49 protein-coding genes and 1 pseudogene are annotated in these 55,341 nt (G+C 72.3%); 17 read left to right on the top strand and 33 right to left on the bottom strand.

Annotated elements, in window-relative coordinates; genetic code table 11:
• Positions 1-143: 143 nt before the first annotated feature.
• From ACT2CW_RS43840 to ACT2CW_RS43830, 3 genes are all read left to right on the top strand, one after another.
• Positions 144-1,001 carry a 3-hydroxybutyryl-CoA dehydrogenase gene (locus ACT2CW_RS43840; protein WP_182469730.1) on the top strand — a complete coding sequence of 286 codons (858 nt, stop codon included), beginning with the start codon at positions 144-146 and terminating at the stop codon, positions 999-1,001.
• 108 nt (positions 1,002-1,109) lie between these two features.
• Complete coding sequence (locus ACT2CW_RS43835; RefSeq protein WP_182469731.1) at positions 1,110-1,661, top strand: cysteine hydrolase family protein; 552 nt, start codon at positions 1,110-1,112, stop codon at positions 1,659-1,661.
• Positions 1,658-2,569, top strand: coding sequence for a GlxA family transcriptional regulator (locus ACT2CW_RS43830; RefSeq protein ID WP_445520643.1), 912 nt, complete (start codon positions 1,658-1,660; stop codon positions 2,567-2,569). Before ACT2CW_RS43835 ends, ACT2CW_RS43830 begins: the two co-directional genes overlap by 4 nt.
• Positions 2,570-2,614: 45 nt before the next feature.
• On the opposite strand, the gene ACT2CW_RS43825 is transcribed toward ACT2CW_RS43830, so the two are convergent.
• Positions 2,615-3,382, bottom strand: coding sequence for an MgtC/SapB family protein (locus ACT2CW_RS43825; protein WP_164433122.1), 768 nt, complete (start codon positions 3,380-3,382; stop codon positions 2,615-2,617).
• Positions 3,383-3,661: 279 nt separating this feature from the next.
• On the opposite strand from ACT2CW_RS43825, the gene ACT2CW_RS43820 reads away from it, so the two are divergent.
• Positions 3,662-3,919, top strand: a complete 258-nt coding sequence (locus tag ACT2CW_RS43820; protein ID WP_138916656.1) for a hypothetical protein — start codon at positions 3,662-3,664, stop codon at positions 3,917-3,919.
• Positions 3,920-3,941: 22 nt separating this feature from the next.
• On the opposite strand, the gene ACT2CW_RS43815 is transcribed toward ACT2CW_RS43820, so the two are convergent.
• The 3 genes from ACT2CW_RS43815 to ACT2CW_RS43805 all read right to left on the bottom strand — a co-directional run bounded on the left by ACT2CW_RS43815 (position 3,942) and on the right by ACT2CW_RS43805 (position 7,433).
• Entirely contained in the window at positions 3,942-4,472 is a 531-nt protein-coding gene (locus tag ACT2CW_RS43815; RefSeq protein WP_037961561.1) for an NUDIX hydrolase, read from the bottom strand.
• 80 nt (positions 4,473-4,552) lie between these two features.
• On the bottom strand, positions 4,553-5,890 hold the full coding sequence (locus tag ACT2CW_RS43810) for a transcriptional regulator (RefSeq protein ID WP_138916657.1): 1,338 nt from the start codon (positions 5,888-5,890) through the stop codon (positions 4,553-4,555).
• 325 nt (positions 5,891-6,215) lie between these two features.
• A complete protein-coding gene (locus tag ACT2CW_RS43805) occupies positions 6,216-7,433 on the bottom strand; it encodes a PP2C family protein-serine/threonine phosphatase (RefSeq protein ID WP_445520642.1) in 1,218 nt (405 codons plus the stop codon).
• Positions 7,434-7,749: 316 nt separating this feature from the next.
• Here ACT2CW_RS43805 and ACT2CW_RS43800 point away from each other — a divergent pair, with 316 nt between their 5' ends.
• Together ACT2CW_RS43800 and ACT2CW_RS43795 are read left to right on the top strand one after the other, a co-directional pair.
• Entirely contained in the window at positions 7,750-11,358 is a 3,609-nt protein-coding gene (locus ACT2CW_RS43800; RefSeq protein ID WP_445520641.1) for an nSTAND1 domain-containing NTPase, read from the top strand.
• Between the two features lie 7 nt (positions 11,359-11,365).
• The gene (locus ACT2CW_RS43795) at positions 11,366-11,722 is read left to right on the top strand and encodes a CU044_2847 family protein (RefSeq protein ID WP_445520640.1); all 357 of its coding nucleotides are present in this window, start codon (positions 11,366-11,368) and stop codon (positions 11,720-11,722) included.
• Between the two features lie 96 nt (positions 11,723-11,818).
• On the opposite strand, the gene pheT is transcribed toward ACT2CW_RS43795, so the two are convergent.
• The 7 genes from pheT to infC form a co-directional block, all read right to left on the bottom strand.
• Complete coding sequence (gene pheT / locus ACT2CW_RS43790; protein ID WP_445520639.1) at positions 11,819-14,347, bottom strand: phenylalanine--tRNA ligase subunit beta; 2,529 nt, start codon at positions 14,345-14,347, stop codon at positions 11,819-11,821.
• The gene (pheS, locus tag ACT2CW_RS43785) at positions 14,347-15,468 is read right to left on the bottom strand and encodes a phenylalanine--tRNA ligase subunit alpha (protein WP_138916662.1); all 1,122 of its coding nucleotides are present in this window, start codon (positions 15,466-15,468) and stop codon (positions 14,347-14,349) included. Before pheS ends, pheT begins: the two co-directional genes overlap by 1 nt.
• Before the next feature lie 222 nt (positions 15,469-15,690).
• Entirely contained in the window at positions 15,691-16,926 is a 1,236-nt protein-coding gene (locus tag ACT2CW_RS43780) for an ATP-binding protein (RefSeq protein ID WP_445520638.1), read from the bottom strand.
• A gap of 42 nt (positions 16,927-16,968) precedes the next feature.
• Complete coding sequence (locus ACT2CW_RS43775) at positions 16,969-17,802, bottom strand: TrmH family RNA methyltransferase (RefSeq protein WP_432047637.1); 834 nt, start codon at positions 17,800-17,802, stop codon at positions 16,969-16,971.
• A 700-nt stretch (positions 17,803-18,502) separates the two neighbouring features.
• Positions 18,503-18,886: a 50S ribosomal protein L20 gene (gene rplT, locus ACT2CW_RS43770; RefSeq protein WP_009713826.1), complete on the bottom strand. Its 384-nt coding sequence runs from the start codon at positions 18,884-18,886 to the stop codon at positions 18,503-18,505.
• 113 nt (positions 18,887-18,999) lie between these two features.
• Complete coding sequence (gene rpmI, locus ACT2CW_RS43765; RefSeq protein ID WP_020867203.1) at positions 19,000-19,194, bottom strand: 50S ribosomal protein L35; 195 nt, start codon at positions 19,192-19,194, stop codon at positions 19,000-19,002.
• 149 nt (positions 19,195-19,343) lie between these two features.
• Positions 19,344-19,961: a translation initiation factor IF-3 gene (gene infC / locus ACT2CW_RS43760; protein WP_164433124.1), complete on the bottom strand. Its 618-nt coding sequence runs from the start codon at positions 19,959-19,961 to the stop codon at positions 19,344-19,346.
• A 445-nt stretch (positions 19,962-20,406) separates the two neighbouring features.
• On the opposite strand from infC, the gene ACT2CW_RS43755 reads away from it, so the two are divergent.
• Positions 20,407-20,772 carry a DUF1844 domain-containing protein gene (locus ACT2CW_RS43755; protein WP_164433070.1) on the top strand — a complete coding sequence of 122 codons (366 nt, stop codon included), beginning with the start codon at positions 20,407-20,409 and terminating at the stop codon, positions 20,770-20,772.
• 66 nt (positions 20,773-20,838) lie between these two features.
• On the opposite strand, the gene ACT2CW_RS43750 is transcribed toward ACT2CW_RS43755, so the two are convergent.
• Positions 20,839-21,639, bottom strand: a complete 801-nt coding sequence (locus ACT2CW_RS43750; RefSeq protein WP_182469739.1) for an aquaporin — start codon at positions 21,637-21,639, stop codon at positions 20,839-20,841.
• 107 nt (positions 21,640-21,746) lie between these two features.
• Positions 21,747-22,631 (bottom strand): SseB family protein, encoded by an 885-nt coding sequence (locus tag ACT2CW_RS43745; protein WP_445520637.1) that lies wholly within the window; start codon positions 22,629-22,631, stop codon positions 21,747-21,749.
• Positions 22,632-22,711: 80 nt separating this feature from the next.
• Here ACT2CW_RS43745 and ACT2CW_RS43740 point away from each other — a divergent pair, with 80 nt between their 5' ends.
• The gene (locus ACT2CW_RS43740) at positions 22,712-23,485 is read left to right on the top strand and encodes a serine hydrolase (protein ID WP_445520636.1); all 774 of its coding nucleotides are present in this window, start codon (positions 22,712-22,714) and stop codon (positions 23,483-23,485) included.
• Positions 23,486-23,512: 27 nt separating this feature from the next.
• Here ACT2CW_RS43740 and mycP read toward each other — a convergent pair whose 3' ends face one another.
• Positions 23,513-24,730, bottom strand: a complete 1,218-nt coding sequence (mycP, locus tag ACT2CW_RS43735) for a type VII secretion-associated serine protease mycosin (RefSeq protein ID WP_445520635.1) — start codon at positions 24,728-24,730, stop codon at positions 23,513-23,515.
• On the bottom strand, positions 24,727-25,803 hold the full coding sequence (locus ACT2CW_RS43730; protein WP_445520634.1) for a hypothetical protein: 1,077 nt from the start codon (positions 25,801-25,803) through the stop codon (positions 24,727-24,729). Before ACT2CW_RS43730 ends, mycP begins: the two co-directional genes overlap by 4 nt.
• Positions 25,804-26,016: 213 nt before the next feature.
• On the opposite strand from ACT2CW_RS43730, the gene ACT2CW_RS43725 reads away from it, so the two are divergent.
• A complete protein-coding gene (locus ACT2CW_RS43725) occupies positions 26,017-27,213 on the top strand; it encodes an amino acid deaminase/aldolase (RefSeq protein WP_445520633.1) in 1,197 nt (398 codons plus the stop codon).
• A 43-nt stretch (positions 27,214-27,256) separates the two neighbouring features.
• On the opposite strand, the gene ACT2CW_RS43720 is transcribed toward ACT2CW_RS43725, so the two are convergent.
• The 4 genes from ACT2CW_RS43720 to ACT2CW_RS43705 all read right to left on the bottom strand — a co-directional run bounded on the left by ACT2CW_RS43720 (position 27,257) and on the right by ACT2CW_RS43705 (position 31,837).
• Positions 27,257-28,222 carry a DUF2510 domain-containing protein gene (locus ACT2CW_RS43720; protein ID WP_445520632.1) on the bottom strand — a complete coding sequence of 322 codons (966 nt, stop codon included), beginning with the start codon at positions 28,220-28,222 and terminating at the stop codon, positions 27,257-27,259.
• A 69-nt stretch (positions 28,223-28,291) separates the two neighbouring features.
• Entirely contained in the window at positions 28,292-29,074 is a 783-nt protein-coding gene (locus ACT2CW_RS43715) for a 3-oxoacyl-ACP reductase (protein WP_445520631.1), read from the bottom strand.
• Between the two features lies 1 nt (position 29,075).
• Entirely contained in the window at positions 29,076-30,458 is a 1,383-nt protein-coding gene (locus ACT2CW_RS43710) for an aldehyde dehydrogenase family protein (RefSeq protein WP_445520630.1), read from the bottom strand.
• 11 nt (positions 30,459-30,469) lie between these two features.
• A complete protein-coding gene (locus ACT2CW_RS43705) occupies positions 30,470-31,837 on the bottom strand; it encodes a glutamine synthetase family protein (protein WP_164433086.1) in 1,368 nt (455 codons plus the stop codon).
• A 123-nt stretch (positions 31,838-31,960) separates the two neighbouring features.
• On the opposite strand from ACT2CW_RS43705, the gene ACT2CW_RS43700 reads away from it, so the two are divergent.
• The 3 genes from ACT2CW_RS43700 (at position 31,961) to ACT2CW_RS43690 (ending at position 35,073) form a co-directional block, all read left to right on the top strand.
• A complete protein-coding gene (locus tag ACT2CW_RS43700; protein ID WP_037961614.1) occupies positions 31,961-32,713 on the top strand; it encodes a FadR/GntR family transcriptional regulator in 753 nt (250 codons plus the stop codon).
• 125 nt (positions 32,714-32,838) lie between these two features.
• Positions 32,839-34,335, top strand: a complete 1,497-nt coding sequence (eat, locus tag ACT2CW_RS43695; RefSeq protein WP_164433088.1) for an ethanolamine permease — start codon at positions 32,839-32,841, stop codon at positions 34,333-34,335.
• 45 nt (positions 34,336-34,380) lie between these two features.
• Positions 34,381-35,073 carry a gamma-glutamyl-gamma-aminobutyrate hydrolase family protein gene (locus tag ACT2CW_RS43690; RefSeq protein ID WP_445520629.1) on the top strand — a complete coding sequence of 231 codons (693 nt, stop codon included), beginning with the start codon at positions 34,381-34,383 and terminating at the stop codon, positions 35,071-35,073.
• Between the two features lie 20 nt (positions 35,074-35,093).
• On the opposite strand, the gene ACT2CW_RS43685 is transcribed toward ACT2CW_RS43690, so the two are convergent.
• The 6 genes from ACT2CW_RS43685 to ACT2CW_RS43660 form a co-directional block, all read right to left on the bottom strand.
• Positions 35,094-35,819: an alpha/beta fold hydrolase gene (locus tag ACT2CW_RS43685; protein ID WP_445520628.1), complete on the bottom strand. Its 726-nt coding sequence runs from the start codon at positions 35,817-35,819 to the stop codon at positions 35,094-35,096.
• 96 nt (positions 35,820-35,915) lie between these two features.
• The gene (locus ACT2CW_RS43680; protein ID WP_138917500.1) at positions 35,916-36,785 is read right to left on the bottom strand and encodes a chitosanase; all 870 of its coding nucleotides are present in this window, start codon (positions 36,783-36,785) and stop codon (positions 35,916-35,918) included.
• Positions 36,786-37,011: 226 nt separating this feature from the next.
• Positions 37,012-38,298, bottom strand: a complete 1,287-nt coding sequence (locus tag ACT2CW_RS43675) for an MBL fold metallo-hydrolase (RefSeq protein ID WP_445520627.1) — start codon at positions 38,296-38,298, stop codon at positions 37,012-37,014.
• 69 nt (positions 38,299-38,367) lie between these two features.
• Positions 38,368-39,258 carry a GNAT family N-acetyltransferase gene (locus ACT2CW_RS43670; RefSeq protein ID WP_445520626.1) on the bottom strand — a complete coding sequence of 297 codons (891 nt, stop codon included), beginning with the start codon at positions 39,256-39,258 and terminating at the stop codon, positions 38,368-38,370.
• Positions 39,259-39,379: 121 nt separating this feature from the next.
• Positions 39,380-40,285 (bottom strand): glycoside hydrolase family 19 protein, encoded by a 906-nt coding sequence (locus tag ACT2CW_RS43665; RefSeq protein WP_138916678.1) that lies wholly within the window; start codon positions 40,283-40,285, stop codon positions 39,380-39,382.
• Positions 40,286-40,478: 193 nt separating this feature from the next.
• On the bottom strand, positions 40,479-41,051 hold the full coding sequence (locus ACT2CW_RS43660) for a TetR-like C-terminal domain-containing protein (protein WP_138916679.1): 573 nt from the start codon (positions 41,049-41,051) through the stop codon (positions 40,479-40,481).
• A 180-nt stretch (positions 41,052-41,231) separates the two neighbouring features.
• Between ACT2CW_RS43660 and ACT2CW_RS43655 the strand changes: the two genes are divergently transcribed.
• The 3 genes and pseudogenes from ACT2CW_RS43655 to ACT2CW_RS43645 form a co-directional block, all read left to right on the top strand.
• A complete protein-coding gene (locus ACT2CW_RS43655; protein ID WP_445520625.1) occupies positions 41,232-42,404 on the top strand; it encodes an MFS transporter in 1,173 nt (390 codons plus the stop codon).
• Positions 42,405-42,492: 88 nt separating this feature from the next.
• The gene (locus ACT2CW_RS43650; RefSeq protein ID WP_445520624.1) at positions 42,493-43,293 is read left to right on the top strand and encodes an alpha/beta fold hydrolase; all 801 of its coding nucleotides are present in this window, start codon (positions 42,493-42,495) and stop codon (positions 43,291-43,293) included.
• Positions 43,294-43,494: 201 nt separating this feature from the next.
• Positions 43,495-43,635 (top strand): annotated as a pseudogene (locus ACT2CW_RS43645) (STM4011 family radical SAM protein); the annotation flags it as partial.
• A gap of 21 nt (positions 43,636-43,656) precedes the next feature.
• On the opposite strand, the gene ACT2CW_RS43640 reads toward ACT2CW_RS43645, so the two are convergent.
• Together ACT2CW_RS43640 and ACT2CW_RS43635 are read right to left on the bottom strand one after the other, a co-directional pair.
• Positions 43,657-43,908, bottom strand: coding sequence for a DUF397 domain-containing protein (locus tag ACT2CW_RS43640; RefSeq protein ID WP_164433100.1), 252 nt, complete (start codon positions 43,906-43,908; stop codon positions 43,657-43,659).
• Between the two features lie 3 nt (positions 43,909-43,911).
• On the bottom strand, positions 43,912-44,778 hold the full coding sequence (locus ACT2CW_RS43635) for a helix-turn-helix domain-containing protein (RefSeq protein WP_037961647.1): 867 nt from the start codon (positions 44,776-44,778) through the stop codon (positions 43,912-43,914).
• A 136-nt stretch (positions 44,779-44,914) separates the two neighbouring features.
• Here ACT2CW_RS43635 and ACT2CW_RS43630 point away from each other — a divergent pair, with 136 nt between their 5' ends.
• On the top strand, positions 44,915-45,358 hold the full coding sequence (locus tag ACT2CW_RS43630) for an ATP-binding protein (RefSeq protein WP_256650927.1): 444 nt from the start codon (positions 44,915-44,917) through the stop codon (positions 45,356-45,358).
• Positions 45,359-45,506: 148 nt separating this feature from the next.
• On the opposite strand, the gene ACT2CW_RS43625 is transcribed toward ACT2CW_RS43630, so the two are convergent.
• Entirely contained in the window at positions 45,507-46,304 is a 798-nt protein-coding gene (locus ACT2CW_RS43625) for an SGNH/GDSL hydrolase family protein (RefSeq protein WP_445520623.1), read from the bottom strand.
• A gap of 79 nt (positions 46,305-46,383) precedes the next feature.
• Complete coding sequence (locus tag ACT2CW_RS43620; RefSeq protein WP_445520622.1) at positions 46,384-48,495, bottom strand: alpha-galactosidase; 2,112 nt, start codon at positions 48,493-48,495, stop codon at positions 46,384-46,386.
• A gap of 167 nt (positions 48,496-48,662) precedes the next feature.
• Between ACT2CW_RS43620 and ACT2CW_RS43615 the strand changes: the two genes are divergently transcribed.
• Complete coding sequence (locus tag ACT2CW_RS43615) at positions 48,663-49,487, top strand: tyrosine-protein phosphatase (RefSeq protein WP_445520621.1); 825 nt, start codon at positions 48,663-48,665, stop codon at positions 49,485-49,487.
• A 218-nt stretch (positions 49,488-49,705) separates the two neighbouring features.
• Here ACT2CW_RS43615 and ACT2CW_RS43610 read toward each other — a convergent pair whose 3' ends face one another.
• From ACT2CW_RS43610 to ispG, 4 genes are all read right to left on the bottom strand, one after another.
• Positions 49,706-50,908 carry a serpin family protein gene (locus ACT2CW_RS43610; protein ID WP_445520620.1) on the bottom strand — a complete coding sequence of 401 codons (1,203 nt, stop codon included), beginning with the start codon at positions 50,906-50,908 and terminating at the stop codon, positions 49,706-49,708.
• A 17-nt stretch (positions 50,909-50,925) separates the two neighbouring features.
• The gene (locus ACT2CW_RS43605; protein ID WP_445520619.1) at positions 50,926-52,335 is read right to left on the bottom strand and encodes an aspartate aminotransferase family protein; all 1,410 of its coding nucleotides are present in this window, start codon (positions 52,333-52,335) and stop codon (positions 50,926-50,928) included.
• Complete coding sequence (dxs, locus tag ACT2CW_RS43600; RefSeq protein ID WP_445520618.1) at positions 52,332-54,233, bottom strand: 1-deoxy-D-xylulose-5-phosphate synthase; 1,902 nt, start codon at positions 54,231-54,233, stop codon at positions 52,332-52,334. The genes ACT2CW_RS43605 and dxs overlap by 4 nt, the downstream gene beginning before the upstream one ends.
• A gap of 23 nt (positions 54,234-54,256) precedes the next feature.
• Positions 54,257-55,341 (bottom strand): flavodoxin-dependent (E)-4-hydroxy-3-methylbut-2-enyl-diphosphate synthase (ispG, locus tag ACT2CW_RS43595; protein WP_445520617.1); only part of this gene is annotated, 1,085 nt, incomplete at its 5' end.

Below are 55,341 nucleotides of genomic sequence, written 5' to 3'. Positions count from 1 at the left end.
GGGGTGCGCCCCTTTTGGGGGGGGGGGGGGGGGGGGGGTCCCCCCCCCCCCCCCCCCCCCGCCCCCTACCGATAACCGGAGGGTAACGTCTGGGGCGACAGGGGGACGACACAACGGACGGTTGGACCAGCGAAAGGCACGATGTGACCGACATCGAACGCGTCGGAGTGGTGGGCTGTGGCCAGATGGGTGCGGGCATCGCGGAGGTGTGCGCCCGATCCGGCCTGGAGGTCATGGTCGCGGAGACCACGGGCGAGGCCCTGGAGATAGGGCGTACCCGGCTGACCAACTCACTCGGGAAGGCCGCCGAGCGCGGCAAGATCACCGAGGAGCAGCGCGACGCGACGCTGGACCGGCTGAGCTTCACCACCGATCTGGGGGAATTCGCCGACCGCGATCTGGTGATCGAGGCGGTCGTCGAGAGCGAGCAGATCAAGACCGAGATCTTCCAGGTCCTCGACCAGGTGGTGACCCGCCCGGACGCGATCCTCGCCTCCAACACCTCCTCCATCCCGCTGGTCAAGCTGGCCGTCGCCACCTCCCGCCCGGACCAGGTGATCGGCATCCACTTCTTCAACCCGGCGCCGGTGCAGGCGCTGGTGGAGCTGATCCCGGCGCTCACCACCGGTGACGAGACCATCAAGCGCTCCGAGGCACTGGTCGCCGACATCCTGGGCAAGCACGCCATCCGCGCCCAGGACCGCGCGGGGTTCGTGGTCAACGCGCTGCTCATCCCGTATCTGCTGTCCGCCATCCGGATGTTCGAGTCCGGGATCGCCAGCCGCGAGGACATCGACAACGGCATGGAGCTGGGCTGCGCCCATCCGATGGGCCCGCTGAAGCTGTCCGATCTGATCGGCCTGGACACCATCGCGGCGATCGCGGACTCGATGTACGAGGAGTACAAGGAGCCGCTGTACGCCGCTCCCCCGCTGCTGCTGCGGATGGTGGACGCGGGCCGGATGGGACGCAAGACGGGCTCGGGCTTCTACTCGTACTGATCGGGCACACGGCTCGTTCCCGATGACGGCGCCGCTGACCGGATCGTTCCGCCACCGGCCCCGATCGTGCCTGGCCGAGGGCGTTCTTCCCTGGTCAGACTGGGGACCATGAAGCGAGCGCTGATCGTCATCGATGTCCAGGAATCCTTCCGCGCCCTCCCGTCCTGGGAGCGGATCGCCAATCCGAGGATCGCCGATCCGGTCAACCGGCTGGTCCGCCTCGCCCGCGCCGAGGGGGACCAGGTGATCTGGGTGCTGCACACCGAACCCGGCAGCGGGGGCGCGTTCGACCCGGAGCAGGGGCGGATCCGGCTTCTGGAGGAGCTGGAGCCGCCGGTTCCGGGCGAGCCGGTCCTCCACAAGACCGCCCACAACGCCTTCACCACCACCCGGCTCCAGCGGCTGCTGACCGAGGCGGGCGTGGGCGAGCTGGTGGTCTGCGGGATCCGCACCGAGCAGTGCGTGGAGACCACCGCCCGGGTCGGCAGCGATCTGGGGTACGGGGTCGTGTTCGTCACCGACGCCACCACGACCCATCCGCTCGGCGCGTTGAGCGCCGAGGCGATCGTGGAGCGTACGGAGGCGGTGCTGCGCGACCGGTTCGCCCGGATCGCCACGGTGGCCGAGCTGGAGGCGGAGCCGGGAGCCTCCGCGGCATGAGCCGGGTGGTGTTCGTGCTGGTGCCCGGGGTCCATCTGCTGGACCTGGCCGGACCGGCCCAGGTCTTCGGCACGGCGGCGGATCTCGGGCTGCCCTACGAGCTCGGCTATGTGGCCGAGCGGGAGCTGGTGCCGAGCGCCCAGGGCCTGACGCTGAACGCGCGGACCGAGTGGCCCACGACGGGCCCGGACGACCTGGTCGTGGTGCCGGGCTGGCGGATCTCACCACCGCACGGCGGCCGGGCTCCCGGCCCGGAGTCGCTGGAGCGGCTGTGCGCCCACCACGCGGCCGGGGGCACGGTGGCCAGCGTATGCGCCGGGGCGCTGGCGCTGGGACGGGCGGGACTGCTGGACGGCCGCCGGTGCACCACCCACCATGAGCTCCAGGACGAGCTGGCGGCCCGGCACCCCCGGGCGACGGTGGTCCGGGACGTGCTGTTCACGACCGACGACCGGGTCGTGACCTCGGCGGGCATCGCCAGCGGTATCGATCTGGCGCTGCATCTGCTGGCCGTGCGGCACGGACCGGCGCTCGCCGCCCAGGTGGCCCGGAACATGGTCGTCTACGCCCGCCGCAACGGCGATGAACCGCAGGCCAGCGCCATGCTGCGGCACCGCGCCCACCTGGACGACGTGGTCCACCGGGTCCAGGACGTCATCGACGCGCGGTTCACCGAACCGCTGTCGCTGGCGCGGCTGGCCGTCGGGGCCGGGGTCAGCGAACGCACCCTCACCCGGCTGTTCACCCGCGCCACCGGCGGCCTCACCCCGCTGCGCTATCAGCAGACGCTGCGGCTGGAGCGCGCGGAGCATCTGATCGGCCAGGGGGCGACGGTGACGGCCGCGGCGCGGGACGTGGGGTTCGACGACGCGCGGATGCTGCGCCGCCTCCGGGCGCGGGGGCTCTGACCTCGTCGATGCGGGGTCTGATCTGACGTCGTCGATGCGAGATCGTCAGTCCGAGCCGTCGAGGTCGTGGCCCGCGTCGGCGCCTAGGACGCCGTCCAGCTCGGAGATCTCCCCGACCAGCCGCAGGACGTCCCCGGTGCCCTCGAGGGCGAGCATCACCTCGGCGACGCCCGTATCGGCGGGCCGGGCCTCCTCCTCGGCCCGGACGATCCGGGTGGTGCGGTCCCGGCCCTTCCACGGTGCCCGGTCCACCCGGACCCGCAGCACCTTGTACCCGGCGGCCGTGCACAGCTCCAGCACGCGCGGCAGCAGTCCGGCGCCCACCCGGTACGAGAGCTGCAACTCCACCCGTTCGGCCGACCAGACGGTCGGCAGCCGGCGGGTGAGCAGCGGATAGCCCCGGATCACCAGGAAGTGCGCCGCGGTGGCGGCGGTGGCCAGCAGGGCCAGACCACCGCCGCAGGCCATGCCCACCGCACAGGTCAGCCAGACGGTCGCGGCGGTGGTCAGTCCGCGGACGGCGTCCCGCCGGACGAAGATCAGGCCGCCGCCGATGAAGCCGATGCCGGAGACGACCTGCGCCGCCACCCGCGAGGGGTCGAGGCCGACGTGGTCGCGGAACAGCACATCGCTGAAGCCGTACTGGGAGACCTGCATGAACAGCGCGCTGCCCACACCCACCAGGGTGTGGGTGCGCAGCCCGGCGCTCTTCTGCTGCACCGCCCTCTCGAGCCCGATCAGGGTGGACAGCACCAGCGCGACGCCGAGCTCGGCGAACTGCCGCACTCCCTGGTCGGCGCCGAATTCCCACATCGGAGCGGCGATCAGTTGCACATCCGTCCCTTCTGTCCGACCTGTCCGGCCTGTGGATGGATCCGCTCCATCCGGTCCGCCCGCCCCTCGTGGTCTCTTCCCCCGACCGCCGTCCGCCATGAGTACCCGCCGAGTTCCCGCTGAGTACCCGCCTTTCGCACGGGGTGTGCGCCGGTGACTCACACACCATCCCCACACACGCTCCCGCACCACCTGGGCATGCGCTTGACTCGGAGCATCACCAGCGCATGGACGTTACATCCGGAAGGGGATCAACCCGTGACCACCGAGCCCGAGCAAGCCGCGTTAGCCGTGGAGCTCGCGGAACTGCGCCGGACCGTCGAAGTGGGCTTCACCCGCGTCGACGGCCGGCTCGCCCTGCTCGACCACCGTGGAGAGCAGGCTGAGGAGGACGTGAACCAACTGGGCGGGCGGCTACGGAGTCTGGAGCACGGACGCTGGCCGCTGCCCTCCATCGCCGCCCTGACCGGGGTGTCCGCCCTGGCCGTCGCGGTATGGCAGGCGGCGGGACACTAGCCAGGACGACCGGCGGCCCGGCCTAGCCGAGCCTGATGTGGTGGAGCAGCAGCAGCGCGGCCGCCATGTTGGCCGCGGGCACCTCGCCCCGCGCCACCAGATCGGGCACGAGCTTCAGCGGCACCCACTCGCGGCGGTCCGACTCGAAGTCGTCCTCCGGGTGCCCGACGTACGACGCCTCCTCGGCCCAGTAGATGTGGTGCCGTGCGTCGGTGAGCCCGTTGGACGGCTCGACGGAGAGCAGATGGCGCAGCGGGCCGGGCCGCCAGCCGGTCTCCTCCTCCATCTCCCGGGCCGCGGCGTCGGCGATGTCCTCACCGTCCTCGACGACGCCCGCGGCCAGCTCCCAGCCCCAGGCGTCGGTGATGAACCGGTGCCGCCACAGCAGCAGCACCTCGTTGGCCGCGTTCACCACGGTGGCCACGGCCACCGGGCGCAGCCGGATCAGATAGTGGTCGAGTTGACGTCCGTCGGGGAGCCGGACATCGGCGAGGTTGACCCGGAACCATCGGTTCTCGTACACGGTCCGCTCCCTGAGGTTCTTCCAGCGCACTGTCAGCCACCTTTCGTCGCACGGGAGGCCATCCTGGGCCACCCGCTGACGAGAGTGCGGACCCGCGAGCGGAACCGCGGTCACAGAGGAACGCGCAGTGCCCCGTCGATGAGTTCGGCGGCCTCGGCCGTAGCGGCGCTTCCGCTGGCCGCGAGGTGTTCCCGTACCGCCCGCAGCCGGTCGCGTAACCGCTGGGACTCCATGCCCCGCGCCCGCTCGGTCATCTCCACCGCGGTGGCGCCCGCCCGGTCCGCCTCGCCCTGGCGCAGCTCGATATGGGTGAGCATGGCGAGCCGGTGCACCCGGCCCCGGTCGTGGGCGGGGGTGCCGACCGCGGCGGTGGCGTGCTCGCGGGCGCCACCGAGGTCGCCGAGGCTCAACAGCGCCTCGGCCACCTGGACGTTCACCAGACCCGGCTGGACGTAGCCGGTCTCATCGGGCTCCTGGCCCGGTCTGATCCGGTCGGCGGCGGTCTCGGCGCGCCGGATGCAGGACAGCGCCCCGGCGCCGTCGCCGAGCCGGGCGTACGCCTTGGCCTGCATGGCGTAGAGGTCGGCGGCGAGCGCGGGGGTGATCTGGGAACCCGCGGCGCGCAGCGCCGACTCGGCGAAGGCGACCGCCTGCCGGTACTCCTTCATGAAGAGCGACTGGTTGACCAGCAGCGCTATCACATACGCGCCCAGGCCCCGGTCGCCGCTGGCCTTGGCGAGCCGCAGCGCCTGGTGGAAGTAGCGCTGGGCCAGACCGTGGGTGTTGGAGTCGTAGGCGCAGATCCCGGCGATGGCGACCAGGCCGCCGGTCGCCCGGTGCAGCTGGCGGCCGGTGTCGTCGGCGTAGGCGCCGCGCAGCAGCGGCGCCGCCTCGGAGTTGAGGAACCCCACCACCCGGGTCCGGGTCGCGACACCGCCGGCCTTGCGGTACATCTGCTCGTAGTGGGCGCGGGCGGCGCGCAGCGTCTCGATGTCGGTCATGCTCACGCGGGTCAGCCCGCGCCGGGAGACATCGGAGTCCTCGGGAGGGTTCTCCCACTCCCACACCGGAATGACGGCGGGGGTGCCGGTGACCGCCGGGGCCTCGACGACATGCGGGCGCTGCTGTTCGTCGGAGCGCCACAGCGCGGTGGCGCGCTCGACGAATCCGGAGAGCGGGGTGGCGGGGCCGCGGGCGCTGCCGGGGGTGCCGAGTCCGATGTCGTCCAGGGTGAGGGCGCGGTGCAGCCGCTCGCCCAGCACCTCGCAGATGAGGTCGGGCACCTGGCCGCGCGGCCGCTGGCCCTTCAGCCACCGGGCCACCGCGGTGTGTTCGTACCGCAGCTTCATCCCCCGGGCCCGGCCCGCCTCGTTGACATGCGCGGCCAGCCCCGCGTGGGAGACTCCGGCCTCGTCGAGCACGGAGTCGAGCAGTGTGTTGGGCTCCATCTCGCCCTCCCGAAGCGCTCGGTGGCGCCAGCGTAATGGAGGGCGATTCGCACGGGGTGTGAATCGGGCGGCGGGAGCGGGCCGTTCCAGGCCCGGTGGGACTTTCCCCTCCCCGCCCCTTCCCGATACCAGGGGCTCCGCCCCTGGACCCCCGGGTTCGGGGCGGAGCCAGCGGCGGAGCCGCATATCGATGCCGCGGGAAGGGGCGCAGCCCGGGTCTCGGGCACAGCCCCGCACGCGGCGGAGCCGCATATCGACAGGTGTCGGGAAGGGGCGGGGAGGGGAAACAGCCCGCCGCAGGCGTCACGGCCCGCCGGATGCCCCCTCACGCCCGGTGGGCGTCGGCGGCGGGGCGGGTGAGGGCCGTGGGGGTCGAGAGCGGGCAGTGGTCGTAGCGCAGGGCGAGCAGCGCCACGTCGTCGGCGAGCCGGCCGCCGGTGTGGCGCAGCAGCGCCGCGCGCACCCCCGCCACGACCGCCGCGGGGACGAGCGGTCCGGCGCCCGCGGCCTCGGACAGGGCGCGGCGCAGCGGGAAGAACGTGCCCTGGGCGTCGCGGGCGTCCTCGGCGCCGTCGGTGTGCAGCACCAGGGTGTCGCCGGTCTCCAGGGAGCCCCAGTGGGCGGTGGGGAGTTCGGCGGGGAGCGGGAAGAGGCCGAGCGGGGGCAGCACCTCGCCGGGTGCGGTCTGCCGGGCCAGGGCCGGGCCCACGGGCTGTTCGCGGAGGCGGTACGGCCAGGGGTGGCCGCAGTTGAGCGCGGTGACCTCGCCGTCCCGGTCCACCTCCAGCAGCAGGACGGTCACGAACTCCTCGTCAACATGGCGCTCCAGCGGGCACTCCCCGTCGGCGCGTCCCCGCAGATGGCGCTCCAGGGCGCGGTCGAGCCGCCGCAGCACCTCGCTGAGCCGGGGTTCCTCATGGGCGGCCTCGCGGAAGCTGCCGAGGACGGCGGCCACGGTGCCGATCGCGGGGAGGCCGTGCCCGCGCACATCGCCGATGATGACGCGGACGCCGTACGGGGTGGCCAGCGCCTCGTAGAGATCGCCGCCGACGGCGGCGCCCCGGCTGGCCGACAGATGGCCGCCCGCCAGCTCGATGCCGTTCAGCCGGGCCGGGAGCGGCCGCAGCACCACGTCCTGCGCCGCGGCGGCCACCGTCCGGAGCTCCTCCAGCTCGCGGACCAGCCGCACCTTGCGGCCCGCCGTGAGATAGCCGCCGAGGGCCACGCCGACGATGGCGCAGCAGGTGACCAGCGGGGCGTGCGGGTCCGTCACTTCGCCGTCGGGCTCCAGCGCGGTCGCGGGCACGAGGGCGAACAGCAGACCGGCGCCGCCGAGCAGCAGCACGCGTCCGCGGCGGCCGCCGCTCGCGCAGGCGATGGCGGGCGCGGCGGCGATGAGGGGGACGACCTCGGTGTGGTGCGGGGTCAGCAGCTCCCAGCAGATGACGCCGAGCACCCACAGACAGGGAACGGCGCGGGCGGCCGCCCGCAGGCTCCGTGCCCTCCGTACGAACGCGCCGCCGACTGCCGATGTCCCGATCATGTGTCGCCCCCAACGCCGGCCAATGAGGCGGTCGGCCGGGCCCCCGGACGGTCGGTCCCGCAGGGGCCGTACGACCGGCACGATTCTTGCGACAGCTTCTGCCAATTGGACCAGCCGCCTCCGCATCTCACCTGATCGGGTGACCGCGTCCCGGGCACCCACCCGAACACGCCGCCGTACCGCGGACGCGGTGTCGGCTGTCGCCAATTGGATTGCCGTACGAGGTGAGCGTGGTCACACTTGTGTCATTCATCGCTTGGGGGAGGCGGTGCGTACGCGACTGCCCCTCAGCTGTTGACCGAGTGTGGGGGGCCTCGTGAAACAGGAAACAGCCGCGCCGAGTGACGCCTCGGTGGTGAGGATTCTGGGCGCCGACGGGCGGCCCGAGGGGGCGGGGTTCCTCAGCGGATACCGTGAAGTGATCACCTGCGCCCATGTCGTGGCCAGAGCGCTGGGCATCCCGTCCGACCCGCTCGCGGAGCCACCGGCCGGGCGATTATGGGTCGACTTCCCCCTGGCGGAGGCCGGTCGGCGCATGGAGGTGCGGATCGCCTCCTGGACCCCGGTCCGGGCCGATGGATCCGGAGACGTCGCCGTCCTGCGCCTGCTCACCGATCCGCCCGCCAGGGCGACGGTGGCCCGGCTCGTTGAGGACGTGGCCGAACCGGACCGCCGCGTGCGCACCTTCGGCTTTCCCACCGCCTACGACGACGGCGCATGGAGCGTCGGCTGGCTGCGCGGTCGGACCGGCGCCGGCTGGTTGCAGTACGACACGGATTCGTCCAGCGAGCACCGCGTACAAACCGGCTTCTCGGGCGCTCCGGTCTGGGATGTGGCCGAGGGCGGCGTGGTCGGAATGGTCGTCGCCGCCGATGACAGGCCGGATGTGCGCACGGCCTATCTCATCCCGACGCAGACGCTGCGCGAGAGCTCGTCGACGCTGGGCGAAACGGCGCTGCCCGCTTGCCCGTTCCGGGCCCTGGAGCCCTTCGAGGAGCGCGACGCCCGGCTGTTCCACGGCCGGGAGGAGCCGGCCCGGCGCATCGTCGACCTGCTCGGCTACGCACCGGCGATCAGCCTGGTCGGCCCGTCCGGCTGCGGCAAGTCCTCCCTGCTGCATGCCGGGGCACTGCCGCGGCTGCGCGGCCGCCGGGACCTGGAAATCATCGCCTTCCGCCCCGGACAGCTCGGCCGGAGCCCGCTCACCGCCCTGGCCCTGGCCCTGCTTCCGCGCCTCGAACCGGACCTGACCGAGACCGCCCGCCTGACCGGGCTGCCCGGGCTGACGGATCTGGTGCGCACGGGCCAACTGCCCGCGGTCGTGGACCGGCTGCTCCAGCGTCAGGGCAAGGACCGGCTGCTCGTGGTGGCCGACCAGTTCGAGGAGGCGCTCATCGGTACCGAGCGGGCGGAGCTGGACGCGCTGGCGGCCGCGCTCGGGCACGCTCTGCACCCCGGGTCCCGGCTGCGGGTCGTCACGACCCTGCGCGCCGACTTCCTCACCCCCGCCCTCCACCACCCCGGGCTCGCCCCGCTGTTCGCGGGCGACCGGCTGTTCACCGTGGGCGCGATGTCCGACGAGGAGCTGCGCGCGGCCATCGAGCGCCCGCTGCTCCACACCGGCGTCCGCTACGAGCCGGGGCTGGTGGACCGGATCCTGGCCGATCTCGGCAGCGATCCGGGCCGGCTGCCCCTGCTGGAGTTCACCCTCACCAAGCTGTGGGAGCGCCAACGGCGGGGCGTCATGGGACACGCCGCGTACGAGTCCCTGGGCCGCGTCAACGACGCGCTGGTGACCCATGCGGAACAGATCTGGACCGGCGCCCTCACCGAGGAGGAGCACCGGGCCGCCCGCACGCTGCTCGTCCAGCTCGCCCACCCCGGCGACGGCCGGGTCGAGCCCACCCGCCGCACCCTGACCCGCTCCGAACTGCCGCCCGAGCAGTGGCGGATCGCCCAGCGGCTGATGACCACGCGCCTGGTCGTGCCCGGCGAGGAGTACCGCCCCGGCGACGGGCCGCCCGAGGAGACCGTGGAACTGGCCCATGAGACGCTGCTGACGCACTGGAGCCGACTGCGCGCCTTCTTCGAGGCCGACCGCGGCTTCCGGGTGTGGCAGGAGGATCTGCGCCGACGCATCGCCGCGTGGGCCGCCGACAAGCGGTCCCGGGGCCGGCTGCTGCGAGGGGCGGATCTGCGGGACGCCCGGGAGTGGCACGCGCGACGCCAGGACGAGCTGCTTCCCGCGGAGAAGGAATACATCGAGGCGAGCGTCCGCGGCGCCCAGCGCCGCCGTACCGTGATCGTCGCCCTCGTCGTCGTGCTCGCCCTCATCGGGGGCGTTCTGGGGCTGGCGGTCCGGTCCTGGCAACAGGACGTCACCACGGACTCGGCCACCCGGGCGTCCCGGGTCCTGCTCCAGCAGTCGCGCGACGCCGAGACCGGCTCCACCGACACCGGGGCCGCGTACACGGCACTGCTGCTGGCCGTGCGCGCCTACCGCACGCAGGACACCGAGCAGACCCGGGCGCGCCTCGGTGAGATGTACGGGCGGTACGGCTTCGCCGACCTGCTCGCCCCTCGGTACACGTCGGTGAACGCACTCCTCACGGACATGACGGGCCCCCTGCCGAGCTCGTCCCTCATCGATTCCGAGGGGCAGGTGATCGCCTCGCGGAACGCCGCCGGCGAGGTGGTCGTGCTGGAACGCACCGGCAGTGGGGTACGGCGCCGACTGCCCGCCGGCCACGACGCGGACGTCACGGCGGTCAGCCCGGACGGCTCCCTGGTGGCCATGGCCAAGGCGCCGCTCTCGTTCGAATCCGGTGGCGGGCAGCCGACTTCGCCGAAGGACCCGCGCGGGTTGCCGGTGCACCTGTATACCGTGCGTACCGGAGAGGACCGGACGCTGGAGCGCCCCGAGAAGGGTGATCCGATTCCGGACCTGTCGCGGAAGATACCGGGATTCCCCGACCTGAAGTTCCCCGAGCTGGAACTCCCCGACATCCCCGGCTTCACGGTGCCGACGACGTACGCGCGGCTCGCCTTCTCCCCCGACGGCTCGGTGCTGCTGGGCCAGACCGGCCTCCTCGGTGAAGACGGCCGACTCGTGCTCTGGGACACCACCACCGGCCGGATCGAGAAGACCATGCCCGGCCTGCCGGAGGCGGTCACCGCGCTGTGGCTGGACGACGGCGGAAAACGCCTGATCACGCTGAACGAGACGATGGGAGCGTCTTTGGAGTCGACCCTCTCGGTGAAGCGGTGGGACCTGAGCGGGTCGTCACCGCGCGGGCACCAACTCTTCGCCTTCAAGCGCTCGGCCAAGAACTCGGTGGTGGTGGACGTGAGCCCGGACCTCACCCGGGCGGCCGTCACGGAAACCCGTATCGGCGATCTGAAGGTCGACCACCGGCTGTCCGTCTACCAACTGCCGGGCGGACGGCTGCTCCGCCAGAAGCGCTCCTCCCAGCAGGAGACGGTGACCGGGGTCACCATCTCCACCGGCGGCTCACGGATCCTGGTCTACGGAGGAAGCCCCAACGCCTCCGTCCCGTCCTCCGCGTCCTCCGTGTCCGGCGTGTCCGGCGGCTCCGCGGACGACGGCTTCCTCACCAGAGTGGACAGCCGATGGCAGATCGATCTGCTCGGCACGGGCGACGCCCCGTCGGCGGTCCTGTCGGAGCGCGGCCTGGTCGCCGTCGTCGGCCCCGGCAAGGGCGATCCGCTGCGCCGACTGCCCGGACCCACCACCAGTTCCGGCCGCCCCACCGCGACACCGGCCAAGCGCCCGTCGGCTCCCGAGGCCAGCCGGTGGATGGCCCATCTGTGCGACATCCTCGGCGACGAGACGCTGCCGCCGGCCGTCGGCGAGAAGCTGCCCCCCGGTGCGTACCGGGGAGCGCTGTGCACGAGGAAGGGGTAGGGAACGCATGGCCGAGACACAGCTCATCCGGGTGCCGCTGAACGGTTCCGAGGACTCGGGCGGCGCGGAAGCGGTGGTGGTGGAGGTCGAGCACACCGCCTCCGGCATCGTGCGCGCCGCCCGGCCGGGCGAGGTCGCGGGAACTGCCGCACGCACGCTGGGCGAGAGCTTCGACCAGGTCCGGGCCGCCGCCGCGACCCTCCTGGACCGGCTGACCACGCTCCCCAGCCCGCCGAGCACGGTCGAAGTCGAACTCGGCGTGAAGATCAACGCCGAGGCCGGAGCGGTGATCGCCAAAACGGCGGCCGAGGGGAACTTCACGGTCAGACTGGTCTGGCAGCGGGACGACGGCCACGGTCCGTGACGGTCACCGTGGAAGCCAAAACGGCGATGGGGCGCGCCCCGATGCGGGACGCGCCCCATCGCCGTGTTCACGGCGAGCGGCGGGAGCCGGTCGCCGTCAGGCTCCGCGCAGGGTGGCGCCCGTGCGGTCGGCGGCCGCCGACACCGCGGCGTCGCGGGACGCGGCGATCTCCTCGGCGGTCAGCGTGCGGTCCGGGGCGCGGAAGCGCAGCGCGTAGGCCAGCGACTTCCTGCCCTCGCCGAGCTGCTCACCGGTGAAGACGTCGAACAGGCGGAGGGATTCGAGCAGTTCCCCCGCGCCCTCGCGCAGCGCCTTCTCGACCTCGGCCGCGGGCACGGACGCGTCCACGACCAGCGCGACGTCCTGGGTGGCCACCGGGAACGTGGAGACGTGGGGCGCCTCCACGCGGCCGGCACCGGCCTGCTCGAGACGGTCGAGCTCGATCTCCATCGCGCAGGTGCGCTCGGGCAGCCCCAGGGCCTTGGTGACCCGGGGGTGGAGCTCACCGGCGTTGCCGACGAGGATCTCCTGGCCGTCGACGACGGCCAGGAGCGCGGCGCAGCGGCCCGGGTGCCAGGGGTCCTGCTGGTCCTGGCGGACGATCAGCTCGACGCCCGCCTCGCGGGCCACGACCCGGCCCGCCTCGACGGCGTCGGCCCAGCTCACCGGGGTGCCCTTGCCCCACCAGCCGGCCTGCTCGCGGTCGCCCGCGAGGACGACGGCGGCGCGGCGCGGCTGGTGCGGCAGCGCCGCGTTCAGCCCGGCGATCTGCTCGTCGGTGGGACGGCGGTCGACGGGCAGGACGGCCGCGGGCGGCTCGTCACCGGTGGCGCGGAAGACCAGACCCGTCTCGAAGAGCGCCAGGTCGTGCTCGCCGCGGCCGGCGTTGCGGCGCAGCGCGCCGAGCAGCCCGGGCAGCAGCGTCGTACGGAGCGCGGGCTCGGTGTCCGACAGCGGGTTGACCAGGCGGACCAGATCGCGCCGCGGGTCGTCGGCGGCCAGCCCGAACTGGTCGAGGACCTCCTCGCCGAGGAACGGGTAGTTCAGCGCCTCGACGTAGCCGGCCCCGGCCAGCGCCCGGCCGACCCTGCGGTGCAGCCGCTGACGCTCGGTCAGCCCGCGCCCGGCGGGGGGCCGGGGCAGGGTCGAGGGGAGGTTCTCGTAGCCCTCGAGCCGGATGACCTCCTCGGCCAGGTCGTTGGGGTCGGTGAGGTCCGGCCGCCAGCTGGGGACGGTGACGGTGAGGTCGTCGGCGCCGTAGACGTCGCAGCCGATCTGCTGGAAGCGCCGCACCACGGTCTCGCGGCCGTAGGCCACGCCCGCGACCTTGTCCGGGTGGTCGGCGGGCAGGGTGATGGTGTGCGGGGCCCTGGGCGCGATGATCTCGGTGACGCCCACCTCGGCGGTGCCGCCCGCGAGCAGCACCAGCAGATCGACGGTGCGCTGCGCCGCCGCCGAGGTGGCCTCGGGGTCGACACCGCGCTCGAACCGCTTGGACGCCTCGGAGGACAGCTTGTGGCGGCGGGCGGTGCGGGCGACCGGGACCGGGGCGAAGTGGGCGGCCTCGATGACCACCTCGGTGGTGCCCGCCACCTGGCCGGACGCGGGGTCGGCGGCGCTGTCCGCGATCTCGGTGTTGGCGCCGCCCATGACTCCGGCGAGGCCGATGGGCCCGCTCTCGTCGGTGATGACGAGGTCCTCGGCGTCCAGGACGCGCTTGGTGCCGTCGAGGGTGGTGAGCTTCTCGCCGGGCTGCGCGCGGCGCACCCCGATCGCCCCGGTGATCCGGGAGCGGTCGTAGGCGTGCAGCGGCTGGCCGATCTCCAGCATCACGTAGTTGGTGACGTCGACGGCGAGCGAGACGGGGCGCATGCCCGCCTTCTGGAGCCGGCGCTGGAGCCAGATCGGGGAGCGCGCCTCGAGGTCGAGCCCGGTGACGGTGCGGGCGGTGAAGCGGTCGCAGCCGACCGGGTCGGCGACCTTGACCGGGTACCCGTGGCTGTTGGGCGCGGGCACGTCCAGCAGGGCCGGGTCGCGCAGCGGCAGCTCGTAGGCGATGGCGGTCTCGCGGGCGATGCCGCGCATCGACAGGCAGTAGCTGCGGTCGGGGGTGACCGCGATGTCGAGGACCTCGTCGACGAGCTGGAGCAGCTCGATGGCGTCGGTGCCGACCTCGTACTCCGGCGGCAGCACGATGATGCCGTGCCCGCCGTCGTCGCCCATGCCCAGCTCGTCGCTGGAGCAGATCATGCCGTGCGAGACCTTGCCGTAGGTCTTGCGCGCGGAGATCGCGAAGCCGCCGGGCAGCTCGGCGCCGGGCAGCACGACCACGACCTTGTCGCCGACCGAGAAGTTCCGGGCGCCACAGACGATCTCCTGCGGCTCACCCGTCCCGTTGGCCTGCCCGACGTCCACGGTGCAGAAGCGGATCGGCTTCTTGAAGCCCTCCAGCTCCTCGATGGTCAGCACCTGCCCGACGACCAGGGGGCCCTTGAGCCCCGCGCCGAGCTGCTCGACCGTCTCGACCTCGAGCCCGGCGGCGACGAGTTTGGCCTGTACGTCACGGCCGGTCTCACCGGCGGGCAGGTCGACGTACTCCCGCAGCCAAGAAAGCGGGACCCGCATCAGATCTCCATCCCGAAGGGCCTGGTGAAGCGCACATCACCCTCGACCATGTCTCGCATGTCTTCCACGTTGTGCCGGAACATCAGCATCCGCTCGATGCCGAAGCCGAAGGCGAAGCCGCTGTACCGGTCCGGGTCGAGACCGCAGGCGATGAGCACCCGCGGGTTGACCATTCCGCAGCCGCCCAGCTCGATCCAGCCCTCGCTGGAGCAGGTGCGGCAGGGCCGGTCCGGGTTGCCCACGGACGCGCCGCGGCACACGTAGCACAGCATGTCCATCTCGGCGGACGGCTCGGTGAACGGGAAGAAGTTCGGCCGCAGCCGGGTGGTCATGCCCTCGCCGAAGAGCGCCCGCACCATGTGGTCGAGCGTGCCCTTGAGGTCGGCCATGGTCAGGCCCTCGTCGATGGCCAGCAGCTCGACCTGGCTGAAGACGGGGGTGTGGGTGGCGTCCAGCTCATCGGTGCGGAAGGTGCGGCCCGGGCAGATCACATAGATCGGCGGCTTACGGTCGATCATCGACCGGATCTGCACCGGCGAGGTGTGGGTGCGCAGCACCACACCGGAGGTCTCGCCCTCCTTCGCGCCCTGGACGAAGAACGTGTCCTGCATCTCGCGGGCCGGGTGGTCCGGCGGGAAGTTGAGCGCGTCGAAGTTGAACCACTCGGCCTCGACCTCCGGGCCCTCGGCGACCTCGTAGCCCATCGCCACGAAGACGTCCTCGATGCGCTCGGAGAGCGTGGTGATCGGGTGGCGGGCGCCGGCCGGGGTGCGGTCGTACGGCAGGGTGACGTCCACCGCCTCCTCGACCAGCACCCGGGCGTCACGCTCCGCCTCCAGCTCCTCCTGCCGGGCCTTCAGCGCCTGGTTCACCTGGCCGCGGGCCTGGCCGACGCGCTTGCCCGCGTCCGCCTTGGCGTGCGGCGGCAGGGCGCCGATCTCGCGGTTGGCGAGCGCCAGCGGAGAGCGGTCGCCGGTGTGGGCGACCTTCACCTCGCGCAGCGCCTCGAGGTCCCCGGCGGCGGTGATGGCGGCGAGCGCCTCGTCCCGCCTGCGGGCGATCTCTTCCGGTTTCAGTGCCTCGACCTCGACAGGGTCGTACGACTTATTGGGTGCCGACATCTCTTCCCGTGCTTCCGTTTGTCCCCCAGCTACCGCTGGGAGGTGCCCCCCGGCTGCGCGACCCCGGCTCGACTGGCTGCGACCGCTGCGCCCCGTGCAGGGGACGCCAAAGGTGCCAAAGCCCGAGTCTAAGGGGCGCGGCAGGGGTGCTGTTCCGGGGGACGCCGCGCGACGGCCGCCGCGCTCGGGGTCCGCCCCTTGCCGAAGGAGCCCGCGGGTGGATCAGGCCAGATAGGCCGGGGTGCCCACGGGCAGGGTAAATCGGAACTCCGCGCCGCCACCGCGGGCCCGGTCGACGGTGATCGTGCCGCCGTGGGCCTCGACGATGCCCTTGACGATGTAGAGCCCCAGGCCGGTGCCGCCGCGCTTGCTGCCCCGCCAGAAGCGGGTGAAGACTCGGCTCATCGACTCCTCCGGGATACCGGGGCCCTCGTCGCTCACGGTGACGGCGGTCCTTTCGACAGTGGGGCCTTCAGCGGGGCCTTCCGCGACCGGCCTGGCCGGTGCGGGCGCTATATCAATGGTGACCGTTCCCTCGCCGTGGCGCACCGCGTTTTCCAGCAGGTTGCCCAACACCTGATCGATCTTGTCCGGATCGGCCCACAGCCTGGGCAGCGGCCCCCTGACCCTGATCAGGAACCGCTCGGCGGTGTGCCCGGCCGCGGTGAGCGCCTGCACATGGCGGCGGACGGCGGCGGCGAGATCCACCGGCTGGCGGCGCACCTCCAGCCGGCCGGAGTCGATCCGGGAGATGTCCAGCAGCTCGGCGATCAGCCGGGTGACCCGGTTGGCGTCGGCGTCGACGGTCTCCAGCATCAGCCGCTTCTGGTCGTCGGTGAACCGCTCCCACTTGGCCAGCAGCGTGGCCGTGAACCCCTTCACGGACGTCAGCGGCGAGCGCAGCTCATGGGCGACGGTCGCGATCAGCTCGGCGTGGCTGCGCTCGGTGCGGCGGCGGGCCTCGGTGCCGCGCAGACAGACCACCACCCGGCGCACCGGCCCGGTCGGCCGCTCGCGCACATAGCGCGCCGAGACCAGCACCTCGCGGCCGCCCGGCAGCAGCAGGTTCCGCTCGGGCTGCCCCGCCCGGATGGCCAGCCCGCCATAGGGATCGGTCAGCGCCCACCAGCGCCGGCCGTCCAGGTCCTCTAACGGCAGGGCCACCTCGAGCCGACGGCCGATCGCGTCCGCGGGGTCGGTGGCGGTGATCCGGGCCGCCGCCGCGTTGAAGCACGTGACCAGGCCGGTCTCGTCGGCCACGACCAGGCCGTCGGGCAGCTCGTCGGGGTGCGGCCCGAACGCGTCCGGCGCGCCGCCGGTGTCTCCCGCAGTGGACGGGCGGTCCTGCCCCTCGCCCTGCTTCCCGTCTCGCTCCCCGCCGGGCGGCTCCGCTCCGGGCGCATGGGCCTCGGCCGCACGGGCCTCGGCCGCCCTGGCGCCGGAGGTCCTGACGTCCATCCCCACCCCCTCTCGGGTCCCCTCCCAGAGGGGGCAACCCTACTAGGTCGATGTGACGGAGCGGCACCCTGCGGGAGCGCGCTGCGCACGAGCGGAGGCATAGAGGCACACGGCGGCGGCCGTGGCGAGGTTGAGGCTCTCGGCCCTGCCGTGAATCGGAACGCGCACCACCTCGTCCGCGAGTGCGCGGGTAGCCTCCGGCAGGCCCCATGCCTCATTGCCGAAGATCCAGGCGGTGGGGGCGCCCAGCAGCCCGTCGTCCAGCTCGGAGTCCAGGTCCCGCTCCCCCGCCCCGTCCGCGGCCAGCACCCGCGCCCCGGCCTCCCGCAGCCCGCTCACCGCGCGCTCGACGGGCACGCCGATGGCGACGGGGAGGTGGAAGAGGGAGCCGACGGAGGCGCGTACGGCCTTGGGGTTGTACGGATCCACGGAGGCGTCCGTCAGTACGACCGCGTCCGCCCCGGCGGCGTCGGCGCACCGCAGCACGGTGCCGGCGTTGCCGGGGTCGCGGACGTGGGCGAGCACGGCGACGAGCTTCGGCCGGGCGGCCAGGATCTCCTCGAACGGCGAGTCCAGGAAGCGGCACAGCCCGACGATGCCCTGCGGGGTGACCGTGTCGGACATCTCCGCGACGACGTCGTCGGTCGCGGAGAACACGGGGATGTCCGCGGCGCGGGCGGCGTCCAGGATCTCCTGGTGCCGCTCGGCGGCCTCGGGGGTGGCGTACACCTCCACGAGATGCGCGACGGCCTCCCGTACGGCCTGCGGCCCCTCGACGATGAACCGCCGCTCCTTGCCGCGGAAGCTGCGCTTGGCGAGCCGCCGGGCGGCGGTGACGCGCGGCGATCGCAGGGACGTCAATTCGGGGGTCGCCATGGGGTTGGGTGCGCTTTCTCGTGTGGTGTGTTGGTCGCGCGTACCGGTCACCGGTCAACGTGCCCGGCTGCGCCGCCGCGAGCCTCGTAGGGACAGCGGCGTGCCCGGCTGCGCGCATCGCCTCGCGGGGGCAGATCCCCCACCCCGCCCCTTCCCGAAACCGGGGCAAGCCCCCGGGCCCCGGAGGGACAGCGGGGGCGCCCGACCTCGGCCGAGGCAGCGGCGTGGTCGGCCGCGGGCATCGCCTCGCGGGGGCGGATTCCCCACCCCGCCCCTTCCCGAAACCGGGGGCAAGCCCCCGGGCCCCCGGGAGGGGCAGCGGCGTGGCCAGCTGCGGCCAGCCGCCCGCAGGGCAGAACGCACCCTGTTGTGGGCAATCGTCCCGCGGAGGGGGCACCTCCCAGCGGTAGCTGGGGGAGGGACGGGTGGGCACAACCCGGCCACCGGGCCGCACCCGGCGACGAGACCCCCAGGGGGCAGCAGGCGCACCCGCACCGCGGAACCGGAGAGCACAACCCCGCGCCGGGGCGCGCCCGGAGACGCAGCCCCCAGGGGGCGCAGCCCCGCCGCCGGGGCGCGCCCGGGAGCGCAGCCCGGCCGCCGGTGCCCCCGGGGACGAGACCCCGGGGGCACCGGCATGCGTGGACCCGCAGGTGATGCGTTCACCTGCGGGTCCACTCGGCAATGCTCAGCGCAGCGCTTACGCGGCCTTCGGCGCGTTCACATCACTCGGCAGCGCCTTCTGCGCAGCCTCCACCAGCGCCGCGAACGCGTTCGCGTCGTTGACCGCGAGGTCCGCCAGGATCTTGCGGTCGACCTCGATGTTCGCGGCCTTCAGACCCTGGATGAAGCGGTTGTACGTCATGCCATTGGCGCGGGCAGCGGCGTTGATGCGCTGGATCCACAGCTGACGGAAGTCGCCCTTGCGCTTCTTGCGGTCGTTGTAGTTGTAGACCAGAGAGTGGGTGACCTGCTCCTTGGCCTTGCGGTACAGGCGGGAGCGCTGGCCCCGGTAGCCGCTGGCCTGCTCGAGGATCGCCCGGCGCTTCTTGTGGGCGTTGACTGCCCGCTTGACGCGTGCCACTTGTTTAACTCCTTGTACGGGGCCGCGGGTGACTCACACGGCCCGGAAACGAATAGGTCCCGGTGGGTCCCGGTCTGGCGCTCGCCTCGCCCCGCCGAAGCGGGGCAGCGGCGTCACTTGCCGAGAAGCTTCTTGATCTTCTTGGCGTCGGCAGGGGCCATCTCGACCTTTCCGGCCAGGCGGCGCGTCAGCGTGGACGGCTTGTGCTCGAGAAGGTGGCGGCGACCGGCGCGCTGGCGCACCACCTTGCCGGAGCCGGTGAGCTTGAAGCGCTTGCTGGCACCGCTGTGCGTCTTGTTCTTCGGCATGTCGCCGTACTCTCCTCGTCAGGGCGCTGTCCGGGCGGCCGCGGCGCGGGGGCGACCACGATCCGGGCGTCCGGAAGCGTCATATGTTTCGGTTGGTCTCCGGGGCCGTGCGGCTCCGGGTGGGCGGTCGAGGCTCTCGCCTCGCCCAATCACGCCTCGGCGGGCTCCTCGGCGGGCTCCTCAACGGCGCTGACGCCCTGGCGCTCCGCCTTGCGGGCGGCCTGCGCCTCGCGGGCTTCGGCCATCGCCTCGGTCTTCTTCTTGTGCGGACCGAGAACCATGATCATGTTGCGCCCGTCCTGCTTGGGGTTGGACTCGACGAAGCCCAGCTCCTGGACGTCCTCAGCGAGCCGCTGAAGCAGGCGGTAGCCAAGCTCGGGCCGGGACTGCTCACGGCCACGGAACATGATCGTGATCTTGACCTTGTCGCCCTGCTTGAGGAACCGGACGACGTGACCCTTCTTGGTGTCGTAGTCGTGCGGGTCGATCTTCGGCCGGAGCTTCATCTCCTTGATGACCGTGTGCGCCTGGTTCTTGCGCGCCTCACGGGCCTTCATGGCCGACTCGTATTTGAACTTTCCGTAGTCCATGAGCTTGCAGACCGGCGGACGGGCGTTCGCCGCCACCTCGACCAGGTCGAGGTCGTACTCCTGCGCAAGCTCCAGGGCCTTGGCAAGCGGCACAATGCCGACCTGCTCGCCACTGGGACCGACGAGTCGCACCTCGGGGACGCGAATCCGGTCGTTGATGCGGGGCTCGGCGCTGATGGATCCTCCTCGGTTGCACCACGCGACCGCCTGGCGGACTGCCGCGTAACGTCTCTTAGGTTGAGACCACCGCGTCGTGACGCACAAAACGCCCCGACGGGTACACAGGCGGGGCTCCTCATTGACCGGGAGCACCGCCGCGACATCACCGCGGGGCGCAGCCTGACCGATGACCTGCCGACCCGGGGGTCGGGAGGTGGGAGCTGGGGAGCCTCCACTTGTGGGCCGGACACATAGGTGACCGGCCGGTCGTTTATCTACGATACCAGCACCCGCGCGGGATGCTCACCCGCTGCGTCCCGGCCTCTGCCGTTCCCGCTGTCCACCGATGCCCGGCTTCCCTGCTCCCTCGCGTTCCTGTGAACTCACCCGCCCCGTGCGTACGGCGCCGGGCGGACGCCTAGGCTGGGGCACACCGTCCATCAGGAAGTGAGCCCCTACCACCATGAGCGACGCCGACGCAGGGCAGCCGCAGGCCCCCGACTTCGACCGGATGACCCGGGACATCGCGGATGTGCCCGCGGTCGAGGTGATCACCACGGTCGCGGTGCACCTGATGAGCGCCGCCGCGGTCAATCTGGGTCTGGCCGAGGAGGGCCCCCAGCACAAGGACCTGGACGAGGCGCGGAAGCTGATCAACGCCCTGGCGGGGCTGGTCACGGCCGGCGCCACGGAGATCAGCTCCTTCCACGCCGCTCCGCTGCGGGACGGCCTGAAGTCCCTCCAGCTCGCCTTCCGCGAGGCGTCGGTGGTGCCGGACGAGCCGGGGCAGGGGCCCGGCGAGAAGTTCACCGGCCCGATCTTCGGCTGACCGACCGCCGCGTTACGGCCAGGCCCCGGCCTCGGCTCGGGCCCCCTCCGGGCCCCCGGCCTCGACTCAGGCCGCCTCCGGGCCCTTGGTCTCCGGGCCGCCCGCCTCGGGGCGGTGGCCGCCGCGCATGCGTCCCCACGGCCCGGTCGCCGGGGGCGGATGCGCCTCCTCCCGGTCGGCCTGGGCCGCCGGATGGAGATGGGTGAACCGGTGCACCACCGCGGCGAGCACCCCGCCGACCAGCGGCGCCACGATGAACAGCCACAGCTGGCCCAGCGCATCGCCGCCCGCGAAGATCGCGGGGCCGAAACTGCGCGCCGGATTGACCGAGGCCCAGGTCAACGGGATGCCGATCAGGTTGGCCGCGGCGAGGGCGAGGCCCACCGGGACCGGTTCGGCGCCGACCATCGGCACCGCGTGGGTCACCGTGAGGAAGACGAAGACCAGCAGGAAGGTCAGCAGCACCTCGGCGAGGAAGGCCCCGCCCGCGCCCATGCCGACCGGTGAGCGGCCGCCGTAGCCGTTGCTGCCGAAGGCCCCGGCCGTCTGGAGCCGGGGCACCTGGTTGGCGAGCAGGAACAGGATCGCCGCGCCCACGATCGCGCCGACGAACTGCGCGACCCAGTACTGGACGGCCGTACGGATGTCGATGCGCCTGGCCAGCAGCACACCGAGGGTCACCGCCGGGTTGATGTGGCAGCCCGAGATGCGTCCGAACGCAAAGGCGATCGCGATCAGCGTGAAGCCGAAGGCGAGCGAGATCCCGAGGGCGTTGATGTAGTCGCCCGCCAGGACCAGCGAACCGACTCCGAAGAGGACCAGCATCGCGGTCCCGATGAACTCCGCTACGACCGTTCTCGTCTCCATGGCGCTCTCCTCACGCAGATTCCGACCGCCAGTCGCCTAAGCATTGTGGGCGGTATCGGGAGGATTCGCCTGTTGGTCCGAATGGGGCGGGGCCGGGCCCCGCCCCCTCAGCGGCTGAAGAGCGGCTCGCCGGGGATCTGCGCGTCCGGCGGCAGCAGCGCCAGGGTCAGCCCGCGCACCAGCCGCGCCCGCAGCACCTCGTCGGCGGCCAGGGCGCCCGCCACCCGGTGCGCCGTCTCGCGCGCGGGCGCCTCCGGCGTCAGGGCGAGCGCGAGCATCCCGTCGGCGTCCGCCGCCGGGGCCAGATGGGCCCGGACCACCTCCGGCTCGGCGGCCAGCACGGTGCGCACCGCCTCGGTCACGGCCGGGTCGGCGAGCGGATCGGCGCTGGTCCGCCCCTCGGCGAGGGCCAGCAGGGCGGGGCCGGTCAGCTGGTACGGCACCGGGCCCGCGAGGTCCAGTACCAGGGTGTCCGCCTTCTCATGGGCGGTGGCCTCCAGCGCCTGGCGCAGCGGTACGGCCACGGGCCGGGCGTCCGGGCGCCAGCGGGCCAGCGTCTCGAGCGAGGTGAACGCGGGCAGCGCGCGCCGGCCGTCGGGGGCCTGGAGCGTGGGCACCGCCATGTCGCTGGTCTTGTCGCGGCGCAGCCCGCCCGCCCGTCGCCCACCACCACCCTCAACGGACGCTTCGCGCGGCTTGGATTCCCCCCGTCGCCCACCACCACCCTCAACGGACGCTTCGCGCGGCTTGGATTCCCCCCGTCGCCCCCCACCACCCTCAACGGACGCTTCGCGCGGCTTGGATTCCACCACCTCGGCCTCACCCAGGATCGCCACCACGGGGACGAGCAGCCGGGCTTCGGTGAGCGCGGCGAGCACCTCCGGTTCTGCCGAGCGGTCATCGGCCCAGGCGGCGAGCGCCGCGGTCAGCCGGGGGTCGGCGGAGCCGTCGTCGCCGGAGAAGCCGGGATCGGGAATGTTCTTGAGCGCCACGCCATGAGGGTATCGACAGCGAGGAGACCGAGATCCCCCGCACCCCCACCCGGGGCGGGGGCCGCAGTGAAGGAGACGGCGTGGAACGCGTGAACGACGGTGGCCCGGCCGTCCCCGCCCCGTCCGGTACGGACGGGCTGAGTGGCGCGCTCGCCGACGCGCTCGCGCCCCTGGCCGCGGACTTCTCGGTCGCCGTCCTGGACACGGGGTCCGGGGTGACCGGGGCCCATGGCGACGGCTCGTACGCCACGGCGAGCGTCATCAAGGTCGGCATCCTCGCGGCGCTGCTGCTCGGGGCGCAGGACGTGGGGCGGCGGCTGACCGCTCAGGAGCGCTCGTACGCCACCGTGATGATCGAGCGGAGCGACAACGACGCGGCGACGGCGCTGTGGGGGACGATCGGCGGGGGACGCGGCCTGGAGACCGCGCTGGGACGGCTCGGGCTGACCGATACGCACGCCGACGACCGCGGCCGCTGGGGGCTGACCCACACCACCGCGTCCGATCAGCTGACCCTGCTGCGCGCGGTCTTCCTGGACGGCTCCCCGCTGAGCGCGCGCTCCCAGGCGTATCTGCGGACGCTGATGGGCCGCGTCATCGCCGGTCAGACCTGGGGCATCTCGTCCGCCGCGGCCGGCACCGGCCCCGGAACCCGGCTCAAGAACGGCTGGATGCCCCGCGACGCCACCGGCCTGTGGGTCGTCAACAGCATCGGCGAGGTGACGGCGAACGGCCGGCCCCATCTGATCGCGGTCCTGTCCGAGGGCCATGCCGACCGGGAGGGCGGGGTGGCCCTGGTGGAAGAGGTGGCCCGGACGGCCATGGCGACGACCGCCGCGTACGCATCACGGTGAGCGGACCGCTCCGCAACGGCCCCGAGCTCAGCGCGTACGCGCGCCCGACAGCAGTGCCCGCAGTCGCGGGGGCATCCGCAGGGGGCCCGAGCCGCGCCACAGGGATATCGCGGCGACGATCAGGGCCGTGCCAGCGAGGCCGGCGAGGAGGGCCATCTGGTTGGGGCCGGAGTCGCCGTGGGCGCCCTGGGCGTGGCCGGGGCCGTTGCCGAAGTAGCGGTTCGGGGCGGCGGCCGCTGCGGGGCGCTGGGCCTCGGGCTTCAGCTTGTCGCCCGCGGTGATCGCGGCCGCCGGGTTCACCAGGCCCGCGCCGAGGTCGTCGCTGCGGCCGCCCTCGGGGACGTCCTGGGCGGTCCGGGTGAGGAGCCCGCGGATCTGGCGCGGGCTCAGATCGGGGTGGGCGGCGCGGACGAGGGCGACGGAGCCGGAGACGAAGGCGGCGGCCGCGCTGGTGCCCCAGCCCTCGTAGTAGCGCTTGTCGGGGTCGGCGATGACCACGTCGACACCGGGCGCGCAGACGGTGGCGTACCAGCGGCGGGTGGAGAAGGCGGCGCGGGAGCCGTAGCGGTCCACGGCGGTCACGGCGATGACCCCGGGGTAGGCGGCCGGGTAGGAGACCCGGTCGCCCTTCTCGCCGCCGTTGCCCGCGGAGGCGACGACGACCGCGCCCTTGCGCAGCGCGTACTGCACGGCGGCGTCCTCGGCGGCCTCGGGGTGGGCGGAGGCGCTGTCGTCGCCGAGCGAGAGGTTGATGACGTCGGCGCCGTGGTCGGCCGCCCAGCGGATCCCGGCGGCGAGCGCGCCGCCACGGGTCGAGCGGGCCTTCTTACGGTCGGGGTCGGAGTCCTCGAGGATCACCCGCACCGGCAGGATCCGGGCCTTCGGGGCGACGCCCAGGACGCCCTCGCCGCCGGACGCGCCGTGGCCGTGCCCGGCGATGATCCCGGCCATGGCGGTGCCGTGGCGGGCCCAGGCGCGTTCGCCGCGCCGGGCGCCGAAGCCAATGAGGTCCTTCCCCGGCTCCACCTGGCCTTCGAGGTCGGGGTGGCCTTCGTCGACGCCGGTGTCGAGGACGGCGACGGTGATCCCGGAGCCCTTGGTGGTCTGCCATGCCTCGCGGACGTGGAGGGTGTCCAGCGCCCACTCCTGGGCCTGTATGCCGTCGGCGTCCGCGGGCGCGGCGGGCACCAGGGTCAGCCCGGCGGCGGCGAGTGCCACGGCGAGGCGCCGCCCGATCCCGCTCATGACGTGGTCTCCGTGAAGGTGGCCAGGGCCCGGCGGAATCCGGACTCGATCGCGTCGGCGATGCCCCGGGCGTCGTTGCCGAGGCCGGACTGCGCGGGGGCCGAGGTGGCGCCGCGCTGGGTCGCCTCGCCCGCCGACTGCGGGTCGGTGACCTCACGGCCGTCGGCGAAACCGGTGACGGTGTAGATGACGGCGGGGGCGTCGGTGAGGATCCGGATCCGCCAGCTGGCGCGCTGGTCGTCGCCGAAACCGGCCGCGGCGGTGCCCTTGGCGGCGTAGGTGCGGGGCATCAGATCGGTGCGCTCGTCCAGCTTCTCGGTGACGAAGCGCTGCTGAAGCGCCCGCATCCCGGTGGGTCCCGAGGTGGTGATCAGCACTCCGACGGTGGTGACGCTGGTGCTGGTGGCGTCGGTGTACGTGGCGCGCACCAGCCGTTTGCAGCCCACCGGGGCCAGCGCCTTGGCGAGCAGCGGATCGAACCCGCCGCCGCAGCTGCTGTCGGGGGCGACGGCTATCCGGGTCCAGACGCGGTCGGCGCCGCCGGGGCCCTCGCCCTTGCCGCGCAGGGTGCGCGGGAAGAGGTCGTCCACGGGGATGCTGTGCCAGGCGGAGCGGGCGTGGGCGTAGGTGTCGGCGGTGGACGGCTGGGCGCCGGGGGCGTCGCCCAGCCAGCTTCCGGCCGCCGCCCCGCCGAGCAGTCCGAGGCCGAGCACGAGACTCGCGGCGGCGGCCGCCGTACGGCTCGGGGGACGGCGCCGGGCGCCCGGCCCGCCGTTCGCGGAGGGCCCGCCGTTCGCGAACGGCCCGCCGGTGCGCGGAGGCACGGAAGGGCGCGGCGGTGTCGAGGGCTGCGGAGGCACCCGGGTGCCGGACGCCTCGGCGGTGCCCCTGGAGAACGGGGCCTTCGCCCGTACGCCGAGGACGGGTGTCTCCGGATCCGGGGTGAACCCGGGCGCGTTGGCGGCGCGCGACGGGGGCGCGGAAGGCCGCTCGGGCGCCGGGCGCGGGGGATGTGCGGGGCGTGGTGGGGGCGTGTCGTGGGGTGAGTGCGCCTGTTCCGCGTCGGTGCTCACCTGCACCCCCTCGCACCCGTCGAGACCTGCTTCACCTGGCTCCGTCCGGTTCGCCGCGCCACCGCACCGCCTTTCGGGCAGGCGGGCCCGTATCCGGACAACCCGTCGCTGACCTGCCGGTCGTGGCGTGCGCGACACTCTACGGCCAGCCGGGGGCGCCGCGCACCGGCCGCCCTCTACCCAGTGGTAATAGCGGTCTGGCAAGCTGCGTCCATGTCCGCTGCCGCCGCTGACCGGGCCCGGTACGACCGGGCCACCGCCCATCTCGAAGCGCCCGTGGCGATTGTCGACCTGGGAGCCTTCGACGACAACGCACGGGATCTGGTCCGCCGGGCGGGAGGCAAACCGATCCGTGTCGCCAGCAAATCGGTGCGCTGCCGCGCGCTGTTGGAGCGGGTGCTGGCGCGCGACGGCTTCGCGGGGATCATGAGCTTCACGCTCCCGGAGTCGCTGTGGCTGGCCCGCGAGGGGTTCGACGACGTGCTGCTCGCCTACCCCTCCGCCGACCGGGACGGCTTCGCCACCCTGACCGGCGACCCCAAGCTGGCCGAGGCCGTGACCGTCATGGTGGACGACGTCTCCCAGCTCGATCTGATCGACAGCGTTCGCGCCGGGACCGAAGAGGTCCGGGTCTGCCTGGAGTTGGACACCTCGCTGCGGATGTTCGGCGGGCGGGTGCGGGTCGGGGCGCTGCGCTCACCGCTGCGCGCACCGGAGCAACTGGCCGCGCTGGCGCGGGCGATCGCCGACCGCCCCGGCTTCCGGCTGGTCGGGCTGATGGCGTACGAGGGGCATGTGGCGGGCGTGGGCGACGCGGTGCCCGGGAGCCCGCTGCGCTCGCGCGCCATCCGGCTGATGCAGTCCGTGGCGCGCCGGGAGCTCGCGGCGCGCCGGGCCGCGGCCGTACGGGCGGTGCGGGCGGTGGCGGACCTGGAGTTCGTCAACGGCGGCGGTACGGGCAGTGTGCAGCACACCGCCGCGGAGGACGCGGTGACCGAGATCGCCGCCGGGTCCGGGCTCTACCAGCCGCGGCTGTTCGACCACTACACCTCCTTCCGCGGCCGTCCGGCGGCCCTGTTCGCCCAGCCGGTGGTGCGCCGCCCCGGGGTGGGCGTGGTGACGGTGCTCGGCGGCGGCTATCCGGCGTCGGGCGCGGCGGGCCCGGACCGGCTGCCGGTGCCGTATCTGCCGGAGGGGCTGGTCTACGACTCGATGGAGGGGCCGGGCGAGGTGCAGACCCCGCTGCTGGGCACGGCCGCCGACGATCTGCTGATCGGCGACAAGGTGTGGTTCCGGCACGCCAAGGCCGGTGAGCTGTGCGAGCGGTTCGACACGCTGCGGCTGATCGAGGGGGACCGGGTGGTGGCCGAGGTGCCGACGTACCGGGGCGAGGGCAGGACGTTCCTGTGACCGATACCTTTCGGGCAACGACCGGAATGTGCCGGCAGCGCGTCTAGATCGACCGGCCGTCGCCCGCCAGCGCCTCGATACCCTTGACGATCTTGTCCATGTCGCTGAGCGGCGGCGCCTTGTCGCTCTCGTCGAACCCGAAGCGCACCACGACCATCGTGTCCGGCATGGTGGGCGAGGGGAACGCCACCGACTGCACGATGCCGTCGTCGCCCTTCTTCGTCACCACCTTCCAGCGGACCAGATAGCCCTTCTCGCCCGCGACCTCGACCGCCGACGCCTTCAGCTGCTTGTGGGAGGTGATCCCGCCGTACGCCTTGCGGTCGGTGTCCTGGTCCGTGCCGTAGGACTCCTCGGCGTTCTGCGCGATGTCCTCCTTGGCTATGCCCTTGGCGGAGGTGGCCTTGTAGCCCTCGGCGGTCCGGGAGAAGGCGCCGCCGCGCACACAGTCGGTGGACGGGTCGCCCGGGCACGGGTAGCGCGAGGTGGTGACGCCCGCGCCGCCGGAGCTGCTGCGCCCGGCCTGCCAGCCGGAGAGCACCGGCAGGCTGATGCCGTTGCCCTGGTCCGGGGCGGTGTCCGGGTCGTAGCTCGGCGGTGCGCTGGGGCTCTCGGTGGGCCCCTCCGAGGGGTTGTCCGGGGTGGGGAGGTCCGGGTCCTGCTCGCCGCCGCCGTCCGGCGCGGAGGTGCTGGGGGCGGGCCCGGTCTGGGCGTTCCCACCGCCGTCGCCGCCGTCGCCCAGCAGCACGATGCCACCGACGATCGCGGCGACGACGACGCCCACGGCGACGGAGAGCGCCGCGATCCTCGGGCCCCGCCCCCGGCCGTGGCCGTGTCCCCCCTGCCGCCCCGGCAGGTAGGGGGGCGGCGGCGGGCCGAAGGCCGGGTCCGCGGCGCCCGAGGCATCACGGGTGTACTCGGTCCAGGCCGAGCCGTCCCACCACCGTTCCATGGCGGGGCCGTTACCTGCGTAGCCGGGATCGGGGTACCAGCCGGGGGGCGTGTTCATGGTCACACGGTCAGCCTATGGCCAGGGGTGGGGTCCGTACACCGCGGATGGCAGGACTGCGCACCCGGACTACAACGGCGTGACATATGCCCCGGCGATCCCGCCGTCCACCAGGAACTCGGCGGCGTTGACGAAGGACGCGTCATCGCTGGCCAGGAAGGCCACGGCGGCGGCGATCTCCTCCGGCTCGGCGAACCGGCCCACCGGCACGTGCACCAGCCGGCGCTGGGCCCGCTCCGGGTCCTTGGCGAACAGCTCCTTCAGCAGCGGGGTGTTGACCGGCCCCGGGCACAGCGCGTTGACCCGGATGCCCTCGCGGGCGAACTGCACGCCCAGTTCGCGGGACATGGCCAGCACCCCGCCCTTGGAGGCGGTGTAGCTGATCTGGGAGGTGGCGGCGCCCATCACGGCCACGAACGAGGCGGTGTTGATGATGGAGCCCCGGCCCTGCCGCCGCATGTACGGCAGCGCGGCCTTGCAGCACAGATAGACGGAGGTGAGGTTGACCTCCTGGACCCGCTTCCAGGCGTCGAGCCCGGTGGTGAGGATCGAGTCGTCGTCGGGCGGGGAGATCCCGGCGTTGTTGAAGGCGATGTCCACCGAACCGTAGGTGTCGAAGGCGGTCTTGAAGACCGCCTCGACCTGCTCGGGGTCGGTCACGTCCACCCGCACGAACAGCCCGCCGACCTCGTCGGCGGCGGCCTTGCCCGCGCTCTCGTCGATATCGGCGCAGACGACCTGCGCGCCCTCGGAGGCCAGGCGGCGCGCGGTGGCCAGGCCGATGCCGCTGCCCGCTCCGGTGATGACGGCGGTACGGCCCACCAGACGGCGGCACACGGGGGTCTCGGTCACGTCAGTCCTCCTCGGTGCTGATGAAGACGTTCTTGGTCTCGGTGAAGGCGGCAAGGGCGTCGGGGCCCAGCTCCCGGCCCAGGCCGGACTGCTTGTAGCCGCCGAAGGGGGTGGCGTACCGCACGCTGCTGTGCGAGTTGACGGACAGGTTCCCGGCGGCGACGGCGCGCGAGACCCGGATCGCGCGGCCCACGTCCCGGGTCCAGATCGAGCCGGACAGGCCGTAGTCGGTGGCGTTGGCCAGCCGTACCGCGTCGGCCTCGTCCTCGAAGGGGAGGACGACGGCGACGGGGCCGAAGATCTCCTCCACGGCGGTGCGGTCCCCGGGTCCGGTGGCCTCCAGCACGGTGGCCGGGTACCAGAACCCCTTGCCCTGCGGGGCCTCGCCGCGGATCGCGGCGGGCGCGTCCTCGGGTACGTAGGACCGTACGCGCTCCCGCTGGGCGGCCGAGATCAGCGGGCCCATGGCGGTGGCGGGGTCGGCCGGGTCGCCGACCGCGAAGGACGTCACGGCGGGCGCCAGCAGCTCCATGAACCGGTCGTAGACGGATGCCTGGACCAGGATGCGGCTGCGGGCGCAGCAGTCCTGTCCGGTGTTGTCCAGGAAGGAGCCGGGCGCGGCGGCCGCGGCGCGCTCGAGGTCGGCGTCGGCGAAGACGATGTTCGGGCTCTTGCCGCCGAGTTCGAGGGTCACCCGCTTCACGCCCGCGGCGCATTTGGCCATGATCTCCTTGCCGACGGCCGTGGAGCCGGTGAAGACGACCTTGGCGACGCCGGGGTGCTCGACCAGCGCGGCGCCCGCGACCGGCCCGGCACCGGGCAGCACCTGGAAGAGCCCCTCGGGCAGGCCCGCCTCCAGGGCGAGTTCGGCCAGCCGGAGCGCGGTGAGCGGGGTGGTCTCGGCCGGTTTGAGGACGACGGCGTTCCCGGCGGCCAGGGCGGGCGCGGTGCCCCAGGCGGCGATCGGCATGGGGAAGTTCCACGGCGCGATGACCGCGACCACGCCCAGCGGCTCATGGAAGGTGACGTTCAGCCCGCCGGCCACCGGGATCTGGGCGCCGCTCAGCCGCTCCGCTCCCCCGGCCGCGTAGTCCAGCAGATCGCGCACATTGCCCGCCTCCCAGCGGGCGTTGCCGGTCGGATGGCCCGCCTCGCGGACCTCGAGGGCGGCCAGCTCCTCGAGGTGCCCGTCCACGGTGGCGGCGAAGCGGCGCAGCAGCCGGGCGCGGTCGGCGGGCGCGAGCGCGGCCCAGCCGCGCTGCGCCTCGGTGGCGCGGGCCACGGCGGCGGCCACCTCGTCCGGGGTGGCGGCCGGGACGGTGGCGATGACCTCCTCGGTGGCCGGGTTGAGGATGTGGTGTTCGTGGGGGTGTTCGGTGCTCACTCGCTGGTTCCTCACATGCGCTCGAAGGACCGGAAGCGCTCCCAGTCCGTGACGGCGGTGTCATAGGCGTCCTGCTCGACGCGCGCCATGTTGAGGTAGTGCTCGACCACCTCGTCGCCGAAGGCGGCCCGCGCTATGGGGCTGTTCCGCCACAGCTCGGCGGCGTCGCGCAGCGAGGTCGGGACGTGCTCGGCGTCACCGGTGTAGGCGTTGCCGGTACAGACCTCGGGGAGCTCCAGCTCACGCTCCACGCCGTACAGCCCGGCGGCCACCATCCCGGCCACGGCCAGGTACGGGTTGACATCGCCGCCGGGGAGCCGGTTCTCCAGCCGGTGGGAGGGGCCGTGGCCGATGACGCGCAGCGCGCAGGTGCGGTTGTCCGGGCCCCAGGCGACGGCGGTGGGCGCGAAGGAGCCGGGGCGGAACCGCTTGTAGGAGTTGATGTTCGGCGCGTAGAGCAGGGTGAAGTCGCGCATCGCCGCGATCTGTCCGGCGAGGAAGTGGCGCATGGTCTTCGACATGCCGTACGCGCCGTCGTCGTCGGCGAGCACGGGGTGCCCGGCCTCGTCGCGCAGTGAGAGGTGGATATGGCAGGAGTTGCCCTCGCGCTCGTCGTACTTGGCCATGAAGGTGAGCGCCATGCCCTCCTGGGCGGCGATCTCCTTGGCGCCGGTCTTGTAGACGGCGTGCTGGTCGCAGGTGGTCAGGGCGTCGTCGTAGCGGAAGGCGATCTCGTGCTGGCCGAGGTTGCACTCCCCCTTGGCCGACTCGACGGTCATCCCGGCGGCGCCCATCTCGTTGCGGATGCGGCGCAGCAGGGGCTCGACCCGGCCGGTGCCGAGGACGGAGTAGTCCACGTTGTACTGGTTGGCGGGGGTCAGCCCGCGGTAGCCGGTGTTCCACGCCTGCTCGTAGCTGTCCCTGAAGACCATGAACTCCAGCTCGGTGCCGGTGTACGCGGTCCAGCCGCGCTCGGCGAGCCGGTCGAGCTGGCGGCGCAGGATCTGGCGCGGGGAGGCGACCACCGGGCTGCCGTCGTGCCAGGCGAGATCGGCGGTGAGGAGGGCGGTGCCGGGGTTCCAGGGGGTGCGGCGCAGGGTGGCGGTGTCGCCGTGCATGGCGAAGTCGCCGTAGCCGCGCTCCCAGGAGGACATGGCGTAGCCGTCGACGGTGTTCATCTCGGTGTCGACGGCGAGGAGGTAGTTGCAGCCCTCGGTGCCGTGTGCCAGGACGTCGTCGAGGAAGAAGCGGGCGGCGAACCGCTTGCCCTGGAGCCTTCCCTGCATATCGGTGAAGGCCAGGACGACGGTGTCGATCTCCCCGGCGGCGACCAGTCTGGTCAGCTCGTCGACCGAGAGCGGGGGCGTGCGGTCTGCCACGGTGGGGCCTCCTGCGTCGGAGAATTTCGGGGGAGGGAGGGTGCGGAGCGGGGTTGGGGGGCGTGGGGTGGCCTTAAGGTAATACCGCAGACCATTGGTTGGGAAGTAGGTGCGGACGGTTCGATGAGCGAGAGCGGGAGTGGGCGCGGGAGCGCGGCGGACGACCGGCTGGCGCCGGTGCTGCGCCCGGTGCGCGCGGGGAACGGCTTCGAGGAGGCGCTGGAGCAGATACTCCAGGTGCTGCGGCTGGGGCTGGTCCCCGACGGCGGCCGGCTCCCGGCCGAGCGGGAGCTGGCCGACCGGCTGCGGATCAGCCGGGTGACCCTGCGCGAGGTGCTGAAGGTGCTCCAGGACCAGGGGCTGGTGGAGAGCCGCCGCGGCCGCTACGGCGGCACCTTCGTCCGGGCCAGGCCCGAGCCCGCCGAGGGCGGCGGCGAGGACGAGCTGCGGCGCCGGGTCGAGGCGGTCGACGTCGAGGACACCCTGCGGTTCCGCGAGGTCCTGGAGGTGGGCGCGGCGGGGCTGTGTGCCGCGCACGGGCTGGCGGCGGGGCAGGCGCGGCGGCTGCGGGCGGCCCTGGACGCGACGCGGGACGCCCCGCTGGCCGACTACCGCCGCCTGGACACGATGCTCCACCTCACGCTCGCGGAGCTGGCGGGCTCACCGTCGCTCGCCGCCCAGTACGCGGCCGTCCGCGCGACCGTCAACGACCTGCTGGACTGCATTCCGCTGCTGGTGAAGAACCTCGAGCACTCCCAGGCCCAGCACGGGGCGCTGGTCGAGGCGGTGCTGGACGGGGACGCGGACGGGGCGCGCGAGGTGATGCGGGAGCACTGCGAGGGCACGGCGGCGCTGCTGCGCGGCTTCCTGGTCTGACGGCCGGTACCGGGGGTCCTTAACCACGGTTTTACGCAGAGGTCTTGCGCATCGCCGACCGGAAGGCAAAGGTATGGCCCCACACCTTTGCCATCGCCCCCTCGTGTGGAGCAGGAGTGTCCCCCATGGCCGACGGTACCGAATCCGCCCGCACCGAATCCGCCGGCGCCTCCGGCGGCGGCGCCCCGCCGGGCGGTGGCCCGGCGCCATCCCCCGAGGACGCGTATCTGGAGCGCCGCACCCTGCGGCGCGGCAGCGCGGGTCCGCTGCTGCTGACCGGCCTCGGCGTCGCCTATGTCGTCTCCGGCGACTTCTCGGGCTGGAACTTCGGCCTGGCGGAGGGCGGCTTCGGCGGTCTCGCCATCGCCGCCCTGCTGATGGGCCTGATGTACGCGTGCATGGTGTTCGCCCTGGCGGAGCTGGCCGCGATCCTCCCCACCGCGGGCGGCGGCTACGGCTTCGCCCGGCGCGCCCTCGGCCCCTGGGGCGGCTTCCTCACGGGGACGGCGATCCTCATCGAGTACGTCCTGGCGCCCGCCGCCATCTCCATCTTCATCGGCGACTACGTCGAGTCGCTCGGGCTCTTCGGCCTGGAGTCCGGCTGGCCGGTCTATCTGGCGTGTTTCGTCATCTTCATCGGCATCCATCTGTGGGGCGTGGGCGAGGCCCTGCGGTTCAGCCTGGTCGTGACCGCCATCGCCGTCGCCGCGCTGCTGGTCTTCGCCTTCGGCGCCCTCACCGACTTCGACGCGGGCTCGCTCAACGACATCCCGGCGGACCACTCCTCCTTCGGCTCGAGCTCCTGGCTGCCGTTCGGGCTGCTCGGCATCTGGTCGGCGTTCCCCTTCGGCATGTGGTTCTTCCTGGGGGTCGAGGGGGTGCCGCTGGCGGCCGAGGAGACCCGGGACCCGGCCCGTACGCTGCCGAAGGCCATGGCCTGGTCCATGGGCATCCTGCTGCTCCTCGCCCTGCTCACCTTCCTGGCGGCGACGGGGGCGCGCGGCCCGAACGCCGTACAGGACGCGGGCAATCCGCTGGTCGAGGCGCTCCAGCCGGACGGCAAGGCCACCGTACTGTCCCGGATCGTCAACTACGCGGGCCTCGCCGGGCTCGTGGCCTCCTTCTTCTCGCTGATCTTCGCCGGTTCGCGCCAGCTGTTCGCGCTCTCCCGGGCGGGCTATCTGCCCCGCTTCCTCTCGCTGACCAGCAGCCGCAAGGCCCCCTTCCTCGGGCTGCTGGTCCCGGGCGCCATCGGCTTCGCCCTGGCTGCGTGGACCGGCGACGGCGCCCGGATGCTCAACACCGCGGTCTTCGGCGCCACCATTTCGTACGCCCTGATGTCGCTCTCCCATATCGTCCTGCGCCGCCGTGAACCGGGTCTGGAGCGTCCCTACCGCACCCCCGGCGGCACGGTGACGTCGTCCCTCGCCTTCGTCCTGGCCTGCTCGGCGCTGGTGGCCACCTTCCTGGTGGACAAGGACGCGGCCTTCATCGCGCTCGGTGTCTACGCGGTGGCGCTGGCCTACTTCGCCTTCTACAGCCGCCACCGCCTGGTCGCGGCGGCGCCGGAGGAGGAGTTCGCGGCGCTGGCGGAGGCGGAGGCGGAACTGTCCCGCGACTGAGACCATTCCCCCGACCCAGCAGATCCACGAAGATCGGAGTCCCCGGTGTCCAAGCCCCTGATCGGCGTCAGCACCTATCTCGAATCCTCGGCGAGCTGGGGCGTGTGGAACCTCCCCGCCGCGCTGCTGCCCTCGGGCTACCACCTGCTCATCCAGCGCGCGGGCGGCCTGGCGGCGATGCTGCCGCCGGACGAGGACCCGGCCGCCGCCGCGTCCGTCGTCTCCCGCCTCGACGGGCTCGTCATCTCCGGCGGCCCGGATGTGGAACCGGTGCGGTACGGGGCCGAGGTGGAGCCGCGCACCGGGCCGCCCGCGCGGGAGCGGGACGCCTGGGAGCTGGCCCTGATCGAGGCGGCCCTGGCGTCGGGCACTCCCCTGCTGGGCATCTGCCGCGGCCACCAGCTCCTGAACGTGTTCCTGGGCGGCACCCTCGTCCAGCACCTGGACGGCCACGTGGGCCCGCCCGGCGTCTTCGACCACCACGAGGTGAAACCGGTCCCGGGCACCCTCCTCGCCGGGATCCTCCCCGAGCCGGTGTCCGTCCCCACCTTCCACCACCAGTCCGTGGCCCACCTGGGCAAGGGACTGACCCCCTCGGCCCACGCCACGGACGACGGAACGGTGGAGGCGGTGGAGCTGCCGGACGCGGAGGCGTTCGTGCTGGGCGTCCAGTGGCATCCGGAGGCGGGCGACGACGTACGCGTCATGCGCGCCCTGGTGGAGGCGGCGTCGGGCTGAGCAGCCGGGAAGGGACCGGCTCAGCCGAGCTTGAGCAGCAGTTCGGAGAGTTCACCCGGCATGGTGATCATGCAGTCGTGACCGGTCGCCAGTTCCCACACCTGTGACGGGCTGCCGTTGGGCTGGACCGCGGGGACGGGTCGCCGGGTGATGCCCTCCGGCACATCGGCGACGCAGTGGATATGCGTCCGCGGGATCGCGTTCACGGCCGGGTTGTCCAGCCGGACCGGCTGCTGGAGGCAGCGCACCGGCTGATCCGACAGCATCGACCGCAGCCACTCCACATCCGCCGGTTCGGTGACCCCGAACAGACCCGAGGACGGCTCCATCCCGGCCAGGGGCGGTATCCGCCAGCCGCTCTCGGACGCCAGGGCCTGGTCGATCATGGCCTGGGCGAAGGGCATGACATCGACCGCGCTCTCGCCGTCCTCCGGGACCATGGCATCGAGATAGACCAGCTGCGCGATCCGCTCCGGGACCCGGTTGGCGGCGGACGAGATGACCAGCCCGGCATAGCTGTGCCCGACGAGCACGACATCGGTGAGGTCTTCCTCGGCGATCAGCCCGACGATGTCGTCGACGTGCGTCTCCAGCCCCACCTCCGGGCCCGCCAGATGCGCCGTGTCGCCGTAGCCGGTCAGCGTCGGCGCCAGCACCCGATGCCCGGCCGCCGTCAGCAGCGGGACCACCCGCTCCCAGCACTGCCCGCTGTGCCAGGCACCGTGCACCAGCAGATATGTCGACATAGCCGTACTCCATCCCCACACCAAATAAACGGGACACTGTCCCGATTGACGATATGGGACAGTGTCCCGCTTAGCAAGCGGGGACCGGCGCGGCGGTCAGGAGTTGATCTCGTACGGGTCGCCGTAGACCTTCCACTTCAACGGGGGCGCCAGGTCGAAGTTCTTCTCGTTGAGGAACTTCCGCTGCTCGGTGTCGACCCGGCTGGTGTCGCTGTGCGCCTCCTCGCTCTTCATGGCCTCCTTACGGGCGTCGAGGAACGCGTTGAGGTAGGTGGTCTCATTGCCGCCCTGCGCCGGGGACTTGGCCTTGGACAGGGCGGTCTTACGGATGCCGCCGAAGCTGTACTTGCTGTTGCCGGGGCCGTGCATCACGATCGCGTCGTAGTAGATGAACTGGCCGAGCGCGCCCACACCGTCGTCCTTGCCCTGCTTGACGGCCGGGTTGAAGTAGACGCGGTCGCGCTCGTGCTCCTGGGCGTCCTGGAACGCCTTGTCGGCGGCGGCCTTCTTCCAGTCCTTGGTGAAGTTCGGGTCGAGACCGTCGTGGGAGTCGGTGCCGTCGACGTCGCGCAGCGCGGGGAGGTACTTGGCCAGGACGTTGCCGGGCTTCTGCTGGGTGTAGTACTCGACGAGTTCCAGCATGTCGCCGGTGCCGGAGCAGAATCCGATGATGCCCGCGGTGTAGCCGCGGCCGTCGCCTATGTCCTCGATGTACTTGAACTGGGCGCGCCAGTCGAGCGAGGAGTTCTCGGCGCTGGAGACCAGCTTCATGGCGATCTCCTTCTTCGCCGGGTCGTCCAGGCCGCTCGCCGCCGCGGCCTTGTGCGCCGAGTGGGTGTGGCGCACGTCCGACGAGGACGGCAGGTGGTCGGACGCCTGCCCGACACCGACGCCGGTGAAGACGAGCGCGGCCGGCACCGTGACGGCCACGGCCGCGAGGCCGATCCTCCTGTGCACGGGGGACATGGGGGACATGGGGACTCCGTTCCTTGTCGACTGTGGGGGAAGTGCGCGCGGCCGCCCCAGGGCACGCCGGGCAGCCCCGGCCCCTGAGGCGATCCGTTAGGAACCTTTCCTAACCATTCAAGCGAGCGCGTCGTGTCCACCACAAGGGTTTGGACGCCATTCAGCGCCATTCGACAAAGAAGCAACCCGTGTCGTACCGCCCCGGAAGGCGGCCCCAACCCCCGTGCTACGGCTGGGGGATGGGCATCGCGGGGTCCGCGCCGCCGGTCGCCCCGGGGCGCTTTCCGGTCGCCCCCGAGGCCCCGGCACCGGACGGTCCGGCCGAAGCCCCGGCGCCGGACGGTCCGGCGGGAACGGGCGGCTCGGCCGCGCCCTCGGCCGCGGCCGGCACCTCCGTCACCGGCCGTGCCGCGATCGCCCGCCACCACGGCTCCAGCGGCAGCCCCTGCTCCGGCTCGAACGGCTGGCCGGGACGCGGAACGGCCACGTTAGCCCCGGCCTCCTTGGCCGCCGCCACCGTGCCCTCGGCGGGCTCCTCCCACGGATGCGGGGCGAGGTTGAAGGTGCCCCAGTGGATCGGCAGCATGATCCCCCGCACCGGGTCCCCGCCCTGGAGATCGAGATGGGCCCGCATGCCCTCCTCGGGGGTCATGTGGATGTCCGGCCAGTGCTCGGAGTAGGCACCGATCTGGATCATGGTCGCATCGAACGGCCCGTGCGCCGCGCCGATCTCCGCGAAACCGGGGAAGTAGCCGGTGTCCCCGCTGTGGTAGATCCGGCGCCCGGAACCCGCCACCACCCAGGAGGCCCACAGAGTGTGCTGGGTGTTGCGCAGCCCGCGACCGCAGAAGTGGCGGGCGGGGGTGGCGGTGAACGTGAGCCCGGCGACCTCGGTGGACTCGTGCCAGTCCAGCTCGGTCATCCGCTCGGCCGGAACGCCCCAGCGCTCCAGATGCGCCCCCACCCCGAGCGGGACGACGAACATCGCGTGGCTCCGCACCAGCGCCCGGATCGTGGGCATGTCCAGATGGTCGTAGTGATCATGGGAGATGACCACCGCGTCCACCGGCCCCAGCTCCCGCAGCGGCACCGGCACCGGGTGCAACCGCTTGGGCCCCACCATCGAGAAGGGCGAACAGCGCTGTCCCCAGACGGGGTCGAACAGCACCCGCCGCCCGTCGATCTCCGCCAGCACACTGGAGTGCCCCATCCAGGTGAGCCGCAGCCCGGAGGCGGGCGGGGTGGCCAGATCGGCGACGGTGGTGGGGTGCACCGGCACGGCCCCGGCCGGGGCCCGGCGGACGCGCTCCTCCTTGCGGAAGTAGGTGGACGCGAACTTCAGCATCGAGCCCGACGGGGCGGTACGGGCCCCCACCGGGTTGACGAACACACCGTTCGCGAAGTTCGGCGACCGCCGGATGCGCTCCATCCGCTCCCCACCGGGATCCGCTCCGAAGGCGGCGGGGCGCAGGGCGGCGGTGAGCCGGGAACGTGTCGGATGTGAGCCGGTCACGAAGCCTCCAGGGTGAGAGGGCGGGAGCACTCCAACGCGCGGTGCCGTTGGGCTGCAATGACACAACTCTTACGAGGGGTGACCTTGTTCCGGGACGGTGCGCTCGGCCGCGATGAACGACAGCAGCAGGTGGTCCTCCACCGGGCGATAGCCGAGACGCTGATAGAGGGCGTTGCTGGTGGGGTTGTCGAGATCGGTGAAGAGCAGGACCTCCTGCACCCCGGCGGCCCGCGCGGCCCCGCTCACGGCGGCCGTGGCGGCGCCCGCGTAGCCGCGTCCGCGCAGCTCGGGCGGGGTGTAGACCAGGGAGACCCGGGCCATGCCGGCGATCGTACGGCTGATCCCGGCACAGGCCACCGGCCGACCGTCGAGCTCCCACACCGTGATCCCGTCATGGCGGAGCTTGTCGTCCACCTGCGCCGCGACATCGTCCCGCAGCGCGCCGGTCTCGCGGGCGAACCCCTCGTACCAGGTGATCAGGAGGTCCCGGTCGGCGGTGGTGGCGGTCCGGGGCCGCCCCGGTGGGGCCGGATCGGGCGGAGTGAGGGCGTCGAGCCGATAGAGCCGGTGGGTCTGCTCGACGGTGCTCACCGCACCGGTGAGGTCCTCCCAGGCGGTGGCGAAGGTCTCGGCGGTCTCGCGCCCCGCGTTCACTCCGGTGACCTTCAGCCCGCCGTCCCGGACGAGGGTGCGGGCGAGGGCCCGGGCCGCCTCGCCGGAGAGGGCGGAGAGCAGCGGGGGGTACGGCGGTGTGCACAGGAACGCGCCCTCCGCCGGGCCCTTCCCCTCTCCGGTCCACCAGCCGTAGACCGGCGGCTCGTCGCCGTATCTGCCGCTGCCCGCCACCGTCAGGGAGGAGACCACCGTGAGCAAAGTGGTGTTCCGGGCCGGGTGGGCGCGCAGGAAGCCACCCGCCGCGGCCCGGAACTCCTCGAGGTCGTACGTCACCGTCCACGCCATGTGCTCCAGGCTGGCGCGTGGCGGCGGAGCGGCGCACCTCAATTTCCTCGCTTCCGACCGGACGCCCGCTCGGCGCCGGTCAGCGGCGACCGATCAGCAACGGCCGGTCAGCGGCGGCCGGTCAGCAGCTCAGGTTGGAGCCGGGGGTGGTGCCGAGTATCTGGACGAACCGCTGGTAGGAGTCTATTCGGCTCTGCACCTGGCCGGGGTTGCCGCCGTTGCACTCCAGGCTGCCGTTGATCGCGCGGATGGTCTCGCCGAAGCCGCGCTGGTTGACCATGGCGTCGTGCGGGGTCATCGAACCGGCCCCGCGCTGGGTGTTCCAGAACCACAGGGCGGTCTTCCAGGACACCGCGGCGTCCCGCTCCACCAGCCACGGGTTGCCGAGCAGATCGATGCCGAGCGCGTCGCCCGCGGCCTTGTAGTTGAAGTTCCAGCTGAGCTGGATCGGTCCGCGGCCGTAGTACGCCGCCTGGCCCGCGGGGCAGCCGTAGGGCTGGTTCCAGTCGCAGTAGTGCGGGTAGTTGGAGGTGTTCTGCTCCACGATGTGGACCAGACCGCCGGTTTCGTGGTTGACGTTCGCCAGGAAGGCGGCCGCCTCCTGCTTCTTGACGGTGTCGCTGCCGGTGTTGGCGAAGCCGGGGTAGGCGCTCAGGGCGGCGGTCAGGCCCTGGTAGGTGTAGAACGAGTTCCGGTTCGGGAACATCTGGTTGAACTGCGCCTCGCTCACCACGAAGCCGCTCGGGTTCTGGCCCTCGCCGCCGCAGTTGTAGGGCTCCCAGTACCAGGTGCTGATCACCGGGTCATAGCCCGGGTTGTCGTGCTCCGCGCGGTAGTACTTGCCGTCGGTGTACCGGACGATGTCACCGGTGACGTACGGCTTGCCGGCCACCCAGTTCGGGTAGTTGCAGGCCGCCTGGGCGGTCGTTCCCGCCGCCGAGGCCGTCGAGGCCATGGGCATGACAAGCACGCTCGCGCACACCGCCGCGGTCGCCGCGAGCGGCGCCAGCACACGTCTCTTCCACATGGGGCCGATCTCCTTCGTGTGGGGGGCCCTGGAACTTCGAGGAACACTCAAGCGGTTTGGTCTATACCAGTCAAGGTATAGACCAAACCTTTGTGCGGGGATGAGCAAAAGGGCGGACATCACGGGATGACCGGAAGAGCGGACATCACGGGATGCCGGAAGAAAGGCGCCGAGGCCGGTGGCGCCGGTTCCGTCAGTCCGGCAGCAGGTGTGACACCAGGGTGCGCGCCCATTCGGCGGTGGGGGCCTGGTCGGTGAAGACGGCCCGGTAGTAGAGGGGGGCGAGCAGAGCCTCGGTGGCGCGTTCGACGGTCGGGGCCCAATTGCCCCGGGCACGTTCCCGGTCGAGCATGGCCTGGAGTTGCTGCTGACGCTCCCCGGTGCACGCGCTGGCACCCTGCTCCCCGGCCGTACCGATGGTGGCGCGCACCAGAGGGAGGGTGTCCGGGTCGTTGAGGTCCTTGGCGAGGTCGGACGCATAGCGTTCCAGGTCACCGCGGAGACTTCCGGTGTCCGGCACCACGATGCCGTCGGAGAAGCGACTGGTCGCGACGTCGGCGAGCAGGTCGCCGACGGAGCCCCAGCGGCGGTAGACCGTGGTGGCGTGCACGCCCGCCCGGGTGGCCACGACCGGGATCGTCAGCGGTTCGTCGGCCTCGTCGGTGAGCAGTTCCTTGACGGCCCGGTGGACGGCCGCGCGGATGCGGGCGGAGCGGCCGCCGGGCCGGCTGCCGGTGCGGGGCACGGGGGAAGTCGTAGCGGGCATGCCACCAGTATCGCACTGATCGCTGCGTTTTTATCGCAGTGATCAGTGCGTTAGTGGTACCTTGGGGCCACTAACGCAAAGTTCACTGCGAGGCCGTTTATGCCCATTGAATCCGCCGCCACCGCCGCAGCGCCCGTCGGCGATCCGCACCACGTGCCACGGAAGGGTGCATTCCGCTCCGTGGCCGCCATCTTTGTCCTCTTCCTGGCCGCCTCCAGCGCACCATCCCCGCTCTATGTGATCTACCAGCGGCAATGGCAGTTCACGGCGTGGGTGCTGACCCTCGTATTCGCCCTCTATGTGGTCGGCCTGCTGGGCTCGCTGCTCGTGGTCGGAGCGCTGTCGGACCATCTCGGCCGCCGGCCGGTGCTCGCCGCGGCGATCGGCCTGGAGATGGTCGCGCTCACGCTGTTCCTCACCGCCGGGAACGTGGTCGTCCTGGCCGCCGCCCGGGTGCTACAGGGCATCGCCACCGGGGCGGCGACGACCACCCTGAGCGCCACCCTCGTCGATCTCGAACCGCCGCACGCCCGTGGCCGCGCGGGCACCGTCACCTCGGTGTCCCCCCTGACCGGGCTCACTCTCGGCGCTCTCGGCTCCGGTGTGCTGGTGGAGTTCGGCCCCGCCCCGACCCGGCTGGTCTACGCACTGCTGTTCGGCGGAATGGTGCTGGCGGCGGTGGCCGTCGCCCTCCTGCCCGAGACGTCTCCCCGTCGGCCGGGAGCCGTCGCGTCCCTGCGTCCGCGGGTCGCCATGCCCGCGCATCTGCGCGCGGACATCCTCCCGGTGGTGCCGGCGATGATCGCGGGCTGGGCCCTGGCCGGGATGTACCTCTCGCTCGGCCCGTCCGTCGCGGCCAAGTTGCTGGGGCTGCACAGTCATCTGGTCGGCGGCGTCGTCGTGACGCTCCTGACCGGCACCGGCGCACTCGCGGTCTTCCTGCTCCGCTCCCGGTCCGCGTCCTCGCTGCTGACGCCCTCGTCCGCACTGCTCGGGCTCGGCACCCTGGTATCACTCGCCGGAATAGCGGAGGACCTCACCTGGCTTGCCGCCGTCGGCACCGTCGTCGCGGGCCTCGCCCTCGGTGCGTCGGTGCTGGCGACGTTCGGCACCTTCGCCCGGGTCGCCGAGCCGCACGAGCGCAGCGCGGTCTTCGCGCTGGCGAACGTCATCGCCTATCTGGGAAACAGCGTGCCCGCCGTACTCGGGGGAATCGCCGTCACCACCCTGGGACTGAGGACCGCCGCCGAGAGCTACGCGCTGGCGATCGCGATGATCGCCTTCTCCGTCCTCGTCCTGCGCCTGAACCGGGTACGGGCGCGGCGCCGTGACGTCATGGCCCCGTGCGGATGAGGGGCCGGCCAACGGCAGAGGATCCCTCGACCGCCGTTTTCATCCACTGACCGATACGGCATTACACAATGCGGAACAAGGAGACACCGTGACGACGACAAGCAGGCCCAGGAAGAACCTCGAGGTGCGGCGATCGGACCACACGACGATCCGGTACACGGCCGGCGGTCCCGCCGGAGGGCCGACTCTGGCTCTCATCCACGGCTGGGCATGCGACCGCGGCGACTTCGACGCGGTGACCGACCATCTGCCCGAGGACTACCGCGTTATCGCGATCGACCTCGCCGAGCATGGCGAGTCGCGGTCGACGCGGGACGTCTGGACCATGGAGGAGTTCGCCCGCGACGTGGCAGCAGTGCTGGAAGCCGAGTCGGTGGACACATGTGTCGTGGCCGGGCACTCCCTCGGCGGGGCGGTCGCCGTCGAAGTCGGCCGGCTGCTCCCTGCCACGGTCTCTCATGTGGTCGCACTCGACGCCCTGCACTATCTGTCCCTGTTCCCGGCGCTGAGCGACGAACAGACCGACGCGACGCTGCGCATGTTCCGCGAGGACTTCGCCGGAGCGGTGCGGGGCCTCGTCGAGGGAGGTTCGCCGGCCGGGACCAGCACGGCTCTCAAGGATGCGTACTTCGAGAAGATGGTCGCGGTGCGGCAGCCCGCGGGTCTGCGTTCCATCGAGGGTCTGGTGCGTTGGGACATGGACGCGGCGCTGCGCGAGACCAAGCAGCCGATCACCGTGTTCGCGATACGTGACCTGGTGACGCGTGAAGCGATCGACCGCTACGGGGACCGCTTCGACATCGTGCTCGTCGACCTGGGCACCCACCACTTCCAGGTGGAGGCACCCGAAGGCGCGGCGAAGATCCTGGCCGGCGTGGGGACCGAGTAGGGATCCGGGAACCGGCCCTCGCTCGCGGCCCGGGGCCGAGCGCGGGATCAGGTCTCGCGCTCGGGGCGGTAGGTGTCGGCGTCCACCTTCCGGGGGCCGGTCGATGGTCACGACGCTGAGGTGAGGCGCTGACACGCCCGCCCCGCCGCGTCACCCACGTCTGCCACCTCTCCGTCGAACCCGTCGGGCATGACCGATGAGTTCAGCGCCCATCCGAACCGAAGCGCCGGTCTGCCATGCCCGACCGGCGCCTCGGTGATCTCGGTGGACGGCGACGGCACGGTGCGCCGCCGCCGTTTCATCCCTACGGAACTGGGCAGTCTCTCCGACGGGTCGTACCGCGTACGACGTGTTCACCGGACGTCACAGAAACAGAAAGTCCGCCTCCCCGGCCTTCGCGCTCTGGATGAAGCGTTTCATCTCCAGATGCGTGTAGATCAGGGCCGGTCCGTCCGGGTCGGTCGACTGGCGCAGCGCCACCCGTCCGTCCGTCAGTCTCATGGCCTCGACGCAGCTTCCCCCGTTGCCACCGCTCCACGGCTTGTGCCAGCCCTCGTTGCCGAGTTCCCTTGCCGGCATGCCGCTGTAGACGCGGCTCCCGCATATGCGATCCATCGTTCAGATCTCCTTGCGAATGCGACTCAGAATCGCCTGAGTCGTCTGTGCAGGCGCGGCCTGCGCGCACATCCGGTCCAGGGCCTCCAGGAACGCCGATACATCATCACGCTGGTCGAAGTAGGAGCCGCTGACGAGCGTCTCCGTGTACGCGATATCGGGGAGCTCCGGGATCGGGAACCGGAAGATATGGAAGGGGCCGTACATCGCCGGGTGCGGACCGGCGTCGAACGGCATGACCTGCAAGCGGATATGAGGCGCCTCGGCCTCCTCGATGAGCCTCGCGATCTGGGCCCGCATGGTCTCGGCGCCGCCGATGGGGCGGCGCACCACCGTCTCGTCCATGACCACCCACAGCATCGGCGGGTTGTCCCGGGTGAGCAGCGCCTGGCGCTCCATGCGGAGGGCCACGTTGCGCTCGATCTCCGATTCGGGCGCATGCGGCATGCCCGCGCGGAGCACCGCGCGGGCGTAGTCCTCGGTCTGGAGCAACCCTGGGATGTAGTGCGGCTCGTAGGCCCGGATCAGATTGGCCTCGACCTCCAGGCTGACGAAGGTGTTGAACCACTCCGGCAGGACGTCGCGGAACCGGTGCCACCAGCCGGCCTTGTTGGCCTCGCGCGCGAGGGAGAGGAACCCCTCGACCTCCTCGGGGTCGGTGACGCCGTACGTCCGCAGCAGCTTCTCGACGTACGGGAGCTTCAGGCCGACCTCGGCCTTCTCCATCCGCCGGATCGTGGCATGGGTGACGTCCAGGGCGCGCCCGGCCTGTTCGAATGACAGCCCGGCCTTCTCCCGAAGGTCCTGGAGCCGTTTTCCGAGCACGACTCGCAGGACGGTCGGGGCTCCGCCCGCCCGCGCATCCGCCACTACCGTCCCCCTCCAAGTACCTTCACGACACAGCAGTCTGGCATGGGCTCAGCATTCCGAACAGCCTGCGCTTGCGATTCTGTAATTTACAGATTGAACCTTGCCATACGCGAGTGTGACAGAGCATAGTGTCGGCGTGGCTCCTTCCTATGAGGCTCTCCGGTTAGGGCGCGGCGGCACCGTGGTCGCTCCGCCCCGCCACGACGTGTTTCGTCTGCCGGCGCTGAGCACGTCCGTCGCCGAGGCGAGAAGGCATGTCGTCCGGCGGCTGGGCTCATGGGGCATCGACCAGGACACCCGGGACAGCGCGGAGTTGATCGTCTCCGAGCTCTTCACCAACGCGGTGCGCCACACCTCCAGCGAGGACGTTCGCTGCTCACTCCAGCTCATAGGCACCCGGCTGCGGCTGGAGGTGGCTGACCAGGGCTGTGCGCGCACGGTGCCCGAGGCCCGGTCGGTGACCGCGGACCAGGAGGGCGGCCGCGGGCTGATGCTGGTGGAGGCCATGTCCGAGGCCTGGGGGGTCAGGCCGAACCAGGGCGGCGCGGGCCGCGCCGTCTGGGCCTACCTGGCGATATAGCGGCGGCCCTGCGGCGACGACACGACGGACGAGCGGTGCCGAGGGAATAGGGGCAGCGACAGCGCACCGGGCGGTCAGCCTCGGGGCGCCAACGGGGGTCTGCCCCTATTCCTCCGGGACCGCTTCGGGTCACGGATCGTTCAGACCCTCAGGGCCGCAGCGGCAGCAGATCGGGCCGCTTGGGCTCCACATGGTCACCCGACGACTCTCCGCGCAGCCGTCGGCCGATCCAGGGCACCAGATATTCGCGCGCCCAGTGGATGTTGTCCCGGCGCACCTCGGCCGCGGTGCGCTGCCCCTCCGGGGGCCAGGGCTGATCGGGGTCGGCGGGGACGTCGAGGCCGAGCACCTGACCGGCCCTCAGCGCGACCCGGGTGTGACCGTCCGGCGACAGATGCAGCCGGTCGGCGTCCCAGGCCCGGCGGTCCTGCACCGAGCGCAGCGACCACAGGTCGAGCACCGGACAGCCGTGGCGGTCGGCGATCGCCCGCACATGCGCCGTATACGTGGCGATCTTGCCCCGCAGATGGCGCAGCACCGGCACCCCTCTGGTGTCGAAGCCCGTGCACAGCAGCACCGTGCCCACCCGCGCCCGGAGGTCGGCGACGGCGGCCTCATAGCGCTCGGCCACATCGTCGGGGTCGCTGCCGGGGCGCAGGATGTCATTGCCACCCGCGCAGAAGGTGACCAGATCGGGGCCGAGTTCAATGGCGCGGGCCACCTGCTCGGCCACTATCTGGTCAAGGAGTCGACCGCGTACGGCCAGATTGGCGTAGCGGAAATCGTCGTGGGGTCGTTGGTCGGACAGCAGGACGGCGAGCCGGTCGGCCCAGCCGACGAACACCCCGTCAGGACCGGGGTCGCCGACGCCCTCGGTGAAGCTGTCGCCGACGGCCGCGAACGACCCGATGGAACCGTTGCTGAATCTCTCCTTATCGTCTGCCACGTCGGGACATCATTCACCCGATGGCGTGACTTACGCCACCGTAACCAGGGCTTGACGTGGGGTGATCTATCCCACCCGGTCAGTTTTGGCGTAGGTGGAATACGGCGGCGTCCAGGTCGCCGCTCAGCCCGGTGCGCAAACCCCGGTGGGCGAGCACCGCTCCCCGGTGCACCTCCCCCGTCTCCAGGTCCCGGTACGTGGCCGCCGGGTCGAGCCCGCGCAGCCGCAGCGGAAGCTGTGCCCGGCCGTGGTGCTGCGCCTGGAGCCAGGCCAGCACCACGGTCTCCTCGCCCCGGACGTACTGCACCGCGCTCAGCCCGTCGCCCTCCGGCGGCCGCAGCCGGTAGAGCTCACCGTGCTGGACGACCGGGCGCACCCGCTTGTAGAGCGCCACCCAGTCGCGGGCCTCGGCGAGTTCGGCCTCGCTCCAGCGGGTCAGATCGCCGCCGACGCCCAGCACCCCGGCCATCGCGCTGACGAAGCGGAAGCGCAGCGAGCTGACCCGGGCGTTGCCCATGGCGTTGGGGCTGTCGGTGACCCAGGCGGCCATCACCCGGGCCGGGTGGAGCTGACCGAAGCCGTGCTGGATGGCCAGCCGGTCCAGCGGATCGGTGTTGTCCGAGGTCCACACCTGGTCGGTCAGGCCCAGGACGCCGAGGTCGATCCGGCCGCCGCCGCCCGAGCAGGACTCGAAGGCGACCCCGGGGTGGGCGGCGCGCAGCCGCTCCAGCAGTTCGTACAGCCCGCGCACGTGGTCGATCCACAGCCGCCGCGGATAGGGGTCGCCGGGCCAGCCGGGGTCCGTGAAGGAGCGGTTGAAGTCCCATTTCACATAGTCGATGGGCGCGCCGCTCAGCAGGGTGTCCAGCCGCTCCCACAGATACCCGCGCACCTCGGGGCGGGCGAGGTTGAGCACGAGCTGGTTGCGGAACTCGGTGCGGGCCCGGCCGGGGTGGTGCTGCACCCAGTCGGGGTGGGCCCGGTAGAGGTCGCTGTCGGGGTTCACCATCTCCGGCTCGACCCAGATGCCGAACCGCATCCCGAGCGCGTGCACCTCGTCGGCGAGCGGCTTCAGCCCGTGCGGAAAGCGGTCCGGGTTGGGCGTCCAGTCGCCGAGCCCGGCCCGGTCGCTGGTGCGCGCGCCGAACCAGCCGTCGTCCACGACGAACAGCTCGACGCCCATGTCGGCGGCCAGCCGCGCGAGCGAGCGCTGCTGCTCCTCGCCCACCGCGAACTCGGTGGCCTCCCAGGAGTTGTAGAGCACCGGCCGCGACCGGTCGGCGCCGGGGATCACATGCGCGAGCTGCCAGGCGTGCCAGGCGCGGCTCGCGGCCCCGAAGCCGCCGTCGGTCCACAGCCCCGCGAAGACGGGCGTGGTGAAGGATTCACCGGGCGCGAGGAGCAGCTGGCCCGCGTCGTCGTGGCCGACCCCGCCGACCGCCTGGACCGCGCCGTCGCTCAGCAGCTGGACGGCGATCCGCCAGGCCCCGGACCAGGCGAGCGCGCAGCTGTGCACCTCGCCGCTCTCCTCGGTGGCCGCGCCGCCGTCCAGGGCGACCCACGGCAGATGGTGATGGCTCGTGTGGCCACGGCGGCTGCCGATCACCTTCTCGCCGGGGGTGAGCTCGGTGCGGGCGAGCCGGCTCTCGGCGGCCCAGCGGCCGTGCAGATGGGACAGCCGCCAGCGGTCGCGCGCCGGGAGCGACCAGGCGGCGGAGTCGGCGCGCAGCAGCTCCACCGGCTCCTCCCCGGCGGTGCCGGTGTGGGTGAGGGTGGTCCAGCGCTCGATGACATCGCCGTCGTCCCGCATCCGGTAGTGGAGGGTGATGTCGAGGTGGTGCAGCGGATCGTGGAAGCCCAGCCGCAGCTCCTCGCCGGTGCCGGGGTCGAGGACGGTACCGCCGGCGAAGCGCCACTCGGTGCCGCGTACGCCCCCGGCGTGCACGGACAGGGCGGGGCGGACGAAGCGCGGGCCGCCCTCCACGGGGTACTCCTCACGCCCGTCAAGCGGTGATTCGAACGGCCAGTCCGGCGGTCCGGGCTCGGCGGCGAGGGCCTCGGCGTCCTCGGCCGCGATCCTCGGTCCCCAGTGGAGATGGAGCAGCTCATCACGGTCGGTGAGGTGCAGGGCATAGCTGCTGTGCCGCCCCGAGAGCACCCAGAGCCGACCGCTTCCACCGGTTTCGATCATCGCACTCCCCAATTCTCCACAGGTGTCAACATGATCGGGGAGGGCGGGCGGTGCGGCAATGCCCGCACCCCCGCGAGACCGATTGCCCGCTGCACGCATGTCGTATGGTCAGCTTCAGCCCGCCTCGTCGACGAGCCGCGTCGGCGGCCGATGGTGAAGGAGAGCCCGTGACGCAGCAGTCGCAGTCGCCGCAGGTCCCCCAGGCCGAAAGCCGATTGGTGGGGGTACGCAATTTCCGTGATCTCGGTGGACTGCCGGCTGCCGACGGCCGCCGGGTACGGCCCGGAGTGCTGTTCCGCAGCGGCCATCTCGCGCATGCCACCGAGGCGGACACGGCCTACCTCGACTCGCTCGGCCTGCACACCGTCTTCGACTTCCGCAACGCCGCCGACATCAAGCTGGAGGGCCCGGACGTCACGCTCCGCGGGGTCCGCAACGTCAATCTGCCGCTGTCCGACCCGGCCGACGGCGCCGGGTTCTGGAGGATGGTGCGCGAGGGCGATCTGAAGACCCTGCGCGAGCTGCTCTCCGAGGGCCGGGCCGAGAAGCGCATGATCGGCTCCTATCGCTCCATCATCACCACCCGGCTCGTCGAGCACGGCCGGATCCTCCGCGACATGGCCGAGGACAGCTCACCGGTGCTGATGCACTGTTCGGCGGGCAAGGACCGGGCCGGGCTGTCCATCGCGGTGACCCTGCTGGCGCTCGGCGTCGACCAGGAGGCCATCGAGGCCGACTACCTCCAGTCGGCCGCCGCCCACCGGCGCTACAAGATCTGGCGCAAGGGCGCTCCGGGGGACGGCTCCGACCCCATGTCGCCCGAGGTCATGGCGCTGCTGCTGCCGCTGTTCGACGCGCGCGCCGAATATCTGGCGGCGGCGTTCACGACCATCGAGGAGACCTGGGGCGGCACCGAGCGCTATCTCGCCGAGGGGCTCGGCCTCTCCCCCGACCAGCGCGACCGGCTCCGGGAACGCCTGCTCACCGGTTGACGCGCTTCACGGGCTAGGGGGTGTCGACGGAGCTTGCCGCCTGCGGCGGGCTGCTCCCCTCCCCGCCCCTTCCCACAACTGGGGCTCCGCCCCAGACCCCGCTCCTCAAACGCCGGAGGGGCTGGAAGGCGGGGCTCCGCCCCAGACCCGCCGGGGGCCAGGGGCGGAGCCCCTGCCACGCGGCGGAGCCGCATATCGCGAGGAGGGGCTCACGGGGCTCACCACATGGTGTCGGCCCCGGGCTCCGGGTCGGTGACCCAGCCCGCCGTCAGCACCAGACCGGTGGCGCGGTGCACGGCCAGGAAGCCGAACGGGCGGTCGTACGCCACGCTGATCAGCTTCGCCGTCCGCTGCGGCGGCGCCGAGCCGGGCGCCAAGGCGAACGCGGTCACCGCCGCCGCCCGGAAGCCCTCGGCGCTGAACGAGGCGGTCATGGACTGCTCCGCCGAGGACAGCGCCAGCGCGGCGGGGCTGATCCCCGGAAAGTGGCCGCGCGCGGTGTCCTGGGCGGTACGCAGCCCGAACAGCTCGGCCCTGCGCAGCAGATCGTGCCGCGCCGTCACGGTGAACTGCGGGGTGGTGAGCGTCGCCCGGGGCGTGGGGTCCCAGCTCGGGACCTCCATCACCCGGACCCCGGGCCCGGCCTCGCCCGGCGGCAGCGCCGAGCCGGGCCATCCCGCGTACCCCCCGGCCACCGCGCCGATCCCGGCCTCCAGCACCTCGCCGCCCGGGGCGTCCTCGGCGCCGAGGACCAGATGCACATCGAGCCCGTTGCCGCCCGCGACCCCGGACAGGGTGAGCGGACCGGCCGGGGTGTCGGGGACGACCCGCAGCACCCCGTCGAGGTCGTCCGTGGACCGGGTGAGCCCGGCCAGCGAGCGGTCCCGCCACGGGCCGCTCGTCGGCCTCAGCCAGCCCGGCTGGAACGGCTGGAGCCAGGCCGTCTCCACCGTGAGCGCCCCGGCCAGCACCAGCCGGGTGTCGGGGCTGAGCGGCACCGGCATCTCGGCGATCGCGCCCCGGGTGCGCCGGGACGCCCAGCCGTCCAGCTCCTTGCGGTCGCGCTCGGCGTCCCCGGTCAGCGTGGAGCGTACGCCCGGGGGCAGCTCCGCCTCCCACTCGGGCCGGATCGGCAGGTCCTGACGGGTCCACAGCCCGGTGGCCGCGTGGACGCCGTCCATGGCGTCCAGCGCCCCGAGCAGCCGCCCGCCGAGCGCCGTCGCGCCGTCCGCGCCGTCCGCGCCGACGCCCAGCGCGCCCGCCAGTTCCTGACGGGCCGGGCCGTCGGCACCGCCCGCGAGCAGGGCGAGCAGCGGCCAGACCCCGGTGGCGGCGAAGGCCGTGCCCTCGTCCGCCACGGCCGCCCGCGCCCACCTCGCCGTCATCGTGTTCACGGCCTCTACGGCGGTCGCGTCGATCATCCGGGGTCCCCCATCGGTCAGCGGTTGGCCACCGCCTGTTTCACGAGCGTCCGGCCGAAGTCCCAGATCAGACCGCCGCCGTCGTGTGCGTCGTCCATGACCGCTGTGAACGCCTCGACGAAACGGTCCACTTCCCGCTCGCCGATGATCAGCGGCGGGATCAGCTTAATGACCTCCAGGTGGTCGCCGGACACCTGGGTGAGGATGCGATGGCGCCGCAGCAGCGGGACGACGACCATCTGCGCGAACAGCCCCTTGCGCGCCGCCTGGAGCATCGCCCACCGGCCGCGCAGCCCCAGTGAGCTGGGTCTGCCGAACTCGATGCCGATCATCAACCCCCGGCCGCGGACGTCGTGCAGCAGCTCGTAGCGGTCCACCAGGGCGGCGAGGCGGTCGCGCAGCAGCTCGCCGGTGCGGCGGGCGTTGGCCACGACATCCTCGTCCTCCATGACGGCGAGGACGGCGAGCCCGGCCGCCATGGCCTGGGCGTTGGCGCCGAAGCTGGCCGAGTGCACCAGCACCCGGTCCATCGACGAATAGACCCTCTTGAAGATCCAGTCCTTGCCGAGGGTCGCGCCGACCGGCACATAGCCGCCGGAGAGTGCCTTGGCCACGCACACCAGATCCGGTTCGACGCCGTCCTCGTGGCTGTAGGCGAAGAAGTCCCCGGTGCGGCCGAGGCCGGTCTGCACCTCGTCCGCGATGAGCAGGGCCTTGTGGCGGTGGAGCAGCTCCTGCGCGGCGCGCAGGAAGCCGGGCGGGGCCTCGTGCACCCCCTTGCCCTGGATGGGCTCCACCACGAACCCCGCCACGTCCCCGCGCGCCAGCTCCCGCTCCAGCGCGTCGAGGTCGCCCAGCTCGATCGGGGTGTCGGGCAGCAGCGGGGCGAACCCCTTGCGGAAGCCGTCCTCGCCGTTGACCGACAGCGCGCCGGTGGTCAGCCCGTGGAAGGCGTGGGCGCAGTACAGGACGCGCGGCTTGCGGGTGGCGTAGCGGGCGAACTTCAGGGCCGTCTCGACGGCCTCGGTGCCACTGTTGCCGAAGAAGACCCGGTCCAGATGGGGGGCGTGGGTCAGCAGCCGCTCGGCCAGCAGACCGGGCAGCGGCTGGCAGTCGAAGCGGGTCAGATCGGCCAGGTCGGCGTCCAGGACGTCGTGCAGCGCCTTGCGGACCACGGGGTGGTGGCGGCCCAGGCCCATCACCCCGAAGCCGGCGAGCATATCGAGGTAGTCCTGGCCCTCGTCGTCCCAGAAGTACGCGCCCTCGGCCCGCTCGTAGACCTTGTCGAACCCGATGGTGCGCAGCATCCGGGGCAGCTGGTGGTTGAGGTGCCGGGTGTGCAGGTCGTACCGCTCCGAGGCGCGCTCGGCCAGCAGCTTGCCGAGGTCGAAGCCCGAACGCCGCTGCTGCTTCTCGGCTGCTGTCATGCCTGGCTCTCCTCGGCGGCGGTACGGGCTTCGGCGGCGGTACGGGTCAGGGCCGCCCCGATCCGGCCCGCGATCTCGGCCGGGGTGAGCCCGATGTCGGCGAGCACCTCACCGCGCTTGGCATGGGCCAGGAACGCCTCGGGGATGCCGAACGTCCGCACCGGCAGGTCGACTTCGGCGTCCCGCAGCGTCTGGGCGACCGCCGCGCCCACCCCGCCGGTGCGCACATTGTCCTCCACGACCGCCACCAGCCGGTGGCGCGCCGCGAGCCCGGGCAGCTCGGGGTCCACGGGCTTGACCCAGCGCGGATCCACCACCGTGCAGCCGATGCCCCGCCCGTCCAGCAGCTCGGCGGCGCGCAGCGCGACGGGCGCCATGACCCCGGCCGCCACGAGGAGGACGTCCTCGCCCCGGCGCAGGACGTCCATCCCGCCCACCCGGTCGATCGCCGGAATCGGCTCCCCCACCGACTCCTTGGGGAAGCGGATGACGGTCGGCGCGTCGTCCACGTCGATCGCCTCGCGCAGCTGGGCGCGGAGCTGGTCGGCGTCGCGCGGGGCGGCGATCCGCAGCCCCGGCACCACCTGGAGGACGGACATGTCCCACATGCCGTTGTGGCTCGGCCCGTCGGTGCCGGTGACACCGGCCCGGTCCAGGACGAACGTCACGCCGCACCGGTGCAGGGCGACATCCATCAGCAGCTGGTCGAAGGCGCGGTTGAGGAAGGTGGCGTAGACGGCGAGGACCGGGTGGAGTCCGCCGGTGGCGAGCCCGGCCGCCGAGACCGCCGCGTGCTGCTCGGCGATGCCCACGTCCCACACCCGCTCGGGGTACGCCTCGGCGAAGCCGGCGAGCCCCACGGGGTGCAGCATCGCGGCGGTGAGGGCGACCACATCGGGCCGCTCGGCGCCGATCCGCACCATCTCCTCGCCGAACACCGAGGTCCATGAGCGACCGCCGGAGGGGGTCAGCGGCGCGCAGGTGAGCGGGTCCATCGCGGCCACGGTGTGGAAGTGGTCCGCCTCGTCCTCCAGCGCGGGCGGGTAGCCCCGCCCCTTCTCGGTCAGGCAGTGGACGAGGACCGGGCCGTGGAACCGCTTGGCGCGGCGCAGGGCCGACTCGACCGCCTCGGTGTCATGGCCGTCGATGGGGCCGACGTACTTCAGCCCCAGGTCCTCGAACATGCCCTGCGGCGCGAAGGCGTCCTTGAACCCCTTCTTGGCGCCGTGCAGCGACCCGTACAGCGGCTGGCCGACCACGGGGGTGCGCTGGAGCACGTCCTTGCCCCAGGCCAGGAAGCGCTCGTAGCCGTCGGTGGTGCGCAGGGTGGCCAGGTGGTTGGCGAGCCCGCCGATGGTCGGCGAGTAGGAGCGCTCGTTGTCGTTGACGACGATGACCAGCGGCCGGTCCCGGGCGGCGGCGATGTTGTTGAGCGCCTCCCAGGCCATCCCGCCGGTCAGCGCCCCGTCCCCGATGACGGCCACCACATGGTCGGTGCTGCCGTGCACCTCATTGGCCTTGGCCAGGCCGTCGGCCCAGCCCAGCACGGTGGAGGCATGGCTGTTCTCGATGATGTCGTGCTCGGACTCGGCCCGTGACGGATAGCCGGACAGCCCGCCCTTGTGGCGGAGCTTGGAGAAGTCCTGGCGGCCGGTGAGCAGTTTGTGGACGTAGGACTGGTGGCCGGTGTCCCACAGGATGCGGTCGGCGGGCGAGTCGAAGACGCGGTGCAGGGCTATGGACAGCTCGACCACGCCGAGGTTCGGCCCCAGATGGCCCCCGGTCCTGGCCACCGCCTCGATCAGGAACTCCCTGATCTCCTGGGCGAGCGCGGCCAGTTCCTCACCGGTCAGCGCCTTGAGGTCGTGCGGGCCCCGGATGTTCTCCAGCAATGGCACGGTCGGTTCCCCTCCTCGGTGTATCAGCTCACGGTGACGTCCGGGGTACCCGACGGGACCCCCTCGTCCTCCATGCGCCGCGCGATGTTCATGGCCTCGTCGATCAGGGTCTCCACGATCTTCGACTCCGGCACGGTCTTGATGACCTCACCCTTGACGAAGATCTGCCCCTTGCCATTGCCTGACGCCACCCCCAGATCCGCCTCCCGGGCCTCACCCGGACCGTTCACCACACACCCCATGACCGCCACCCGCAGCGGGACCTCCATGCCCTCCAGACCGGCCGTCACCTCATCCGCGAGCTTGTACACATCCACCTGCGCCCGACCACACGACGGACACGAGACGATCTCCAGCCGCCGCTGCCGCAGATTCAGCGACTCCAGGATCTGGATGCCGACCTTGACCTCCTCCGCCGGAGGCGCCGACAGCGACACCCGGATCGTGTCCCCGATCCCCTCGCTCAGCAGCGCACCGAACGCCACCGCCGACTTGATCGTCCCCTGGAACGCCGGACCCGCCTCCGTCACACCCAAGTGCAGCGGATAGTCACACTGAGCCGCCAGCTGACGGTAGGCATTGACCATCACCACCGGATCGTTGTGCTTCACCGAGATCTTGATGTCCCGGAACCCGTGCTCCTCGAACAGCGAGCACTCCCACAACGCCGACTCCACCAACGCCTCCGGCGTGGCCTTGCCGTACTTCTCCAGCAACCGCTTGTCCAGCGACCCCGCGTTCACCCCGATACGAATCGGCACACCCGCGTCCGACGCCGCCTTCGCGATCTCCTTGACCTTGTCGTCGAACTGCCGGATGTTCCCCGGATTCACCCGCACCGCCGCACACCCGGCATCAATCGCCGCGAACACATACTTCGGCTGGAAGTGAATATCGGCGATCACCGGAATCTGCGACTTCTTCGCGATCACCGGCAACGCGTCCGCGTCATCCTGCGACGGACACGCCACCCGCACGATCTGGCACCCCGACGCCGTCAACTCCGCGATCTGCTGCAACGTCGCACCGATGTCCGCCGTCACCGTCGTCGTCATCGACTGCACCGAGATCGGCGCGTCCCCGCCCACGGCCACCGACCCGACCTGGA

This window comes from Streptomyces sp. NEAU-174 (assembly GCF_052665095.1).
The sequence above is the reverse complement of the archived record's forward strand: the minus strand, read 5'-3'. Positions and strand labels throughout refer to the sequence as shown.

What these genes read in the sequence shown, in the direction of transcription:
- ACT2CW_RS43825 (WP_164433122.1), bottom strand. Translation starts at nt 3,382, where the DNA reads ATGTGGGAATTCGGCGCCGACCAGGGAGTGCGGCAGTTCGCCGAGCTC.
- mycP (WP_445520635.1), bottom strand. Translation starts at nt 24,730, where the DNA reads ATGAGCGGGATCGGGCGGCGCCTCGCCGTGGCACTCGCCGCCGCCGGG.
- ACT2CW_RS43775 (WP_432047637.1), bottom strand. Translation starts at nt 17,802, where the DNA reads ATGGCGACCCCCGAATTGACGTCCCTGCGATCGCCGCGCGTCACCGCC.
- ACT2CW_RS43750 (WP_182469739.1), bottom strand. Translation starts at nt 21,639, where the DNA reads ATGGAGACGAGAACGGTCGTAGCGGAGTTCATCGGGACCGCGATGCTG.
- ACT2CW_RS43670 (WP_445520626.1), bottom strand. Translation starts at nt 39,258, where the DNA reads ATGGCGTGGACGGTGACGTACGACCTCGAGGAGTTCCGGGCCGCGGCG.
- ACT2CW_RS43700 (WP_037961614.1), top strand. Translation starts at nt 31,961, where the DNA reads ATGAGCGAGAGCGGGAGTGGGCGCGGGAGCGCGGCGGACGACCGGCTG.
- ACT2CW_RS43605 (WP_445520619.1), bottom strand. Translation starts at nt 52,335, where the DNA reads ATGACAGCAGCCGAGAAGCAGCAGCGGCGTTCGGGCTTCGACCTCGGC.
- eat (WP_164433088.1), top strand. Translation starts at nt 32,839, where the DNA reads ATGGCCGACGGTACCGAATCCGCCCGCACCGAATCCGCCGGCGCCTCC.
- ACT2CW_RS43665 (WP_138916678.1), bottom strand. Translation starts at nt 40,285, where the DNA reads ATGTGGAAGAGACGTGTGCTGGCGCCGCTCGCGGCGACCGCGGCGGTG.
- rpmI (WP_020867203.1), bottom strand. Translation starts at nt 19,194, where the DNA reads ATGCCGAAGAACAAGACGCACAGCGGTGCCAGCAAGCGCTTCAAGCTC.
- ACT2CW_RS43795 (WP_445520640.1), top strand. Translation starts at nt 11,366, where the DNA reads ATGGCCGAGACACAGCTCATCCGGGTGCCGCTGAACGGTTCCGAGGAC.
- ACT2CW_RS43780 (WP_445520638.1), bottom strand. Translation starts at nt 16,926, where the DNA reads ATGGACGTCAGGACCTCCGGCGCCAGGGCGGCCGAGGCCCGTGCGGCC.
- ACT2CW_RS43610 (WP_445520620.1), bottom strand. Translation starts at nt 50,908, where the DNA reads ATGATCGACGCGACCGCCGTAGAGGCCGTGAACACGATGACGGCGAGG.
- ACT2CW_RS43755 (WP_164433070.1), top strand. Translation starts at nt 20,407, where the DNA reads ATGAGCGACGCCGACGCAGGGCAGCCGCAGGCCCCCGACTTCGACCGG.
- ACT2CW_RS43830 (WP_445520643.1), top strand. Translation starts at nt 1,658, where the DNA reads ATGAGCCGGGTGGTGTTCGTGCTGGTGCCCGGGGTCCATCTGCTGGAC.
- ACT2CW_RS43805 (WP_445520642.1), bottom strand. Translation starts at nt 7,433, where the DNA reads ATGATCGGGACATCGGCAGTCGGCGGCGCGTTCGTACGGAGGGCACGG.
- ACT2CW_RS43810 (WP_138916657.1), bottom strand. Translation starts at nt 5,890, where the DNA reads ATGGAGCCCAACACACTGCTCGACTCCGTGCTCGACGAGGCCGGAGTC.
- pheT (WP_445520639.1), bottom strand. Translation starts at nt 14,347, where the DNA reads ATGCGGGTCCCGCTTTCTTGGCTGCGGGAGTACGTCGACCTGCCCGCC.
- ACT2CW_RS43725 (WP_445520633.1), top strand. Translation starts at nt 26,017, where the DNA reads ATGTCCGCTGCCGCCGCTGACCGGGCCCGGTACGACCGGGCCACCGCC.
- pheS (WP_138916662.1), bottom strand. Translation starts at nt 15,468, where the DNA reads ATGTCGGCACCCAATAAGTCGTACGACCCTGTCGAGGTCGAGGCACTG.
- ACT2CW_RS43640 (WP_164433100.1), bottom strand. Translation starts at nt 43,908, where the DNA reads ATGGATCGCATATGCGGGAGCCGCGTCTACAGCGGCATGCCGGCAAGG.
- ACT2CW_RS43620 (WP_445520622.1), bottom strand. Translation starts at nt 48,495, where the DNA reads ATGATCGAAACCGGTGGAAGCGGTCGGCTCTGGGTGCTCTCGGGGCGG.
- ACT2CW_RS43685 (WP_445520628.1), bottom strand. Translation starts at nt 35,819, where the DNA reads ATGTCGACATATCTGCTGGTGCACGGTGCCTGGCACAGCGGGCAGTGC.
- ACT2CW_RS43720 (WP_445520632.1), bottom strand. Translation starts at nt 28,222, where the DNA reads ATGAACACGCCCCCCGGCTGGTACCCCGATCCCGGCTACGCAGGTAAC.
- ACT2CW_RS43660 (WP_138916679.1), bottom strand. Translation starts at nt 41,051, where the DNA reads ATGCCCGCTACGACTTCCCCCGTGCCCCGCACCGGCAGCCGGCCCGGC.
- ACT2CW_RS43835 (WP_182469731.1), top strand. Translation starts at nt 1,110, where the DNA reads ATGAAGCGAGCGCTGATCGTCATCGATGTCCAGGAATCCTTCCGCGCC.
- ACT2CW_RS43680 (WP_138917500.1), bottom strand. Translation starts at nt 36,785, where the DNA reads ATGTCCCCCGTGCACAGGAGGATCGGCCTCGCGGCCGTGGCCGTCACG.